General features: G+C 57.5%; 50 protein-coding genes, 4 pseudogenes and 1 riboswitch (1 of these 55 running past the window's edge). Of the genes and pseudogenes, 30 read left to right on the top strand and 24 right to left on the bottom strand.

Going from position 1 to position 57,671, the window contains the following annotated elements:
• From VI25_RS17175 to VI25_RS17165, 3 genes and pseudogenes are all read left to right on the top strand, one after another.
• Positions 1-170: the 3' portion of a hypothetical protein gene (locus VI25_RS17175; RefSeq protein WP_045688769.1), read on the top strand. The gene continues 124 nt to the left of window position 1, outside the view; only the last 170 of its 294 coding nucleotides appear in the window; its start codon lies beyond the left edge, outside the window; the stop codon is at positions 168-170.
• A gap of 64 nt (positions 171-234) precedes the next feature.
• Positions 235-1,179: an SdiA-regulated domain-containing protein gene (locus VI25_RS17170; protein WP_045688770.1), complete on the top strand. Its 945-nt coding sequence runs from the start codon at positions 235-237 to the stop codon at positions 1,177-1,179.
• A gap of 272 nt (positions 1,180-1,451) precedes the next feature.
• A pseudogene (locus tag VI25_RS17165) lies at positions 1,452-2,968 on the top strand (catalase).
• 146 nt (positions 2,969-3,114) lie between these two features.
• On the opposite strand, the gene VI25_RS17160 reads toward VI25_RS17165, so the two are convergent.
• The 8 genes from VI25_RS17160 to VI25_RS17125 all read right to left on the bottom strand — a co-directional run bounded on the left by VI25_RS17160 (position 3,115) and on the right by VI25_RS17125 (position 15,745).
• The gene (locus VI25_RS17160) at positions 3,115-4,452 is read right to left on the bottom strand and encodes a family 1 glycosylhydrolase (protein WP_045688772.1); all 1,338 of its coding nucleotides are present in this window, start codon (positions 4,450-4,452) and stop codon (positions 3,115-3,117) included.
• Positions 4,453-4,585: 133 nt separating this feature from the next.
• Positions 4,586-6,277 (bottom strand): GMC family oxidoreductase, encoded by a 1,692-nt coding sequence (locus tag VI25_RS17155; protein WP_082455628.1) that lies wholly within the window; start codon positions 6,275-6,277, stop codon positions 4,586-4,588.
• Positions 6,278-6,350: 73 nt separating this feature from the next.
• Complete coding sequence (locus VI25_RS17150) at positions 6,351-6,947, bottom strand: gluconate 2-dehydrogenase subunit 3 family protein (RefSeq protein WP_045688773.1); 597 nt, start codon at positions 6,945-6,947, stop codon at positions 6,351-6,353.
• Between the two features lie 219 nt (positions 6,948-7,166).
• Complete coding sequence (locus tag VI25_RS17145; RefSeq protein ID WP_236705101.1) at positions 7,167-8,570, bottom strand: RagB/SusD family nutrient uptake outer membrane protein; 1,404 nt, start codon at positions 8,568-8,570, stop codon at positions 7,167-7,169.
• Between the two features lie 107 nt (positions 8,571-8,677).
• Positions 8,678-11,845 carry a SusC/RagA family TonB-linked outer membrane protein gene (locus tag VI25_RS17140; RefSeq protein ID WP_236705100.1) on the bottom strand — a complete coding sequence of 1,056 codons (3,168 nt, stop codon included), beginning with the start codon at positions 11,843-11,845 and terminating at the stop codon, positions 8,678-8,680.
• Positions 11,846-12,173: 328 nt separating this feature from the next.
• Positions 12,174-13,157 carry an SDR family oxidoreductase gene (locus VI25_RS17135; RefSeq protein WP_082455626.1) on the bottom strand — a complete coding sequence of 328 codons (984 nt, stop codon included), beginning with the start codon at positions 13,155-13,157 and terminating at the stop codon, positions 12,174-12,176.
• A 171-nt stretch (positions 13,158-13,328) separates the two neighbouring features.
• On the bottom strand, positions 13,329-14,465 hold the full coding sequence (locus tag VI25_RS17130) for an alkene reductase (protein WP_045688775.1): 1,137 nt from the start codon (positions 14,463-14,465) through the stop codon (positions 13,329-13,331).
• 146 nt (positions 14,466-14,611) lie between these two features.
• The gene (locus VI25_RS17125) at positions 14,612-15,745 is read right to left on the bottom strand and encodes an OmpA family protein (protein WP_152981678.1); all 1,134 of its coding nucleotides are present in this window, start codon (positions 15,743-15,745) and stop codon (positions 14,612-14,614) included.
• Between the two features lie 345 nt (positions 15,746-16,090).
• A riboswitch (SAM riboswitch) is annotated at positions 16,091-16,194 on the top strand.
• Positions 16,195-16,264: 70 nt separating this feature from the next.
• Between VI25_RS17125 and metH the strand changes: the two are divergent.
• The 11 genes and pseudogenes from metH to VI25_RS17080 all read left to right on the top strand — a co-directional run bounded on the left by metH (position 16,265) and on the right by VI25_RS17080 (position 27,011).
• A pseudogene (gene metH / locus VI25_RS17120) lies at positions 16,265-19,974 on the top strand (methionine synthase).
• Positions 19,975-20,062: 88 nt separating this feature from the next.
• Positions 20,063-21,019 (top strand): methylenetetrahydrofolate reductase [NAD(P)H], encoded by a 957-nt coding sequence (metF, locus tag VI25_RS17115; RefSeq protein ID WP_045688795.1) that lies wholly within the window; start codon positions 20,063-20,065, stop codon positions 21,017-21,019.
• 106 nt (positions 21,020-21,125) lie between these two features.
• The gene (locus VI25_RS17110) at positions 21,126-21,620 is read left to right on the top strand and encodes a tetratricopeptide repeat protein (RefSeq protein ID WP_052695244.1); all 495 of its coding nucleotides are present in this window, start codon (positions 21,126-21,128) and stop codon (positions 21,618-21,620) included.
• A gap of 250 nt (positions 21,621-21,870) precedes the next feature.
• Positions 21,871-22,143: a hypothetical protein gene (locus VI25_RS17105; RefSeq protein ID WP_152981677.1), complete on the top strand. Its 273-nt coding sequence runs from the start codon at positions 21,871-21,873 to the stop codon at positions 22,141-22,143.
• Positions 22,104-22,442, top strand: a complete 339-nt coding sequence (locus tag VI25_RS17100) for an energy transducer TonB (protein ID WP_161806967.1) — start codon at positions 22,104-22,106, stop codon at positions 22,440-22,442. Before VI25_RS17105 ends, VI25_RS17100 begins: the two co-directional genes overlap by 40 nt.
• Before the next feature lie 74 nt (positions 22,443-22,516).
• Positions 22,517-23,050, top strand: coding sequence for a hypothetical protein (locus tag VI25_RS17095; RefSeq protein WP_052695246.1), 534 nt, complete (start codon positions 22,517-22,519; stop codon positions 23,048-23,050).
• 179 nt (positions 23,051-23,229) lie between these two features.
• On the top strand, positions 23,230-24,654 hold the full coding sequence (locus tag VI25_RS17090) for an N-acetylmuramoyl-L-alanine amidase (protein ID WP_161806966.1): 1,425 nt from the start codon (positions 23,230-23,232) through the stop codon (positions 24,652-24,654).
• Between the two features lie 257 nt (positions 24,655-24,911).
• Positions 24,912-25,685, top strand: a complete 774-nt coding sequence (locus VI25_RS27110) for an MFS transporter (protein ID WP_236705099.1) — start codon at positions 24,912-24,914, stop codon at positions 25,683-25,685.
• Positions 25,592-26,314 (top strand): MFS transporter, encoded by a 723-nt coding sequence (locus VI25_RS27105; protein ID WP_236705098.1) that lies wholly within the window; start codon positions 25,592-25,594, stop codon positions 26,312-26,314. Before VI25_RS27110 ends, VI25_RS27105 begins: the two co-directional genes overlap by 94 nt.
• 33 nt (positions 26,315-26,347) lie before the next feature.
• Positions 26,348-26,494 carry a hypothetical protein gene (locus VI25_RS25645; protein WP_173664800.1) on the top strand — a complete coding sequence of 49 codons (147 nt, stop codon included), beginning with the start codon at positions 26,348-26,350 and terminating at the stop codon, positions 26,492-26,494.
• A 91-nt stretch (positions 26,495-26,585) separates the two neighbouring features.
• Entirely contained in the window at positions 26,586-27,011 is a 426-nt protein-coding gene (locus tag VI25_RS17080) for a DUF2007 domain-containing protein (RefSeq protein ID WP_045688778.1), read from the top strand.
• Between the two features lie 81 nt (positions 27,012-27,092).
• On the opposite strand, the gene VI25_RS17075 is transcribed toward VI25_RS17080, so the two are convergent.
• Positions 27,093-28,271 carry a molybdopterin molybdotransferase MoeA gene (locus VI25_RS17075; protein ID WP_236705097.1) on the bottom strand — a complete coding sequence of 393 codons (1,179 nt, stop codon included), beginning with the start codon at positions 28,269-28,271 and terminating at the stop codon, positions 27,093-27,095.
• A 214-nt stretch (positions 28,272-28,485) separates the two neighbouring features.
• Here VI25_RS17075 and moaC point away from each other — a divergent pair, with 214 nt between their 5' ends.
• Genes moaC through VI25_RS17060 form a run of 3 tightly spaced genes read left to right on the top strand, consistent with a single transcriptional unit; the run spans position 28,486 to position 30,149 of the window.
• A complete protein-coding gene (moaC, locus tag VI25_RS17070) occupies positions 28,486-28,974 on the top strand; it encodes a cyclic pyranopterin monophosphate synthase MoaC (RefSeq protein WP_045688779.1) in 489 nt (162 codons plus the stop codon).
• The gene (locus tag VI25_RS27100) at positions 28,964-29,737 is read left to right on the top strand and encodes a hypothetical protein (RefSeq protein WP_236705096.1); all 774 of its coding nucleotides are present in this window, start codon (positions 28,964-28,966) and stop codon (positions 29,735-29,737) included. Before moaC ends, VI25_RS27100 begins: the two co-directional genes overlap by 11 nt.
• Positions 29,634-30,149 (top strand): NTP transferase domain-containing protein, encoded by a 516-nt coding sequence (locus VI25_RS17060; protein ID WP_236705102.1) that lies wholly within the window; start codon positions 29,634-29,636, stop codon positions 30,147-30,149. The genes VI25_RS27100 and VI25_RS17060 overlap by 104 nt, the downstream gene beginning before the upstream one ends.
• 62 nt (positions 30,150-30,211) lie before the next feature.
• Here the strand turns inward: VI25_RS17060 and VI25_RS17055 are convergent, their stop codons facing one another.
• Complete coding sequence (locus VI25_RS17055; RefSeq protein WP_045688782.1) at positions 30,212-30,631, bottom strand: molybdenum cofactor biosynthesis protein MoaE; 420 nt, start codon at positions 30,629-30,631, stop codon at positions 30,212-30,214.
• A 182-nt stretch (positions 30,632-30,813) separates the two neighbouring features.
• Positions 30,814-31,056, bottom strand: coding sequence for a MoaD/ThiS family protein (locus tag VI25_RS17050; protein WP_045688783.1), 243 nt, complete (start codon positions 31,054-31,056; stop codon positions 30,814-30,816).
• Between the two features lie 164 nt (positions 31,057-31,220).
• Between VI25_RS17050 and moaA the strand changes: the two genes are divergently transcribed.
• From moaA to VI25_RS17010, 8 genes are all read left to right on the top strand, one after another.
• On the top strand, positions 31,221-32,228 hold the full coding sequence (gene moaA, locus VI25_RS17045; RefSeq protein WP_045688784.1) for a GTP 3',8-cyclase MoaA: 1,008 nt from the start codon (positions 31,221-31,223) through the stop codon (positions 32,226-32,228).
• A 27-nt stretch (positions 32,229-32,255) separates the two neighbouring features.
• On the top strand, positions 32,256-33,059 hold the full coding sequence (locus tag VI25_RS17040; protein WP_045688785.1) for an alpha/beta hydrolase: 804 nt from the start codon (positions 32,256-32,258) through the stop codon (positions 33,057-33,059).
• Between the two features lie 179 nt (positions 33,060-33,238).
• Positions 33,239-33,511 carry a hypothetical protein gene (locus VI25_RS17035; RefSeq protein ID WP_045688786.1) on the top strand — a complete coding sequence of 91 codons (273 nt, stop codon included), beginning with the start codon at positions 33,239-33,241 and terminating at the stop codon, positions 33,509-33,511.
• Between the two features lie 151 nt (positions 33,512-33,662).
• Complete coding sequence (locus VI25_RS17030) at positions 33,663-35,042, top strand: ATP-binding protein (RefSeq protein WP_045688787.1); 1,380 nt, start codon at positions 33,663-33,665, stop codon at positions 35,040-35,042.
• A gap of 39 nt (positions 35,043-35,081) precedes the next feature.
• Positions 35,082-35,480 (top strand): response regulator, encoded by a 399-nt coding sequence (locus tag VI25_RS17025; RefSeq protein WP_045688788.1) that lies wholly within the window; start codon positions 35,082-35,084, stop codon positions 35,478-35,480.
• Entirely contained in the window at positions 35,470-36,516 is a 1,047-nt protein-coding gene (locus tag VI25_RS17020) for an adenylate/guanylate cyclase domain-containing protein (RefSeq protein WP_045688789.1), read from the top strand. The genes VI25_RS17025 and VI25_RS17020 overlap by 11 nt, the downstream gene beginning before the upstream one ends.
• A 159-nt stretch (positions 36,517-36,675) precedes the next feature.
• Positions 36,676-36,906 (top strand): hypothetical protein, encoded by a 231-nt coding sequence (locus VI25_RS25245; protein ID WP_161806965.1) that lies wholly within the window; start codon positions 36,676-36,678, stop codon positions 36,904-36,906.
• Positions 36,849-37,919, top strand: a complete 1,071-nt coding sequence (locus VI25_RS17010) for a transglutaminase-like domain-containing protein (RefSeq protein ID WP_055562687.1) — start codon at positions 36,849-36,851, stop codon at positions 37,917-37,919. The genes VI25_RS25245 and VI25_RS17010 overlap by 58 nt, the downstream gene beginning before the upstream one ends.
• 75 nt (positions 37,920-37,994) lie before the next feature.
• On the opposite strand, the gene VI25_RS17005 is transcribed toward VI25_RS17010, so the two are convergent.
• Both VI25_RS17005 and VI25_RS17000 read right to left on the bottom strand, forming a co-directional pair.
• Positions 37,995-39,191: a cyclic nucleotide-binding domain-containing protein gene (locus tag VI25_RS17005; RefSeq protein ID WP_045689128.1), complete on the bottom strand. Its 1,197-nt coding sequence runs from the start codon at positions 39,189-39,191 to the stop codon at positions 37,995-37,997.
• Positions 39,137-40,717 (bottom strand): hypothetical protein, encoded by a 1,581-nt coding sequence (locus tag VI25_RS17000; protein ID WP_052695316.1) that lies wholly within the window; start codon positions 40,715-40,717, stop codon positions 39,137-39,139. Before VI25_RS17000 ends, VI25_RS17005 begins: the two co-directional genes overlap by 55 nt.
• 118 nt (positions 40,718-40,835) lie before the next feature.
• Between VI25_RS17000 and VI25_RS16995 the strand changes: the two genes are divergently transcribed.
• Entirely contained in the window at positions 40,836-41,429 is a 594-nt protein-coding gene (locus VI25_RS16995) for an HD domain-containing protein (RefSeq protein WP_045689132.1), read from the top strand.
• Between the two features lie 48 nt (positions 41,430-41,477).
• Here VI25_RS16995 and uvrA read toward each other — a convergent pair.
• The 3 genes and pseudogenes from uvrA to VI25_RS28975 form a co-directional block, all read right to left on the bottom strand.
• Positions 41,478-44,012 (bottom strand): annotated as a pseudogene (gene uvrA / locus VI25_RS28985) (excinuclease ABC subunit UvrA).
• A gap of 79 nt (positions 44,013-44,091) precedes the next feature.
• Positions 44,092-44,289, bottom strand: coding sequence for a hypothetical protein (locus VI25_RS28980; RefSeq protein ID WP_410503442.1), 198 nt, complete (start codon positions 44,287-44,289; stop codon positions 44,092-44,094).
• Between the two features lie 92 nt (positions 44,290-44,381).
• A pseudogene (locus VI25_RS28975) lies at positions 44,382-44,681 on the bottom strand (GNAT family N-acetyltransferase); the annotation flags it as partial.
• Positions 44,682-44,813: 132 nt separating this feature from the next.
• Here VI25_RS28975 and VI25_RS16980 point away from each other — a divergent pair.
• From VI25_RS16980 to VI25_RS27910, 4 genes are all read left to right on the top strand, one after another.
• Entirely contained in the window at positions 44,814-45,242 is a 429-nt protein-coding gene (locus tag VI25_RS16980; RefSeq protein WP_045689131.1) for a DUF983 domain-containing protein, read from the top strand.
• Between the two features lie 59 nt (positions 45,243-45,301).
• Positions 45,302-46,171 carry an AraC family transcriptional regulator gene (locus VI25_RS16975; protein WP_055562686.1) on the top strand — a complete coding sequence of 290 codons (870 nt, stop codon included), beginning with the start codon at positions 45,302-45,304 and terminating at the stop codon, positions 46,169-46,171.
• Between the two features lie 191 nt (positions 46,172-46,362).
• Entirely contained in the window at positions 46,363-47,754 is a 1,392-nt protein-coding gene (locus VI25_RS16970; RefSeq protein ID WP_055562685.1) for a M28 family peptidase, read from the top strand.
• Positions 47,660-47,863 (top strand): M28 family peptidase, encoded by a 204-nt coding sequence (locus VI25_RS27910; RefSeq protein WP_262489977.1) that lies wholly within the window; start codon positions 47,660-47,662, stop codon positions 47,861-47,863. Before VI25_RS16970 ends, VI25_RS27910 begins: the two co-directional genes overlap by 95 nt.
• Before the next feature lie 80 nt (positions 47,864-47,943).
• Here VI25_RS27910 and VI25_RS16965 read toward each other — a convergent pair whose 3' ends face one another.
• The 8 genes from VI25_RS16965 to VI25_RS16935 all read right to left on the bottom strand — a co-directional run.
• Positions 47,944-48,219 carry a hypothetical protein gene (locus VI25_RS16965; RefSeq protein WP_045689127.1) on the bottom strand — a complete coding sequence of 92 codons (276 nt, stop codon included), beginning with the start codon at positions 48,217-48,219 and terminating at the stop codon, positions 47,944-47,946.
• A gap of 82 nt (positions 48,220-48,301) precedes the next feature.
• A complete protein-coding gene (locus tag VI25_RS25240) occupies positions 48,302-48,451 on the bottom strand; it encodes a hypothetical protein (RefSeq protein ID WP_161806964.1) in 150 nt (49 codons plus the stop codon).
• On the bottom strand, positions 48,424-49,656 hold the full coding sequence (locus tag VI25_RS27905) for a DUF5686 family protein (protein ID WP_052695312.1): 1,233 nt from the start codon (positions 49,654-49,656) through the stop codon (positions 48,424-48,426). Before VI25_RS27905 ends, VI25_RS25240 begins: the two co-directional genes overlap by 28 nt.
• A complete protein-coding gene (locus tag VI25_RS27900) occupies positions 49,587-50,453 on the bottom strand; it encodes a DUF5686 family protein (RefSeq protein WP_055562683.1) in 867 nt (288 codons plus the stop codon). Before VI25_RS27900 ends, VI25_RS27905 begins: the two co-directional genes overlap by 70 nt.
• Complete coding sequence (locus VI25_RS24185) at positions 50,450-50,812, bottom strand: carboxypeptidase-like regulatory domain-containing protein (protein WP_052695310.1); 363 nt, start codon at positions 50,810-50,812, stop codon at positions 50,450-50,452. Before VI25_RS24185 ends, VI25_RS27900 begins: the two co-directional genes overlap by 4 nt.
• Before the next feature lie 170 nt (positions 50,813-50,982).
• Positions 50,983-51,945 carry an NAD(P)/FAD-dependent oxidoreductase gene (locus tag VI25_RS16945; RefSeq protein WP_045689126.1) on the bottom strand — a complete coding sequence of 321 codons (963 nt, stop codon included), beginning with the start codon at positions 51,943-51,945 and terminating at the stop codon, positions 50,983-50,985.
• A gap of 192 nt (positions 51,946-52,137) precedes the next feature.
• Positions 52,138-56,271, bottom strand: coding sequence for a T9SS type A sorting domain-containing protein (locus VI25_RS16940; protein ID WP_055562682.1), 4,134 nt, complete (start codon positions 56,269-56,271; stop codon positions 52,138-52,140).
• The coding region (locus VI25_RS16935) for a right-handed parallel beta-helix repeat-containing protein (protein ID WP_161806963.1) at positions 56,256-57,671 on the bottom strand (1,416 nt) is incomplete at its 5' end. The genes VI25_RS16940 and VI25_RS16935, both read right to left, overlap by 16 nt.

The raw sequence follows: 57,671 nt of genomic DNA, 5'->3' as shown, positions 1-57,671 counted from the left end.
CTACGGCTTCTGCCGATGCCGTGCGCCCGAAGGAGTTAGAGGACGATGACGACGAGGATGAAGACAATGACACTTCCTGGGCTTCGCTGACCGAGGAGCTGCGCCAAATGCGCCAGCAACTTGCCGCCTGCCAGGGCCAGCCGCTACCTGACTCCCTGGCTTCCCGGTGAGTAGTAGCGTACCCATAAGTCTGTGCTTCGAGTATCCCTAATCCTGCTTACCCCCTTCATAAGTATGAAAACGTTCTTTTTGCCTTTGTTGCTGCTCACCAACTGGTGCAGCACGCCAGTTGCGCGCGTTGCGTCTTCGGCTCCCGTACCCGTTGTACCCGTTCGGTCGGTCAACCAGCCCGGCCCGGGTAGCGCGGCCCCTGCCGGGCGCATGACCTACGACTTCAGCCGCCCGGCGGCTTCCTATGCTATGCCTTCGGAGTTGGCTGAGCTATCGGGCATTGCCTTGCACGGCGCGGGCCACATTGTGGGCGTGGAAGACGAAACGGGCACCTTGTACGAGTACAACCTGCAGAGCCAGAAGGTAGACCACACCGTGTCGTTTGGCGAAGATGGTGACTATGAAGACCTCGCCCGCGTGGGCAACGACTGGTTTATTTTGCGTAGCGACGGTACGTTGCTGCGCTACAACGGCACGACTACCCAAGCCTACGAAACCGGCCTTACCTTCGCCAACGAGCCCGAGGGCCTCACCTATGATGCTACTACGAAAACGCTTTTGGTAGCCTGCAAAGGTGAGCCCGGCGCCGACCTGCCCGACACCAAACGAGCCGTGTACCGCCTGCAAGCGGGCTCCTACAAAGCCGAAGCTACCCCGGCCTACGTGCTAGATGTGGAGTCTATTGGGGCAAGTGTGCCCAGTCAGGAAGCAGTAGAAAAGAAATCGGGCAAGAAAGGCAAGAAGAAGGGCGGCTTGAAGGGCTTCTCCCCTTCCGCCGTGGCAGTACACCCACTCACACACCACATCTTTGTGCTGTCGGCCCGGCAGAATGGCATTGTGGAGCTCGACGAAGCTGGGGCCTTGGTTGCGGCTCAGCCTTTATCTTCTGAGCTGTTTCCTCAGCCCGAGGGGCTAGCCTTCACCGCCAACGGTGAGTTGTATATCTCGACGGAAGCGGGCAAGAAATCGGGCCACGCCACCATTCAATTATTCCGCCCCCAGCACTAACGGCGCATTTTCACGCTCTTGTGGCTGCTATTTCTAAGAGCACGGCTTCTGCTATTGTAGCCGGGGCGGTGCTTTTTAGTTTTTCCTATCGAGTTCGAAACATCTGTAAACCAACCGTTGAGCTTACAGCGAATCTATCTATAAGAAAAAACTATACTCATATAAAAACAATCGATTTTACTTATAACAAAGTAAGCTCAACCTTTGTCGCGCATCCGGAGCCGTTGCGGCCTGGACCTCTGCACCGACATCTCCTTTTTTCTTTAGATAGCATGGAAGAATCAACTCAACCCAAGAAGCTGACCACAGCTGCTGGTCGCCCGATTTTTGACAATCAAAACTCTGTTTCGGCGGGTCCGCGCGGGCCGCTGTTGCTCCAAGATTACTTCCTGCAGGAGAAGCTGGCGCACTTCAACCGGGAGCGGATTCCAGAGCGCGTAGTGCACGCCAAAGGGTCGGGCGCCTACGGTACGTTCACCGTTACCCACGACATTACGAACCTGAGCCGGGCGCAGATTTTCAGCCAGGTGGGCAATCAGTGCCGCATCTTCTTGCGCTTCAGCACGGTAGGTGGTGAAAAGGGCTCGGCTGATACCGAGCGCGACCCCCGCGGCTTTGCCCTGAAATTTTACACCGAAGGCGGCAACTGGGACCTGGTGGGCAACAACACGCCCGTATTCTTTGTGAAAGACCCGGTGAAGTTTCCCGACTTCATTCATACCCAGAAGCGGGAAGCCCGTTCCAACCGCAAGTCACCCACAATGATGTGGGACTTCTGGAGCCTAAACCCCGAGAGCCTGCACCAAGTAACCATCCTAATGTCGGACCGGGGCACGCCCTACGGCTACCGCCACATGCACGGCTACGGCTCACACACGTTCTCTCTCATCAACGCCCAGAATGAGCGCGTGTGGGTGAAATTTCACTTCCGCACCGAGCAGGGTGTGAAGAATTTCAGCAACGAGGAAGCAACCCAGATGAAGGCGCACGACGCGGACTTCGCCCAGCACGACCTTGTAGACGCCATTGATAACGGCAACTTCCCCCGCTGGAAGATGTTTATTCAAACCATGACCCAGGAGCAGGCCAAGCAGTTCCGTTGGAACCCCTTCGACCTAACCAAGGTGTGGCCCCAGGGTAAGTTCCCGCTGCAGGAAGTGGGCGTGCTAGAGCTGAACGAAGTGCCAGTAAACTACCATGCCCACGTGGAGCAAGCTGCCTTCGCCCCTGCTCACGTGGTAGATGGTATTGGTTACTCGCCCGATAAAATGCTACAGGGCCGCATCCTGAGCTACCCCGATGCCCAGCGCTACCGACTGGGGGCCAACTACGAGCACCTGCCGTGAATGCCTGCCCCTACGGCTTCAGCAACTACCAGCGCGACGGACAGATGGCCCTGGGTGACAACGGCGGCCCCGGCCCCAACTACTTCCCCAACTCCTTCGATGGCCCCGTAGAAGACAAAACAGTAGGTGAACCCGACCAGGAGCTAGACGGCCTGTTCGCCGACCGTTTTGACCGCAACGTGGGCCCTGGCGACGACGACCACTACACTCAGCCCGGTAACTTGTTCCGCCTGCTGGACGCTCAGGCCCAGCGCAACCTCATCGACAACATTGTGGGTTCGATGAGCGGTATTGAAGGCCCTAAGAAGGACCTCATCATGCAGCGTCAGCTTTGCCACTGGTTCCGCGCTGATATTCGCCTGGGTATGGCCATTGCTAAGGGCTTGGGTGTAGATGTGGAAATGCCAACCCAACATCCGCAGCCTGCCGAGGCCGCGGTATAGATTACAATCTGTACTACCGTGGGAATTGAAAAGCCGCTCCAGAATCTGGAGCGGCTTTTTGCTTTAAGGCCAGAGCTACAGCCAGTAGCGAGCCTCCGTTGTTGAGCGTCTTCACGCCTGGCGCCAGCTCAACCCAACGACCTTGCTTACTTCTCTACTTTTAGGGTAGCGGGGCGGCTGGTAAATTCGAATATCTCCCCGTGCGGCATCACCGTGATTTGGCCAAACTCTTGGAGCAGCATCTTGTAGCTTTCTCCCACCGGCCTGATTTTACGGTCTAAGTCATAGAGTCCGCAGGCATTCACCGACATGCGCTTTTCCGCCAGGCTGATGTCCCAATCGAGCTGGTCGAGGAGGCTATACCAGGTGAAGCCCACCACTGGCACTCCATCCTGACGAATACGCTGCACGTTTACCCACTGCTTCCAGAGCCAGCACTCGGCGTCCTTGGCATCGAAGGTATTGGTTTCCGTGTGCATGACGGGCTTGCGGTACCGCTCGTAGTACTGGCGCGTCATGGTGTACCAGCCCAGCACGTCTTCAGCCGAGCACCAGTTCCCGTCGGGCTTTATAATTCGCTCGTTGCGCCCGTAGTAATCGTTGCCCATGATCTGGTATCCGGGAGGTTCACCGGCCATAAACCACTTCAACTCTTCACGGGTCATGCCGTTATCAAGGCAGTAGAGCAGCACCTCCGCGTCGATGGTGTGGGCATACAGCAGATCTAGGGAAAGAAAGCGCAGCTTGTTGGTGAGGCGGACCTCGTCGCTTTCCACGGCGCGCATTTCGTGGATGTACTCGGCCGATTCGCTCTGCACAATCACGCAATCGGGGCGGTACCGGGCAATTTGCTGGTTGCCCATAATGCTGGCCGCCGCGCAGTGCTTCATGGCCGTGATGAAGGCCCGGTCGTCTTTGAGCTGCTCGTTCCAAATTCCATCCTTGGCCGACGCCCGGGCCGTCACGTAAATCTCGTTGACGGGCGTATAGAAGCGCACCCAGGGGTAGCGCTGGGCCACCGCCCCGCAGTATTCAGCAAAGTGCACCGGCAGCTCCGGGTTCTGGAAGTTGCCTAGCCAATCGGGCACGCCGAAGTGCATCAGGTCCAAGATAGGCGTGATGCCGAGGCGCTTGATTTCGGCCATGGCCTTGTCGGCAAATTCCCAATCAAATTTACCCGGAGCCTTATGAATAAGGTAGTAAGGCAGGTTGTAGCGCAGTACTTTCAGCCCCATTTCTTTCACTAGCCCCAGGTCTTCCTTGTAGCGGCTGTAGTGGTCGGTTTCGGCTAGTAAGTCCCGCCGAATGGTGCCGTTGGCAATAGTGGGGTACGAGCACTCAATACCGGTAGCAAACATGAAGTTGCCAGGATTGCCCGTGGGCACTCCGCTACCATCGTGGCCCGCTGCGCCGCCAAACTCGTCGCCTTCGTAATTGCCGTCGCCGAAGTGTCTTTTAATGTGGGTGAGGAAGCTGCTAGCCATGAGGAAAGAGAGGGTAATTGAAGCACTACCTTCCTTAGATGATGTTGTGCATCAAGCAAACAAGTAGGGTTGGGGAGAGTGAAGCGACCTAGCCCGACCAAATTAGACCGCTATGCCAAACTGGTTGGGTACATCACCTATCCAGCCGCTGCTGAGCGGCCAGGAATTTATCGGCCGTGCGCAAGCTCAGCGCCATAATGGTAAGGGCCGGGTTGACACTGAGGGCACTAGGAAACACGGAGTTATCGCAGATGTAGAGGTTGGGAACATCGAACGCGCGGCCGTCGGCATTTACAACTGCATCGTCGCCGGAAAGCCCCATGCGGGCTGTACCAATGGTATGGGCATAGCGCTCAAATGCCCAGATATCCTGTGCTCCAGCGGCTTGCCAAATCTGTCGCATAAGTTTCTCGGCGTGCGTATTCATCCGCTGCTCATTTTCCTGAGCCGAAAAATGAACGCGTGGTTTGGGCAAGCCACGGGCATCCTTCTCCTCGGCCAGTTCCAGAAAGTTGCTTTGGTGCGGTAGGCAGTCACCCAGAATATTGATGCCTGCTACGTGGTTGTAGTTGCGCATGTAATCGCGCAGAGGCTGCCCCCACAGCTTGCGTTGGCGCACCATCTGAGAGGCAAAGGTTACGGGCATCACGCCAATGCTCTGCAATAGGTAGCCACCCACAAAATCAGCATCGGCGGGGCGGTGCGTATCCTCGGAGATAAGCCCCCCAGGTATTCCCTTGTACGGTCGAATATCGTTGGCAAACGTGCCCCACACTTGCATGCCCGGGTGAGCCATGAAGTTCTTGCCTACCTGTCCACTGGTCAGGGCCAGTTCATTGAGCAGCAGCAAACGGGGGGTTTCTACGGCTCCTGCGCACAGAAAAAGATGGCGGCACCGCTGCCGCTTTTGCTCTCCGTATTGCTCATACACCACGGCTGTAATGCGGCCTTGAGCATCGCGCTCGATTTCCGTTACGAACGCGTCGGACCTTATTTCGGCCCCGTATGATTCGGCCAGGGGCAAGAAGGTTACGTCCATGCTGGCCTTAGCACCACGGTTGCACCCGGCCTGGCAGAAGCCGCGGTTTGTGCATGCCTCGCGCCAGCCAATCTCCTTCTGGTAGTAGCGCGCCGACAGCGCAGCATTGGCAGCTGGTGAAGTCCGAATGCCAAGATCAGCACAGGCTTTTTGCATGAGCAAGGCCGCCCCGTTTAATGGCAATGGAGCCAACGGGTAGCTTTTGCGTCTGTTGGGGTCCCACGGGTAGGAAGCAGGGCCACTTACCCCCAGAAAATGCTCTAGCTCCTCGTAATACGGCTCCAGCTCCTCAATACCAAACGGCCAATCTACGCCTTTTCCAAAATCGGTAAACAGGCTAAGGTCGCCCCGATGAGCCCGCGGAGTGTAGGCTGTGTAGTGCAACGTTGAGCCGCCCACACCAGTACCAGAGTTATTGTTGCCGAATGCTACCGGCGTTTTTCCAGCCGACAACCGCTCATCATTCCAAAACAGGAAGTGTTGGGCTTTCTCGTCAGTAGCATACTCTTGGGTTGGGTCGCGGCGGGGGCCTGCTTCTAGGGCTACCACCTTCAGGCCTGCCATGGCCAAGCGCGCCAGTAGGGGCGCGCCACCCGCTCCCGTCCCAATCACAATACAGTCTACTTCATCTACTGAGTCGGGAAGCGGAGCGGGCTGCTCAAGTTCTATGGGGCTGGCAGCAGCAAACTCTTCGTCTTCCGCCAAAATGCTTTTCAGCAGGGGGTCTTGAATCTCCGGCTTGATTGGGTTCAGAACGCCTTCTTCCAGTACTTCTTCGTCGGGCATGAAACAACGCCAACATTTTGTTGGCTACTATGAGGTGAGGGAATGAGCCGGGTCTAGAATTCGGTTAGATACCTTACAGGGCTCCAGGCTCGCGCGGCTCCAGTTGGTTGGGCTCCAAATGCGACCAGCCCGGAACGTCGGCCATGCCCACATACCCGATTTCCTCCTGGGCCAGTGGATGCGAGTAGTATGCTTCAGTCAGCTCGGCCAACAGTTCCTCAAAAAACCGATCAATAGGTAACCGCTGCCAATTAGTGCCTGCCGCAGTACCCGCCGCTACTGCCTCCATCACCAGATTTTGCTGGTCTCGAGCTAAGACCACGAATGGTTGTTGATACATGGCTTCAGCTGCTTGGTTGATGCCCCCAAGGCCCAAGCGGTACGCTTCTCTATCGGGCGGCATAACGTCGTAGCGCCAGCCGTCTGAGTCGCCTTCTGCCAGCCGTTTGTCTATTACCGGCGCTAGCTCAATGGGGTATTCCCGCTCGGGCTGCGGATAAATGCAGGCGGCTACCGCACGGAGCAGTTCATACGTCGAGGCATCGAAGAGTTGCGGCGTGTAGGGCGTGGTCTGCAAGCGAGGCAGCAGGGCCGCCTTGGTTGCTTCCGTTACCAAGTCGGTTTGGAGCAGGGCACGTACAGTGCCCTCAGGATAATGAGGGGAAGACATATAGACCTACGACCTAAACAGAGGAGCTTTCTTTCCCATACTGACGAGCTAGGCACGATGAAGGTTTTGCCGAAAACTTAAAACCCCTTATTTACTCTAAAATGAAGGCTTTCTTTTTCTCCCCTCTGTTCTTGCATTCCACCTGCCTTACCCTAATTGCCATAAAAAAGGCCCCTCCAATAATGGAGGGGCCTAGTCATGTAACAGGATGCGACTGACTTAGTTGCGAGTCATCAAGTTGTTGGTTTGCAATTCACTGGATGGAATCGGCCACACATAAAGCGGATTGGTTGGCTCTACAGCACTAACTGTTCCCTTGCCAGGAATAGTGGCATTCAAACGCATGATATCAATGTTACGGATACCCTCTGCCAAGAACTCGATGCGACGCTCTAACAATACTGCTTCAACTGCTGCCGCAGTATTTGCGAAGGCAGCATAGGCGCCAGTTGGGTTCGAACGAGTACGTACGGCATTCAACAAGGCCAAGGCCTGAACATCGGCCGGACCGGCAGTACGGAAACGTGCTTCTGCCAAGCTCAGAAGCACTTCTGCATAGCGGATTACCGGTGCCTTATCAGTGTAGGGAGAACCAGTGGAATACTTCTGCATGAACGATTCCGTGCCCACTACTTTTACGAAGTTGGTACGACGAGCATCCGTAGCGGCCCACGCAGGATTTGCTAGAATGCCGGTTGGGTTCAAGCCATACTCACCGTTGCCGATAGGGCCAGGCGAGAAATAATAGGCCAGCTGGTTTTGAGTACCCGGCGTATTTTGGGCAGTGAACGGGAAGCTCAGAATGCTTTCCGTTGTTACCTGAGGAGAGGCAAATACCGCTGTAATGGAAGGGTTCAGAGCGTGTGCTACTCCACTGGCAGCTACGAACGGCGCCGTCTTCGGCACAATTTTGTCGGCCTCCTTAATCACATCCTCGTAGCGGCCCATCGACAGGTATACACGCGTTTTCAAAGCAATGGCAGTATTGCGATGAGCGCGAGTTACATTCGATTCTGCTGATGAATAATTCAGCGGCAGAATTTTCTCGGCAGCGTCTAGGTCTGCCAGAATTTGGGTGTAGACCTCCGCCACGGTGCTGCGCGCCAAATTGTTGTTTTCAGCATTGGTTTCAGCCTGCAGGCGCAGAGGTAGTCCTGGCTTGCTGCCGCCGCCATCAACATATGGCCGGGCATACAGCTGCAACATGGCATAGTAGCACAGAGCGCGCAAGGTCCGGGCCTCTCCAACGTAGTTAGGAACGTTCTTCGTTGTGTAGTCGGCAGCGAAAACCGGCGTCACGTACTTCGCAGTATTGGCCTCAAGTCCCCGCAAGAATACGTTGATCTGGTTGATAGCAGCGTAACCAGCACCCCACACACTTAACACATCGTTGGCAGATGTTTCCGTGAGGGTATGGTTCCACACGCTTAGTGCAGTTACGGCGTTGGAAGTACGATTGATGAAATCATTGGCTCGCACATCACTGTACACCTGATAGCGCCCGCCCAGAAAACTACCGGTTTTCACGTAGGCGTACATGTTATTAACCTGCAGATCTACCCGGGCAGGAGTATCAAATACTACCTGATCTGAGAAGGCTGTTTCTGGTATGGGGTCAAGCAAATCTTTGTTGCACGAAAATGTACCTAAGGCCAGTAGCGAGGTGCACAGTGCGATGGTTACTTGCTTTTTTATAGTCGTCTGCATTAGAATGCTCCTTTGTTAAAACGCTAGAAACTGATGTTGAAGCCAGCCGTGTAGGTACGGGCCTGTCCTACTGAGTTGCGGTCGACGCCGGCACCGGTATTGCTGGAACCGTTGGTAGAGATTTCGGGGTCAATACCAGAGTACTTAGTCAGCAAGGCTGCGTTCTGCACCTGCACGTAGAAGCGTGCACTTGACATTTTGAGGCGGTTAACCAAGCTAGGCGCAAACGTATAGCCCAACGACACATTCCGTAGACGGGCAAAGTCGCCCTTCTCTACGTTCGACGACATCACCAGTGCAGAGCCGTTCGATACGTTGTCGCCATACACCACACGTGGGTATTCAGCGTTTGTATTCTCTGCCGTCCAACGATTCAGGATATCTACATCGTTGTTCCAGAAACGCTGGTCATGCAAGCCCGCTTTGGTGCCGTTGTAGATGTAGTTACCGCCCGAGAACTGAATGAATACACCCAGGTCAAAATTCTTGAAGCGGAAATTGTTGTCGAAGCCTCCGTACCAGGTAGGTAACACGGGACCGAAGTATTCACCATCGCCCAACTGCGTAGGAGCAGTAGTAGCTCGGCCATCTAGCGTTGTCCAGCCACCACCAAGGTGGTTGTACTGCTTGATTACTTCAGTTTCGTTGCCATTGGCATCCTTAATCACCGTCCGAATCATCCGCTGACCGTTCGCAGGATTTACACCCAAAGAACGGACGGCAAGAATCTCGCCCACTGACTGACCAACCCGTGTGAAGTTTACTGTCTCCAGACCTGACGTGGCAGTACCGATACGTTGACCTTCGCTAGCTAGTGCAGTTACACGGTTTTTCAGTGTCGAGAAGTTAGCGCTGGTTGTCCAGTTAAAGTTTGTGCTTTGTATAGCGTTAAACTTTAGATTCAGCTCAATACCAGTGTTGCGCATAGAGCCCACGTTAGCACTGATGCTGTTGTCTGGAATACCCTTGGAGGGGGCTTGCGGCACGGGCAGAATCAATCCGTCTACCTCATTACGGTAGTACGTTACGTCGCCAGTAATACGATCTTCTAACAGACCATACGATAGCGCAATATCCGTCTTCTTACTCGTTTCCCAAGTCAGATTTGGGTTTCCAGCGAGGCTATACCCCAAAGTAGCAGCCGATCCGTACAAACCAGACGAGTACAGTTGCAGAGAGGCAAAATCATTCACTCCTAAGGCGTTGCCCACTTGCCCATAGCTGCCCGTAATTTTTAGGAAGTTGAGTGGAGTCAGGAAAGAAGCATCCTTCCAGAAAGACTCTTCCGAGAGGATATATCCGATAGACCCCCCGTAAAAGTTACCCCACTTATCACCCCAAGCAGAGTATCCATCACGGCGAGCATTAAAGGAAATCAGGTACTTCTTATTGAAGTCGTATGCTACCCGGCCAAAGTAAGACAGCAAGTAATTCTCTCCTTGATAATTACCTGAAACGGCAATATTGGTAAAGTTACCTTCAAAGGTATTAAACAGGTTATCAGCTACACCTGTACGGTTTGCTCCCCAGCGCAAGATATCGGTGTGTTGCTGCTCATTACCTACCAGAACAGAGAAGTTGTGGTTGCCACCTACTGTACGGTCGTATTGCAAGGTATTCTGCCAGTTCCACCGCTTATTGGTGCGGTAGTAATTTAAGGCCTGCCCACCAACAGAGTAGCCGTCGCCAGCAATAGCGGTATAGAAAGCCCGGTCTTCGAAGGCTATGTTGTTGATACCATAAGTAGTGCGGGCATTAAGACCTGGTAGCACTTCCCAGTTAGCATACACACTACCTTCTATCTGGTTGCCTTCTGAACGGAAGTAGTTGTTCTCTAAATCTACTACTGGGTTGTAATAACCAGGGTAGAGCGGAGCCCCCGTAGTAAGAGTTGGGTTTAGGTTGGCTCCGGGGCCAATACCTGCCTGATAGGTATTGTAGCTACCATCTGGATTAAACGCGGGGATGTTGGGTGGCAGTACCAAAGGCAGACGGCCTAGGCCAGCAGTTCCAAATGCCCCATCGGCCACAGAACCAGAGTTTGGGGAAGCGTTTTTCGTGTTAGAGTAGCCAACACGGGCACCAACCGTAAAGGTCTTGTATACCTTATGGTCGATATTCAATCGGGCTGAAGCACGCTTGAATTCGTTTTTCTCCAGCATACCCTTCTGGTCGGAATAGCCAACGGACGTGTAGTACGTTGTTTTTTCGGTACCACCAGAGAAGTTGACGGTATTAGAAGTAGTGAAGCCCGTACGATAAATGTAATCGTACCAGTTAGTATCTACAGGGTTGCCGTTGCCATCTAACGTGGGCCGGAAGCCTTCTACGTTAGTAGCAGGCTGACCCAATGCTGCTCGGTTAGCATTCAGGTTTCGGACAGCTTCGTTTTTAATGTTGATGTACTGCTCGGCATTCAGCACGTCGTACAAACGCACAGCTTGTGATACACCGGCCCATGAATCCAGCGATATGCGGCTTTGGCCACGCTTGCCACGTTTGGTAGTAATAAGGATAACCCCACCAGCAGCTCGGGAGCCGTAGATAGCCGTGGAGGCGGCATCTTTCAATACCTCCATGCTCTCTATATCGTTGGGATTCAAATTACTAAGCGGGTTATTCGCTACGCTACCCACTGCGGAGCTATTGCCGCTATAAGTAGGTACGCCATCGATTACAACCAGTGGCTCTGAGCTTAGAGAAATTGAGTTAACGCCGCGGATACGGATAACGGGGGGGTTATTAAGTACCCCGTTAGGAGTTGTAATATTTACCCCTGAAGCTCGGCCCTGCAAAGCTTGGTCGAAGCTTTGTACTGGGGTAGTCGCAATTTCAGCACCCTTGATGGTGGCAATGGAGCCCGTCAGTTCACGCCGAGATTGGGTGATGCCGTAGCCTAGCACAACAACTTCATCCAAACCGGTGGCATTCACTGCCAGGGTTACGTTAATGCTGCTTTGCGTTCCAATTGCTACTTCCTTGCTGTCGTATCCGATAAAGGAAAAAACCAGCGTATTAGAACCCGCAGGAACGGCTAGTGAATACCGGCCATCGGAATCAGTGGAAGTGCCTGCGGAGCCTCCTTTAGCAATTACTGTGACACCGGGTATTGCGGCCCCATCGGGACCCACTACTTGGCCAGTAACTGTACGTGCCTGAGCCAGCAGATCGTGGCCAGAAAGTGTGAGCACCGAAAGAGGGGCTAACAGTAGTAGTTTCCTCATGTGTTCGTATTTAATGAAAAGTAGAAAGCTCAGCGGATAGGCCAATAACAACCCTGATTACAACAAAAGCAACTTTTCTATGTAAATCACGCTTATTTCTGGCCGTATGGTTGCTTTTTTATCAGTAATAGACAACCAACATTGCAAGCTTACACTTTCACTATATTCCTACTTCGCCGTCTGAGCAGCCTGGTTTTTGTGTGATCCGGCCAAAAAATCAAAGCCCTCATGGTACCTGTATCGGCACCATGAGGGCTTACTCTTGATTAGTGTTCTTACGTGCTAGGTGCGTTTGTTACTGGTCACTACTCATTTTGCCGCCCGTTACGTGCACCAACGAACCGGTCATAAAGGATCCGTCTTGGGAGGCTAGCAGGACGTAGGCCGGGGCTAGTTCTTCAGGTTGGCCGGGACGAGCCAACGCTACCTCGTAGCCAAACTTCTCTATCTCTTCGCGCGGCATGGTGCCAGGAATGTTGGGCGTCCAGACGGGACCTGGCACGACACAGTTTACCCGAATGCCTTTTTCCCCCAGATAGGTGGCTAGGCTCTTGGTTAAAGCATGAATAGCCGACTTGGTGCATGAATAATCAATCAGCAACGGAATGCCTGTAAGGCCTACAATACTACCTGTGTTAATAATGCAATCATTCTTGTGCAGGTGAGGAATTGCCGCCTGAGCCATCCAGATGTACCCCAGGATGTTTGTGTCGAACGTACGGCGGATTTGCTCTTCAGAAATCTCCTCAAACTTTTCCTGAGCCATTTGATAGGCGGCATTATTGACGAGAATGTTCAGGTTTCCTAGTTTTTTACGAGTAAGGCGCACGGCTTGCTTGCATTGCTCAGGGTCGCGCACATCTAGCTGCAGCAAGAGGCAGCGCCGGTCTTGCGCTTCTACCAGGCGCTTTGTTTCCTCGGCATCCACGGTATTCTCATTGTAGAGCACGGCTACGTGTGCACCTTCCATGGCAAATGCCACGGCAACGGCCCGCCCAATCCCGGAGTCTGCTCCTGTTATCAAGGCCACCTTGTCCTGCAGCTTTCCAGCGGCACGGTAGGTAGAGAAATTCATGGCTGGCTGAAGGTTCATGTCTGCCTGCTTGGCCGGATAGGGCAGCTTCTGGGCGTGCTGTTTCATATCCTTAGCAGTGGGCCGATCTACCGGCTCGGGTGCCTGGCTGGCCGCGGCAGTTTTCTTGGCCGCAGGCGTTGGGGCCGACTTCTTAGTTGCAGATTTGGTAGTAGCAGGCGCAGCAGGAGTTTTTTTAGTAGCCATTAGGAGTAGCGGGTTATGGTTGTAGCTCGCTTACGCAGATTGCAACCTCAACAGCTATGAATTTTGCCGGGCAATTGTCCGCTACACCGGCGCTTTACTACCACTCAAACAAGAAGAACCCGCCCCGGCCGTAGCCAGAGCGGGTTCTTCTTGTTCACAACAAAAGACGACCTAGTTGTTCTGGTAGTCAATGGGCTGTTTGGTGTCTACTCCCTTATCTTGAAGGGAAGGGTAGTCGATATAGCCTTTGTCGCCGGGTACGTAGAAGGTGCTGGGGTCGGGGTTGTTGAGAGCCGCCCCAATGCGGAAACGCTCTACCAAGTCGGGGTTGGCAATGAACGGCACACCGAACGCAATGATTTCGGCTTCGTTGTTAGCCAGGGCCTTATCGGCTGTTTCCTGGGTGTAGCCACCGTTGAGGATGAACGTGCCATTGAAGATGTTGCGCAAATGGGCTGCTACTGCGGGCACACCGGCACGAGCGGCCATAGGATGGCCTGGTAGAGCTTCAATCACGTGTAGGTAAGCCAGGTTGAACTGGTTTAGCTGTTCGGTGAGGTAGCTAAACGTCTTAACCGGATCGGAGTCCTGAATGCTGGCGCTACCTTGGGGCGAGAGGCGGATACCTACGCGGTCGGCGCCCAACTCGTCTACTACGGCCCGTACTACTTCCAGCACGAAGCGCGAACGGTTCTCAACGCTGCCGCCGTACTCGTCGGTGCGCTGGTTGGAGCCATCTTGCACAAACTGGTCGAGCAGGTAGCCGTTGGCACCGTGAATCTCAGCGCCATCAAAGCCGGCTAGCTTGGCGTTACGAGCTGCCTGGCGGAACTGGTCTACTACGCCCGGAATTTCGTTTAGCTCTAGAGCGCGCGGCGTTGGCACATCCTCAAATCCTTGCCCGGTGAATGCCTTGGCGCCTTCTGGCTTGATGGCCGAGGGTCCTACGGGCAGTTCGCCATTGTGGAAGAATGGGTGCGACACGCGGCCTACGTGCCACAGCTGAATAAAAATGCGGCCGCCCGCGGCGTGTACGGCGTCGGTTACTTTCTTCCAACCCGCTACCTGCTCCTCAGAGTAGATGCCTGGTGTGCTAATATAGCCCACACCCTGAGGCGACACTTGCGAGCCTTCCGTGATAATCAGGCCAGCGGATGCGCGCTGCACGTAGTAGGTTATCACCGATTCGGTGGGTACGTTGCCATCGTTGTTAGCCCGGCTGCGCGTCATGGGCGCCATAGCGAAACGGTTGGGCAGGGAAAGAGCGCCCATCTGTACGGGCGTGAAAAGATTTGGAGTCTGGCTCATGGGTTGGCGTGGGTTACCAATCAACTTATTGCTGATTCGGACCATACCAACTAGTGTTGCTACATATATGTTTTGGCCAGCGTATTATTTAATTGCTACCTAAATGGCTAGCCCTGACAAGAACCTATAGCATACTAGATACAGTGCTACTGCACAATCACTTCCACGCGCCGGTTGCGGGGTCGTTGCTGCACATCTTGGTTGTCGGCTACGGGCTTGGCACTACCGTAGCCACGGGCCGTAAGTCGCACCGAGTCAATACCTTGCTGCACTAAATACTGCCGTACTACGCGGGCCCGCTGCTCCGAGAGGCGGAGATTCAGCGCTGCTTCGCCCACATTATCTGTGTGGCCGGCTATTTCCAGTTTCAGGGCCGGTTGGGCGCGCAAGGTACGCGCCAGGGCGTTGAGCACCGGGCGAGAAGCGGGTAGCAATGTGGCGGTACTTTGGATGAAGTAGAGATTGGGCAGTGTGATGGCAGCACCTTTGTTGAGAGCCGACAGGTCGGGCAGCGGGGTAGCTGTAGTATCTGCGGCCACTACCGGCGGTGCCGAATCCGACGGACGCGTTGGTCTAGTTTCTGCTCTGCGCCGGCGCGCCGTAGCTGGGGTAGTGCTACTAGGTTTTGGGGTAGGCGTACTGGGCTTTGTAGGTGAAGGCGCCGCCGGTACTGCGCCCGCAACGGGCGCACGGGCTACGGTGGGCTTGGGAGGGGCAGCCTCTACCAGCAGCAGCACATTATCGGGCAGATTCTGGTACAAACTAGTAGATGGAATTGGCTGGGGTCCAGTAGTCGTGTTGGGAAGCTGCCACGCTACCAGCGCCCTTGAGTCTCTACCCGCCTGGTAGTACTCTACCCGCAAGGCGTAATATCCGCCGGCATCCATCTGCAACTGAGCTGAAGAAGTAGTAACGGACTGATTGTTCCAAGAGTCTAGTATCTTCTTACCTCCTACCCAAACGCGCATACCATCATCGGTGGCAATTTGGAAGGTGTAGGTACCCGTTGTGGGCGCGTAGATATGGCCTATCCACCGCACCGAAAATGACTCGCCCGGCACGCCCGGACCGGGCGAGACGAAATGGCTTCCATTGGGGCCAACGGTCCAGTTGAAGTCAATGGTTGCATCAGACCGGGTTAGCACTAGCTTTTCAAACTTCATCCCCTGGTAGTACTGCCCCCGCAAACCCGTGCCAGCTTGGTGCTGGGCCAAAGCTAGGTTGCTCAGTAGCAGCCCAGTCACCGCCAGACTTGCTCGATAGAAAGACAGGGTAACCATAGCCAGCAATTGATAATGGGTGGAGCCCAAGTTGCACACTGTATCGTGTTCCGCAAAGTGTATCCGACGAGCACAGAGCTTTAGCTCAACGAACTAAGCTAGTCCATATACATAGGGATTCGGACTCTTTTTATCAAATGAGCCATCACGCTAATACTGTGGCATGTCAGGCCGAGCTTATCGGGGCAACTTACGTGCTGAGGGTGCAACACTACTTCTAGGATTCGAGCGAGATGTCTTGATAAGCTCGACCTGACAGTACATTGGGGTATTGCCCACCCTCTCAACTACTCCCAGGGCCTCCCAAATTGAAATTTGAAGATTCCGGTTGTATCTTCGCTGTGTTACTTATCCAGAAAGACCGAGGGATTGGGCCCGACGACGTCTTGGCAACCTGAAATAAAACAAGGTGCCAACTCCCATTTCGCCCCGGCGGAAGAAGATAAGTACAGGACTCGCCTCTCGGCGGCTCTTTCTGGATAGGCACTTTTTCGCTGCCGATTTACTTGAAGAGCTGCTATGCCGACCGTCACTGACTCCCCGCTCCACGATATTCTTGCCAAACGCGTCCTGATTCTGGATGGCGCTATGGGCACCATGATTCAGCGCCACACGCTGGATGAGGCTGATTTTCGCGGCTCCCGTTTCGCGGACCATCCCAAGCCCTTACGCGGCAACAACGACCTGCTCAGCATCACGCGGCCCGACATCATCAAGGGTATCCATGCCGACTACTTCGCGGCCGGCGCTGATATGGTGGAAACCAACACGTTCAGTGGCACCACCATCGCCCAGGCCGACTACGCCCTGGAGGATATTGTGTACGAGCTCAACTATGAGTCGGCGCGCATTGCCAAGGAAGTAGCCGACGAGTTTACGGCCCAAAACCCCGACAAGCCCCGCTTTGTGGCCGGTGCCATCGGGCCCACCAACCGCACCGCTTCCCTCTCCCCCGATGTGAACCGCCCCGGCTTTCGGGCCGTGACGTTTGATGAGTTGGCCACCGCCTACCACGAGCAGGTGCGCGGCCTCATAGATGGCGGCTCCGACGCCCTGCTCATCGAAACCATCTTCGATACGCTGAACGCCAAAGCGGCGCTGTATGCCGTGCAGAAGTTCTTCGACGAAGGTGGGCGCGTGGTGCCCGTTATGATTTCCGGCACCATTACCGATGCCTCCGGCCGCACCCTCTCGGGGCAGACGGTAGAGGCGTTCTGGAACTCTATTCGCCACTTGCCCCTGCTGAGCGTAGGCCTGAACTGCGCCCTCGGTGCTGATCAGCTACAGGTGTACATCAAGGAGCTGAGCCGCATTGCCGACGTGCACATTTCGGCCTACCCCAACGCGGGTCTACCCAACGCTTTCGGGGGCTACGATGAGTCGGCGGAGGAATTTGCGGGCGTGGTAGAAAACTACCTGAAGGAAGGCCTGGTAACGGTAGTGGGCGGGTGTTGCGGCACCACGCCCCAGCACATCGGCGAGCTGGCCCGCCTGGCCGACAAGTACGAGCCGCGCAAGCTGCCGGAGCTACCCACCGCCACCCGCCTGAGTGGTCTGGAGCCCTTCGGTATCACCGCAGAAAGCCTGTTTGTGAACGTGGGCGAGCGGTGCAACGTAACCGGCAGTCGCGCCTTTGCCCGCCTCATCCGAACCGGTAACTACGAAGCCGCCCTGCAAGTAGCCCGCGACCAAGTGGAAGGCGGCGCCCAGGTCATCGACGTGAACATGGACGAAGGTATGCTCGACTCGGAGCAGGCCATGACCACCTTCCTGAACCTGATTGCCTCGGAGCCCGACATTTCGCGGGTGCCGATTATGATTGACTCCTCGAAGTGGAGCGTGCTAGAAGCCGGCCTCAAGTGCGTGCAGGGCAAAAGCATCGTCAACTCTATTTCCTTGAAAGAAGGCGAGGAAACCTTCAAGGAGCGCGCCCGCACCGTACGCCAGTATGGAGCCGCTGTGGTGGTCATGGCCTTCGATGAAAACGGGCAGGCTGACAACTACGAGAAGCGCATCGAAATTTGCCAGCGCAGCTACGATATTCTGGTGAATGAAGTGGCTTTCCCGCCGAGGACATCATCTTCGACCCCAACATCCTGACGGTAGGCACCGGCATGGAAGAACACCGCAACTACGCGCTGGACTTCATTGAGGCCGTCCGCTGGATCAAGCAGAACCTGCCCGGTGCCCTTACCAGCGGCGGCGTCAGCAACATCAGCTTCAGCTACCGTGGCAACGACGTGGTGCGTGAAGCCATGCACTCGGCCTTTCTGTACCACGCCATCCGGGCTGGCCTGGATATGGGCATTGTGAACCCCAGCCAACTGGCCGTGTACGACGACGTGCCCCAGGACCTACTGGAACTTTGCGAGGATGTGCTGCTCAACCGTCGCCCCGACGCCACCGAGCGCCTCGTAGAATTTGCCGATACGGTAAAGCAGAAGGACAAAACCGAGGTAGTAGCTGATGCTTGGCGCAGCCTGCCGGTGCAGGAGCGCCTGCAACACGCCTTGGTAAAAGGCATCACGGAGTTTATTGACGAGGATACCGAAGAAGTGCGCCAGCAGGTAGCGCGGCCACTGGAAGTAATTGAAGGCCCCCTGATGTCGGGCATGAACGTAGTAGGCGACCTGTTTGGCGCCGGCAAGATGTTTCTGCCTCAGGTGGTGAAGTCGGCCCGCGTGATGAAAAAGGCTGTGGCCTACCTGGAGCCCTACCTGCTAGCCGACAAGCGCGGGCAAGAGCGCCAAACCGCCGGTAAAATCTTGCTGGCCACGGTCAAAGGCGACGTACACGACATCGGTAAGAACATTGTGGGCGTGGTGCTGGCCTGCAACAACTTCGACATTGTGGACCTGGGCGTGATGGTACCGCTGGAGAAGATTCTAGACGAAGCTCAAAAGCAGCAAGTAGACGTGATTGGCCTCAGCGGCCTCATCACGCCTTCCTTGGATGAGATGGTGTACGTGGCCCAGGAAATGGAAAAGCGCGGCCTCAATACCCCGCTGCTGATTGGTGGCGCTACTACTTCCCGCTTGCACGCAGCCGTGAAAATTGCGCCTACCTACTCCGGCCCGGTAGTACACGTCAACGACGCCTCCCGCTCGGTAGGCGTGGCTGCCGCTTTGCTCGGTTCGGCAGATGCGGAGTACGCCCGCACCGTGCGCGAAGAGTATCGCCAGCTTCGTGAGGACTATGCCGGCCGCCAGCGCGAGAAGAACTACCTGTCCATTGAAGCCGCCCGCGAAAACGGCTTCAAGGCCGACTGGGAAACCAGCCGCATTGTGAAGCCGAGCTTCCTGGGTACCAAGGTGCTGGAAGACTACCCCCTGGCGGAGCTAGCCGAATACATCGACTGGACGCCCTTCTTCCAGACCTGGGAACTGAAGGGCCGCTACCCCCGCATCCTCACCGACGAGAACGTAGGCGAAGCGGCTACCCAGCTCTTCAATGACGCCCAAAAGTTGCTCAAGCAGATCATCGATGAGAAGCTGCTCACGGCCCGCGCCGTGGTAGGCTTCTGGCCCGCCAACACCGTAGGCCACGACACCATCCAGATTTTCAAGGACGACACCCGCCAGGAAATCCAGACGGAGTTCTTCACCCTGCGCCAGCAGAGCGAGAAAGCCCCCGGCGTACCTAACTTGGCCTTCTCCGACTTTGTGGCCCCGCGCGAAACTGGCCGCGAGGATTATATCGGCGGGTTTGCCGTGACGGCTGGCCTAGGCATTGAGAAGCTGCTGGAGAAGTACGAGCAGGAGCACGACGACTATTCCAGCATCATGGTGAAAGCCCTGGCCGACCGCCTAGCCGAAGCCTTTGCCGAGCGCCTGCACCAGCGGGTGCGCGAGGAGTTCTGGGGGTACGATCCGGCCGAGAACCTTTCTAATGAGGATCTGATTCAGGAGAAGTACAAAGGTGTACGCCCAGCCCCCGGCTACCCCGGCTGCCCCGACCACACCGAGAAAGTTACCCTGTTTGAACTCCTCGACGCGGAAAGCAAGACCGGTATCCACCTCACCGAAAACTTAGCTATGTACCCCGCCTCCTCCGTCAGCGGCCTTTACTACGCTCACCCTGATTCCCGCTACTTCGGCCTCGGCCGCATTGGCAAGGACCAAGTAGCGGACATTGCCGAACGCAAAAATATGCCCCTGCCCGAATTGGAGCGTTGGCTAGCTCCTAATCTGAACTACGACCATACCAGTGTGCCCGTAACGGCACTATAGGCCATTAAACAATAGTCTCCTTCCTCAGATGAGGAGGGAGGCTTGCTTACTACTCCTACGACTCACTGGCTACGAGCTAGTGCTCTATATGAAAGTAACCGAACACCTCACCCGCGCCAACGGCAAAACGCTCTTTTCCTTTGAGGTGCTACCTCCTAAGAAGGGGGAGAACATTAAGAACTTGTTCTCGAATATTGAGCCCCTGATGGAGTTCAACCCACCCTTTATCGACGTGACCTACCACCGGGAAGAGTATGTGTACCGCCAGCACCCCAACGGGTTTTTGGAAAAGAAAACCGTGCGCAAGCGTCCCGGCACCGTGGGTATTTGCGCCGCCATCAAGAACCGCTTCGATGTAGACACGGTGCCCCACTTGATCTGCGGAGGCTTCTCGAAGGAAGAAACCGAAAACGCCCTCATCGACCTACACTTTCTCGGCATCGACAATGTGCTGGCCCTACGCGGTGACCCCATTAAGTCTGAGGGCCACTTTAAGCCCGACCCGGATGGGCACGCCTACGCCGCCGACCTTATTGGGCAGGTAGCCAACCTAAACAAGGGCGAATACCTGGACGAGGAGCAGGACGAAACTTGGGCTACGAACTTCTGCATTGGCACGGCCGGCTACCCTGAGAAGCACTTCGAGTCGCCGAACTACGGGGCCGATTTGCGCTACCTCAAGCACAAGGTAGACCGGGGCGCCGAGTACATCGTGACGCAGATGTTTTTCGATAACGAGCAGTTTTTCAACTTCGAGAAGCGCTGCCGCGAGGCGGGTATCACCGTGCCCATCATTCCGGGCCTTAAGCCGCTGACGACGAAAAGCCAGCTGACTATGCTGCCCCGGTCTTTCTACCTCAACATTCCAGAAGAACTGGCTGATGCTGTACACCTAGCGCCCGACAACCCTGCGGCCCGCGAAATCGGCATTGAGTGGTGCATCAACCAAAGCAAGGAGCTAATGGCCCACGGGGTACCTTGCTTACACTACTATAGCATGGGCAAGTCGGAAAGCATCCGGCGGGTGGCGGCAGCTCTGTTTTAGGCCCTGCCAAGGTGGCTGTGCCGCCAGCAGAAGTAGTGCGCTACGCCGGTAGTTTCGTTTCTTACGTACCACGTAGCGCACTACTTCACTTTTACTAGTACACCCTTTGGATACCCTCGACGACCTGTTTGCCCGTTTGCGCGTGGCTACGGCGCCAGCCGAAATTGAGGCCTTGCAGGAAGGCATCTGGCAGATTTGGCTTACTACCGGGCACCCCCTGCTCGACAAGCATTTGGAGGCGGGCATGCGCTACCTCTCTGCCGAAGATTATACTCTTGCCATCCGAGAATTTACTGAACTCATAGAAACTAGCCCCGACTACGCCGAGGGCTGGAACAAGCGCGCTACTGCTTACTACCTCCGCGGGGAATACCGAGCCTCCCTCCTCGATATTCAGCAGACCCTACGCCGGGAACCTCGTCACTTCGGTGCCTTGTCGGGGTGGGCTACCATTGTACGCATGCTGGGCGATGATGCGGGCACCCTGCGGGTATGGCAACGCTTGAACGCCTGTGTCCCAACTGGCCAGGGCTGCAAGCCCAAATGCGCGACTTGCGCGACCGTCTCGACGAGGCCAACGGAATTTAATGCCAGCCTATAGTTGCTAGGCTCCTGATATAGTAGTAAATTTCCCGGAAACTGCCTGTAGTAGCAGAGCAGTTTTTAGCACCCTTATGGTTCATTTATCCCTGATTTCTACTCCCTACTCTATTCTATACCTCGCCCCTGCACCCGTTGCGCTTACAACACTAATATAACGAAAGATAGTTTTTCTTTCCCTCCGCCCTGACTACCCGATGAGCTCCCCTGCCTTCGGTTTCACTTGCCCGTCCGCTTAATTCCCACATAATATGAAACAACCATTACTACTAGCAGTACTTATTTTCCTGTGTTCCCTAACTACCCACGCGCAAAAAATGCGCAAGACTGAGTGGGAAAGCGGCATGCTTGACAAGGGTGAGAAAATTGGCGTTTGGGAATACTACGCCTACACCCGCGACGGGCGCCAAGTCATCACCCAGAAGTACGACCACAGTGCCAAGAAACTGCTTTTCTTCCGCGACTTCGATGACGTACCTACGCCGTGCAAAGCCCAGCTGGGGAATGGACCCGGCTGCACCTAACGCAGCCACCGCTGTTTTTGGGCGGCGACCCAGCCTTGGCTCAGTACATGAGCAAGCTCAACTACCCTCCTGCCGCCGAAAGCAGGAACATTCAGGGTAAAGTAGTCGTGTCGTTTGTGGTAGACACCCTGGGCAGAGCTTCCGATTACAAGGTGCTACTGGGCATTGGCGGTGGTTGCGATGAAGAGGCATTGCGCATCTGCCGTACTATTCCCAACCAGTGGCTTCCGGCCCGCATTGGAAGTCATGCCGTTGTAGTGAAGCACGAGCTACCCTTCACATTCCGGCTGGCCCGGTAGCTCAACCATATGCAACGGCTTCTGATTTTTGCAGCAGGGCAGCCTTTCCCACGCCGGTCGCGTACATTACCGGCATGAAACGCGCTACTCTCTACTTACTATCTGTGGCAGGCCTTTTTGGGGGCCTGACTGCTTGCGACAGCACTCCGCGCGAGCGGCAGGAGGCCGTGCGCCAGGAAGCTCGCCGGCTCGATACTATTGCCGAACAAGCAGCCAGTAAGCTGCGCACAGCGGGCCGACGCGCCGCCCGCTTTGACTCCGCCTCCCGCGTGCGCACCCGGCAACCGCTCGACAGGGCTGCTGAAACGGCTATGACCAATGAGTTGCTTGGGACTTACACGGAAGTAGAAAAGCTGACGCCCAGCACCATAGAGCCCGCTTTTGTGCAGTTTATGCAGCAAGTACGGGCTCGACGCAAGGAGTGGACCCAGCGCGACTGGGACTATGCCACGGGCATCAGCCGACGCCTCAATGCCCAGTTTCGCGCCCTGCGCCTCGACATCCGGGCGCGCGATGAGGTGCATATCCGGGCGCTGCAAACGGAGTTTACTGCCTTGGAAACAGGACGGGACGTGAAAGACCTGGGGCAGGCAGTAAAACAGCCTTAGAAACGTGTTCTTCTTTCTTTTACCAAAGCCCCGCCCTGCGCGGGGCTTTTGCGTGCCTACCCATGCAGTATTCTCCTAGTATTACCCGATGCTTATTGTTAGCTACGCTGGCGCTTACAATGGCTTTGCTTGGCAAGGCACAAACTAGAGCCCGAGTAGTTCCGCCCTTTATTACCTCCGTGGAAACCGTACCCGCCGCCGACCAGTGGCTCCAGCCCGGCGACCGGCTTCAGGTGCGACTAGTAGGTCAGGCCGGGGCCCAGGCTACATTTCTAAACGGAAAGCTACTCACGGAACTACCTGCTTCCCAAGCTAAAGGCTTGCGCGGGGTGTACCAAGGCACCTACGTAGTGCAGCCCGGCGACACCTTGCACAACCGCCGCTTGCTGTTTACGCTCACCACGCGGGATAGTAGTTCTGTCATGGCGCTCAGCAAAAACACCGTGCGGTTCCTAGACCCCAGCCAACCCCAACTGGCCGCCACGAAGGGACAACTAGCCTACTTGAATTATGGGCTGGGAGAAGACCGTCTCGGGGGTGCCAAGTTGGGCTACCTCGACTCGGCGGTGGTCTTGCACCTCACGGGCCGAGTAGGCAATCAGTACCGGGTCAGGCTCAGTGAAACCCAGGCTGCATGGGTGCCACGGGAGGTGGTGCGCCTGCTGCCGGCTGGCGGCTTTGTGCCTTCCTCTCTCACCGGCTCCTGGAGCGTGCAGGGCGACTCCCTTTTCGACTATGTGCGGGTACCCCTAACCCAGCGCCTACCCTACCGCTCCCAACTGCTCACTGAGCCGAGCCGGCTGGTTGTGGATATCTTCGGGGCTACTTCCAACACGAACTGGATAACTCAGCGCGACGGCCTGCGGGAATTGGGCAATGTAACCTACGAGCAGATCCAGCCCGATGTGTTTCGGCTAGTTCTACACCTGCGCCACAAGCAAAGCTGGGGCTACCACGTCGGCTACCGCGGCAATACATTAGAAATAAGGATAAAGCGCCCTCCCGAAAAGATGCGCCTACGTGGCCTGACTGTGGCGGTTGATGCTGGACACGGTGGCACCAACGTAGGCGCCACGGGTAGCAGCGGTGCTAAGGAAAAGGACCTTACCCTGGCCATTGCCCAAAAGCTACGCCGGGAGCTAGAGCAGGCCGGAGCCCGCGTGCTTATGACCCGCGAAACTGACGTTACGGTAGAAAATACGGACCGTATTCTGCTGCTACGACAGCGTAATCCTGATTTGCTCATCAGCATTCACGTCAATTCCTCAGGCAGTGCCACGGTGCAAGGAACGAGCACATATTACCGCTATGTAGCATTTCGGCCCCTCTCCGTGGCCCTGTACGAACAAATGCGAGCTACGGGCCTGAAAGGATTTGGCAACGTAGGAAGTTTCAACTTTGGGTTAAGTGGCCCTACGGAGTACCTGAATGCCTTGGTAGAAACCGCCTTTGTATCAAACCTCGACGATGAGAAGCGACTCACGACCCCCGCGTTTCAGCAACGCATGGCGGAAGCTATGCGGTTGGGACTAGAGCAATTCCTGAAGCGCACTCGCGCTAGTGGTGTGCGGGGGTGGCTCCGCAAACAGCCGGCTTTAGAGTAAATATGGCGTTTCTCGTGTACCTACACTCATTCTTCATCTTAGGGCGCTTACTTCAGGCCGGGTAAGGTGCACCCGGCTGCTGAACTGAAGCACTTAGCTATAGCAACTTAGCAAAAAATAGTTGAGTTGAACTCTTAAAAGCCTGAGCAAGCCCTCTACCTTATTAGCTGTCAACTCGTACAGCGGAACATTGTCTTCAACTGGCAAGTTGGCAGGCTCGATCTTTTATCTACTTTCAAAAACACCCTCGTTCACGCATGGCAAACGACTCCTTACTTGACCGCAGCCGCACGGTTGCTGGTCCGGGCTACAACCGCTGGCTGGTACCACCCGCGGCGCTAGCCATCCACTTGGCTATTGGGCAGGCTTACGCATTCAGTGTGTTCAATAAGCCGTTGGGCTCACTTATCAGCGGCGACCAAGACCACCCCGCCCCCGGCGACTGGACACTGTCGCAAATCGGTATTACTTTTTCCATTGCTATTGTACTGCTCGGCTTGTCGGCCGCCCTATTCGGGAAGTGGTTGGAGCGCGTAGGGCCTCGCAAGGCCATGCTGGCATCGTCGCTGTGCTTCGGGGGCGGCTTCCTGATTGCCTCTTTAGGCGTGAGCATGCACAACATTTGGCTGGTGTACTTCGGCTACGGTTTCGTGGGTGGCATTGGCCTGGGCATCGGCTACATCTCGCCGGTAAGTACCCTAATCAAGTGGTTTCCCGACCGTAAGGGGGTAGCCACGGGCATGGCTATTATGGGTTTTGGCGGCGGAGCCATGATTGGCTCTCCACTGGCCAGCAACCTCATGGCCCACTTTAAAGACTCAGCTCCCCAAGGAGTTGCGCCCACGTTTATTGTGATGGGAATTATCTACCTGCTGTTCATGCAGTTTGGGGTATGGACCATTCGAGTACCTGCCGACGATTGGAAACCAGAAGCTACGTGCCCAACGAAGAGCACAGCGCCCTCGTCACCACGGGCAACGTATCGGCCGACAATGCTATTAAGACGCCGCAGTTTTGGCTGTTGTGGGTAGTACTGCTCACCAACGTGACGGCTGGTATTGGGGTACTCGAAACGGCCTCTCCACTTATTCAGGACACCTTTTCAGATAAATACATGGGCGCGGGCCGGGGCGTAACGGCCGCCGCTGCCGCGGGCTTTGTGGGCTTGCTCAGCTTGTTCAACCTGCTGGGCCGCTTCTTCTGGTCGTCGGCCTCCGACAAAATTGGTCGTAAGCCTACCTACTTGCTATACTTCGGCTTGGGTGCTGTGCTCTACGCACTTATTCCCACGCTGGGCCACAACCTGCAGCTCACGCTGTATGTAATAGTAGCCTGCCTCATTATCAGCATGTACGGGGGTGGCTTTGCAACGGCTCCAGCTTACCTATCCGACTTGTTTGGCAAGTACCAAGTAGGCGCTATCCACGGTCGCCTCCTAACGGCTTGGAGCACCGCGGCTATTTTGGGTCACCTCATCGTAAGTACGTTGTCGGAGCACTCCAAGGCACAAGGTCTTACCGGGGCCGCTGCTTACCAGAGCGTGTTTTACACCATGGCTGGCGTGCTGGTAGTTGGCTTCCTGGCCGACCTGGCTGTGACAGCCGTGAACGAGAAGTACTACGAAAAAGGCCCAGTAACTATTGAAGCAGGAGGGCACTAAGCTTCTGCTGTTCACCCACGTATCTGTAAGCACATGAGCACTCCCACCTCTTCTTCTACCACCGCAACGCCCACGCCTTCTAGTGGCGGCTCGGCAGTTTTGGCCTGGCTATTCGTTGGCATTCCCCTACTGTGGGGCGTGTCGCAAACGTTCATCAAAGCCCTGGCCTTGTTCCAGTAACTTGTTCGTTTCTTTTCTATCTGCAGAAGCACCCAATTGGGTGCTTCTGTTGTTTTAGGTTTGTAGGGTCGTTTAGGCCCACAACTCTTGTATGTCTCCGGACTCCACCGCCCCTACCATCGTCCAGCTGGCTTCCTTCTCGGACACCTTTGCTGCTCATTTAGCGAAATCCCAACTAGATGCGGAAGGCATTCCGTGCTTTCTGGGCAACGAAAACCGCCCTTATGGTCCGGCTTTGGGAGCGGTACGTCTGTTTGTGCGCGCCTCCGATGTAGCCCTTGCGCAGGAGGTGCTGCAGGGCCAGCAGGCCCCCATGCATGCCATGCCGCCCGATGCGCCCGAGGAAGCCACCGCTACTATGCCCCGCTGCCCGCGGTGCCACCACACAGATGTGGTATGCCGCCACCTTCCCCAGCCAACCGACAACCTGTTTGTTAAGCTCCGGCTCTGGTTGCTAGCACCAGCTAAGCCCCAATGTCATTGCTTTACTTGCGGGCTAGAGTTTGAGGGCGAATAACGAGTGCTTGCGGGCACTATCGAAAGCGCCAGGTCCGCAACACACTACCCACGGGGAAGTGCTCCTGGTCGGCGGGCAGTTCTAGAAAGCCCGCGACGTGAGCAAGCTAGCCATGTCGCCGGAACCACCGGCCCGCTCGGGGGTAGCCAGCAGACGGCCATCGGGGCCGGGCTCCAAGCTCACAAGCAGGAAGTGTGTGAGCCGGGGCCGAAACTGAATTTCTTGAGTGAGAACTGCGGCAACTGGCGCCGTAAACTCACCTGGCAAAGCACCTTCCTCCCGTGCCTTTTCGGGCTGCTGCACGCTGAGTAGCCAGGGCTGGGCGTAGCGGTAGAAGTTCACGAACGTAGAAACCGGATTGCCAGGCAAAGCGAAGACTACAGCCCCGCCTGGGAGCTGCCCAAACCAAAAGGGCTTGCCGGGGCGCTGCTGCACCTCATGAAAAACCTGAGTTACTCCTAGCTCCCGTAGGGTCTCCGGTAGAAAATCGGCTTTCCCTTTTGACACTCCTCCGCTGAGAATAACCGCATCGTACCCTTCCAACAATGCCGGGAGCCCCTGGCGTAACGCGGCCGGATCGTCGTTGAAGTGAAAAGTTTCGGCCTCGGCGCCCGCCTGCCAGGCAGCAGCTTGCAGCATCAGGGCATTGGAGCGTCGAATCTGGTGGGCCGCTGGTGTTGCGCTAATGGGCACTAGCTCATCTCCGGTGCTTACCACGGCCACCCGCGGCCGGCGCGTAACCCCCACGGTAATAGCGCCCACGGTAGCGGCCACGGCTACCTCCGCCGGTTCCAGCCGGGTGCCGGCAGGTACTAGCAGGTCGTCCTGCCGGCGGTCGGCGGCTTGGGTGTGCACGTTGTGGCCGCGCCGCGGAGCAGGCACTTGCACGCAGGCCAAGCGGTGGCCAGCCTCATCGGTACGGAAGGTGATATCCTCGTAGCGAATCACGGTATCGAGGTTGCCGGGCAGGGCCGCCCCGGTCATAATTTCTACCGCCGCACTAGGGTCTTGGATGGGCGCAGGCGCTTGGCCGGCAAACTGTGTACCCTCAATGCGGAACTCCATTTGCCCAGCTTCCAACGCCGCATACTGCAGGGCTATTCCATCCATAGCCACCCGGTTGAAAGGCGGAAAGTCGCGGTCGGCGCGCAATTCCTCGCGTAGGATGCGGCCGGCGGCCAGGGGCAACGACAGGTACTCAATGGGCAGGGGGCGCACGGTGGCAGCTACGAGGCGGGTGGCTTCTTCGACGGAAAGCATACGGGAAAGCGGAACGAAAAAGGCCACTGGCTTGCGGCCGTACTGCAAAAAAGAAGTATTTCGGGCGGAGCAACGAAGGTAGTGCCGCATCCGGTGCGGATTCCAAGATCTTCGCGCTCATTCTTGCTGACAAAAGACCACGCGTGGTGGTTTGTTCACTAGCGGCAACGAGGCGACGCAAAGATGCGTCTCTACAACTTCGCAATCCTACAGTATGTCTGATTCTCCCAAACTCACCCACCTCAACGCCGCCGGCCAGCCCGCCATGGTAGACGTGGGCCAGAAAGTTCCTACCCGCCGCGTAGCTCGGGCCCGTAGCCGCGTGGTGCTCGGCCCCGAAATAATGGCTCTGGTAAAAGAAGGTGACTTACCCACCCGCAAAGGCCCTGTATTTCAAACTGCTATCCTGGCTGGCATTATGGGGGCTAAGCGCACCTCCGAACTGATTCCGCTCTGCCACCCCCTCGGGCTTGATGACTGCCAAGTACGCATTGAGGTTGACGGCGCCGATGCCGTACTGATTGAGTGTACGGCTACCGTAACGGGCAAGACCGGGGTAGAAATGGAGGCTCTCACGGGTGCCTCTGTAGCCGCCCTCACCATCTACGACATGTGCAAGGCACTCTCGCACAACATTGTAATCCAAGAAACTCGCCTACTGGAGAAGACTGGCGGCAAACAAGATTTTCATCATGCCGGATAAGCTCCCCGCCGCTAACTCGGCACCGCGCACCAAGCACGCCCAGCTGACCCGCCCTAACCTGGGCGAATTTAATCGCCATGAGCTTGCCATCTTGGGGGCTCCGTGTGGTAAGATCAAGGAGCTGACGGCCCGGCTACTCCCCCTGCTTGCGCCTACCCTGCGCGTGGCCTACGTGGATGCTGACCACGCCGCCGGCGACGACGCAGCCCAGGGTGGCAGTGGCGGCCAGGATGCCATTCTGCAAGCCGGTGCTACCGCCGAGCTGACCGACAAAATCACCTTCACACGCTTGGATGTGAAGCGTGGCATAGACAAGTTCAGCCAGCAGGAATGGTTGCAACACCAAAGTATAGTGCTGGTGAATGGCAACCACTTCCAGGCCCGCCAGCAGCTCGTGATTCTGGACCCCGCCAAACCTGTTGAGAAAAAGCTCGACCGCCTCACCGACGTACGCGCGCTGCTGTTGCCTGAAGGGGTAACGGAAGTGCCCGCCTACCTACAGGCTCACCTGGCACCGCCAACGTACCCGTGCTACCCCTCCACGACACCGAAGCCGTGGCCGACCTTATCCGGCGCGAGTGGCAGGCGCTGCGCCGCCCCTGCGGGGCCTTGTGCTAGCCGGTGGCCGGAGCCAGCGCATGGGCGAAGACAAGGGCAAGCTGGCGTACCACGCCGGCCAGGAGCAGCGCGCATACGCCGCCGAGCTGCTGGCGCGTTTTTGCCAAGACGTGCACGTTTCCTGCCGCCCCGACCAAGTAAATGAGTTGGAGTACACCGGCCTACGCCCCTTGCCCGATACCTTCACCGGCCTTGGCCCCTTGAGTGGGTTGCTTTCGGCCTTCCGCCTCGACCCCAATGCGGCCTGGCTAGTCGTTGCCTGTGACTTGCCTTTCCTTTCGGAAACCACACTGGGCCACTTAGTAGTACATCGGCAGGCCGCTCGGATGGCTACCGCCTACCAAAGCCCGGAAAACGAATGGCCGGAGCCACTTATTACTATTTGGGAGCCACAGAGCTACGGTACTTTGCTGCGCTTTCTAAGCCTTGGCTACAGCTGCCCACGCAAGTCCCTCATCAACTCGGATATTGAACTGCTGCCCCCACCGGCACCCGAAGAGCTACGCAATGTGAACACGCCAGACGAAGCCGCAAAGGCCCGCCAAGAGCTAGGCTAATGCACCGAGCGGCGGGCCCAGACGACAGCCTTAAATTGCTGCTTCTAGCCCACCGCTACTGGCTACGGATGCGCAGCTACCCACACGTCACCATCTTGATAAAACTCCTTTTTCCAGATAGTTACTACCTGCTTCAGGGTATCAATGATGTACTGACAGGCGGCAAAACTCTCGGCGCGGTGAGGAGTAGACACGGCCACTACCACGGCCACGTCGCCAATGTACAGGGTGCCTTTGCGGTGAATGACTGTGACTTGCTGCAGCATAGGCCACTGCTGTACGGCTTGCTCAGCTACCTTGCGGAGTTGGTGCAGGGCCATGCTGTCGTAGGCTTCGTACTCCAGGCGCACCACGGGGCGGCCGGTGCTTTGGTTGCGCACCGTACCGATAAACGTGTTGATGGCCCCGGCCCCATCGGCCTCCACCGTCTGCAGGGCGGCGGCTACGTCGATGGGCTGGTCAGTGAGGTCGATGTGAATCAAGGGTAAGCAAAATAAGGATGAGGACTTGGTACCGAATCTGGCAGGGGCTACCAGTGTTACCAAAAGAAATTGCGGCATAGCCGAAGCCAACTAGGGGCTACTTCATTCGTACCTGAAGCGCAGGAGCTGCCCGCCGGCTTCTGCCTGTGCAGCGAAGTTTAGTTGCTTTCGGAATGAAAATGCTACCCCCCGCTTACGGGCGGAATAAGGGCAATTTCATCTCGCTCCGAGAGGGCGACATCGTCGGGGGCATATTCGTTGTTTACGGCCACAGCCAGGCTAGAAAGGCGGCCCAGAGCTGGATACTGCTCCCGCAGGCCTTCCAGCAGCCCTTGCACCGACTGTCCTTCGGGTGCCGAAACCTCTAGCGAAGACTGTCCTACGATTTCGCGGGCAATGCCGAACAAAGCAATTTTCAAGTTCATTGGTTATCTAGGTATTCGTACCGGGGCGAAGCGGCGCCAGAGGGTCAAACTAGGGGGTCCACCCTACCTATGTTGCCCACTGTGCCACTCACCCGAACGGAAAAGTCTGATTTACGTTGTTTGTTTCACCGCCCATCCATGAGCGGGGTGTTTTTCTGCCGAGTATGTCTGCTGTTGTACCATCTGTTTTGTTTGATAACCACGGCCGCCCGCTGGAGTACCTGCGCCTAGCTGTTACGGACCGGTGCAACCTGCGCTGCTTTTACTGTATGCCTGAGGAAGGCATTAAGTACCTGCCCAAGCAAGAGCTGCTGACCTACGAGGAAATGGAGCGCCTAGTCGCCGTAATGGCTGCTCTGGGCGTGCGCAAAGTGCGCCTCACGGGTGGGGAGCCCTTCGTGCGCCGCGACTTGGTTCCCTTCATGAGCCGCCTCAGCGAAATTCCCGGTATTGAGGAGCTCACCATGACTACGAACGGAGTGCTCACGGCGCCTCACGTGCCGGAGCTAGCCCGCATGGGCGTGAAGGCGGTAAACCTCAGCCTCGACACCCTCGACCGCAGCCGCTTTGCGAGCATCACCCGCCGCGACGAATTGCCGCGCGTCCTCGACACGTTCTACGCCCTGCTGGCCGCTGGTATTCGAGTGAAAATCAATGCGGTTGTAATGGATGGACAAAATACCCAAGACATTCTCCCTTTGGCCGAACTGACCCGCGACCTTCCGGTAGATGTACGCTTCATCGAAGAAATGCCTTTCAACGGTGGTAGCCACGCCGCTACTCTCCCCTGGAATCACAACCGCATCCGGGAGCATCTGGAGTTAAACTTGGGCACTCTAGCACCAGTGGCCACTCGCCCCGGCGACACGGCTTCGCACTACACCGTGGCGGGCCACCAGGGGCGGTTGGGCATCATTGCGGCTTACTCCCGCACGTTCTGCGGCACCTGCAACCGTATTCGTCTTACGGCTGAAGGCGGCCTCAAGACCTGCCTCTACGACCAAGGCGTGCTCGATATTCGGGCCCTACTGCGTGGCGGCGCCTCTGATGCCGATATTGTAACGGCGCTTACCTCTGCCTTCCGCAACCGTGCCGCCAATGGCTTTGAAGCGGAAAGTCAGCGGCCCTTGCATCAGCTCAGCTTTGAGTCGATGAGCACAATTGGGGGGTAGCACCACCGAGTAGGCCATGAGGTTGCTATGAAAATTTTCCTGTGGCTCCTGGGCTTTGGCGCGGTACTATACGTGGGCGTTTGCGTGTTACTGTACTTCCAGCAGGAGCGGCTGCTTTTCTTTCCTACCAAGCTGGCGACTAACTATCAATTCCGCTTTCCCCAGCGGTTTACTGAGCGCTGGGTTACTGCCCCCGATGGCACCCGTCTGCATGGCCTGCTCTTTCCTACCGACTCTGCTGCGAGGAAAGGCCTCGTTTTCTACCTCCACGGTAACGGCGGCGCCCTCGACAGCTGGGGCCACGTAGCATCTACCTACACCCGCCTAGGCTACGACGTGTTCCTACTCGACTACCGTGGCTACGGCAAAACCCAGGGTCGTATCGGCAGTCAGGCACAGCTCCTCTCCGATGCCGAGGCGGCCTACCAGCAGCTCCTGCCCCATTATCCGGAAGAGCGCACCATAGTGCTGGGCTACTCTTTGGGTACGGGCATCGCCACGTGGCTAGCGGCCCGGCACCATCCCAAGCAGCTCATTTTGCAGGCGCCTTACACTAGCATGCGTGCCATGGCCCGCCGCCATTATCCGTGGGTACCTGCCTTTATTGTACGCTACCCCCTGGCCACCGACGAGATACTGCCGCACGTGTCAGCCCCCGTCGTCATCTTCCACGGCGACCAAGACGAAATCATTGAGTACCAGGGCACGCTTGCCTTGCAAGCTGCTCTCAAGCCGCAGGATCAGTTTATTACACTGGCCGACGCCGGGCACAACGACCTCACCGACAACCCAAGCTACCAGCGCCACCTTCGGCGCATCCTAGCCGAGTAGTTACCGGAACCCTGGCAGATACGAAAGGAGAGAAGCACCGCCGTTTATTTTCTGCGGCCCGGCTTGCTACCATTGCACTAGCCGCTGCCACATGATACCTTGCTGAGGCTAGCCATTATGGGCAGCGCCAGTGGCCCTTCGCCGTCTGGTAGGTGCCCAGGTATACTTATCCTTTTCTAATGTCCCGTTGTAAGTCCCTTATCCTGCTATCAGCGTTTTGGCTACTAGCTCTGACGGGGCATGCACAAACGGCTCCTACCACCAAAACGCCGCCAACGCGGCAGCGCCGCCAGCTTATCATCTCATTCACGCTACCTTCTGCGGTGGGTGTTGTCACAAAGTACGCTTCTGCTTTACTCTCCAAAAGTAACGATACCGACAAGGAGCAACGCAAGAAGCAAGCCCTGCGCACCAGCAATCCGGTAGTAGAAATTACCTTACCCCTCCCCTAAAGGCTGGCTCGACGGCAGACCCGATTAGCGCTGCTGAACACCGCTGCGCTGGCAATAGCAAGCAAAACGCTAGTTTGCAGTGCGGCGCTAAAGTTGAGGCCCCGCGCCTACCTGTTCCGTTACTGAACATCCCTCCGACTGGCTTATTGCTATGAACTTCAACACCTCGGTCCTGATCAGTATTGTGCCGGCCCTGTTGATTGTGCGCGGCCTCCGACGGTTTCTGGATCTGCCGGTCCGTATGCCGCGCTTCAATGCCCTGCTAAACCACATCTGGGTGCCGGGCGTGGTGCTGATGGGCTTGGCCTATCTGTTTGAGTGGAAGTCGGATCAGTTGGATGAGTTTTACATATTCATCGTGCTCAGCATTGTGGTGCTGGTGCTCATACGGTTAAGCTTCTACCGCCCGGCTCGCACCCTACTACTAGCTGTGGCGCCGTATACCTTATACGCGGCCATTGAGCTGCTCATTGCCGTAACCGGCCGCGACCTGCTCAAGGAGTATGATGATGTGTTTGAAACCTCCCAAGGGTTTGCGTTCATCTGGCTGTTTACGTTCCTGTTCATTGCCCGCAGCCAGAAGAAATCCTTGGAAGCGGAGCGGCTACAGCGGGAGGAGGAAGAAAAGGCCAAGCGCCTCATTGAGGCCCAAAACGCGGAACTAGAGCGCCTGGTAGCCGAACGCACCTCTACCCTTACCCAACAAACCGAGGAACTGCGAGAAGCCCTCACGGAGCTACGTACTACCCAGGCCCAGCTTATCCAGGCCGAAAAGATGGCCAGCCTCGGGGAGCTAACCGCCGGTATTGCTCACGAAATTCAGAACCCTCTCAACTTCGTCACCAACTTCTCCGATGTAAGCGCCGAACTGATTACGGAGTTGGACGAGGAGCGCCAGAAATCGGAACGCGACCCGGAGTTAGAGGCGGAGCTGCTGGAAGACCTGCGGCAAAACCTCACCAAAATCACCTTCCACGGACAGCGCGCCGCCAGCATTGTGCGGGGCATGCTAGAGCACAGCCGCGCCAGTTCCGGCGAACGGCAGCCCACCGACCTCAACGTTCTGGCCGATGAATACCTGCGCTTAGCCTACCACGGGCTGCGGGCTAAAAACAAGGCCTTCAACGCCACCATGAACACAGATTTTGACCCGAACCTAGGCCAGATCGAGGCCGTGTCGCAGGACCTAGGACGGGTGCTCCTGAATCTGTTTACCAACGCCTTCTATGCCGTGCACAAAAAGCAGGAAGCACACCCGCAGGATGGCTACGTGCCTACTGTGAGTGTGCGCACGCATCGCACGGCGGGAAATACCGTGGAAGTGCACGTGCGTGATAACGGGGCCGGCATTCCCGAAGGCATGCAACAAAAAATATTTCAGCCCTTCTTTACCACCAAGCCCACTGGGGAGGGTACGGGTTTGGGCCTTTCCCTGAGCTACGACATTGTGACGAAGGGCCACGGCGGCACCCTAACGGTAGAAAGTGAGGAAGGCACTGGCACAGAGTTTATCATCACACTGCCAGCATAGTAGTAGAACTCTTGGGGGATTATTTTAGCTTTGTTTGCGATGAAAATACTGGTAGTAGACGATGAGAAAGATGTGCGCGCCTTATTTGAGCAGCGTTTTCGTCGCGAAATTCGCAGCGGGCAGTTTGCCTTTACCTTCGCCTACTCCGGCGAAGAGGCACTCGACTTTTTGCACGCGCACCCCTCGGAGGTGGTGCTGATCCTCTCCGACATCAACATGCCCGGTATGAGTGGCTTGGAGCTTCTGAAGCGTATTCGCCAGGAATATGCTGCCCCGCCGCCCCCTCTACCCCCCCAGGTGATGATGATAACCGCCTACGGCGACGAGGAAAGCCACCAGCAGGCACTACAGCTGGGAGCCAACGATTTTCTTACCAAGCCAGTGGACTTTACCGCTTTAAAGGCGAAGCTCACCTCAATGGCCAGCCATGAAAACTAAAGTACTTGTGGTCGATGATGAGGCCGACTTGGAACTGTTGATCAAGCAAAAGTTTCGGCGCAAGATTCGGGAAGGTGTGTACGAATTTGTGTTTGCTGGTAACGGCCAGGAAGCCCTGGACCAGCTACAGCAACACCCTGACCTCGACATCATCTTGTCCGACATCAACATGCCCGTGATGGATGGCCTGACCCTGCTCAGCCGTCTTCCCGATGCCAGCGCCGTCATAAAGGCGGTCATGGTATCGGCCTACGGCGATATGCAGAACATCCGCACGGCCATGAACCGTGGGGCCTTCGACTTCGTGACCAAGCCCGTAGACTTTCAGGATTTGGAGCTGACCATGGAGAAAACGGCCGCGCACGTGCAGCAACTGCGCCAAACCCTCCGAGCGGTGCAGGAAAACAACATCCTGCGCATGTACGTCGATGAAACGGTGCTCAATTTTATGGGGCGCCCTGGCTTCGAGAACACCCTGATGGCCAGCGAAACGGTGGAGGCCACGGTACTGTTCGTAGACATCTGCGGCTTCACGTCGCTCTCCGAAGTACTCCCCCCCGCCGATGTGGTGAAGATGCTCAATACCTACTTCGACCAAATGGTGAAGGAGATTATTGCGCAGGGAGGCTACGTGGATAAGTTCATGGGCGACGCCGTCATGGCCGTGTTCCGGGGCGAATATCACCTCGACCGGGCCATGGACGCGGCCTTGGCTGTACGCACGGCCCTGCAAGCCAACGAGAGCATCCTGCCCAACGGCACCGCCTACCACCCTGAAATATCCATTGGCATCAACACCGGCGAAATGGTGTCGGGCAACATTGGGTCGGCATCTCTTAAGCGCCTGGACTACACCGTTATCGGCGACACGGTGAATGTGAGCCAGCGCCTGCAATCGGTGGCTCAGCCCGGCCAAATCATCATCACCGAAGCTACCTATCAGCGCGTAAAGGAGTCGTTTCAGTGCAAGCCTTTGCGCGAGGTTACGCTGAAGAATAAGGCCAAACCTGTGATGATTTATGAGGTAGTAGCCTAGCAGCGAGGTTGCCGACTTATTTCCCCTCGTTCTGGACTAGTCCGGAACGAGGGGCGGAGCTTATGCTATTATTTCCCAGGCTGCTCAGGCAACTGCTTATGCAGCATAGGCATCTGATCTAACTGACTACTCTATTGTTCCTCTACTTTATCTATCCCAATGAGACATGTTGTATTGCTGAGCGCCGGGCTTTTGCTGGGCGCGGCCTCGGTTCATGCGCAGCAGGTGAAAACCAAGGCTGAGTTTGACGCCTACTCGACAAGTAAGAGTAAGGAAATACGCCAGCTGATAACCGCCAAACAATACCGGCCGGCGCTGGCGCTCTACGCCCAGTGGCACCAAGCTACAACACCCTGGACGAAGCCACCAAGCAGAACTTCCGGGGGCTAGAGGCAAATCTTTACTACAACGAGGCCTGCTACTACTCCCTGCTGAAAGACCGCCCAAACGCCCTGGCAAACTTCCGCCAAGCCATTGGGAGCGGCTACCAGGACTACCTGCACGCCACATCAGATACGGACCTCGACTTTATTCGGGGTGACAAGGCCTTCCAGCAGCAGATGGCGTCCATTCGCGACAAGGGTGACTACCGCTATATCCTCCAGAAAGACAAAGGGTACACGACCGAGTCAGCCAGCCAGCTACCTTCTTTCCGCTACCAAGCCGCCGACGCGCCTCAGTTGGCCATGCTGCGTAAGACCTACAAGCTGGATTCCATTGCCGGTGCCGGTACCGATGTTTCGCAGATGATTAACCTCATGCACTGGGTGCACGAGCGGGTACCGCACAATGGCACCATTGAGAACCCCAAGCTGCGCAATGCCCACGACCTACTGACGGTATGCCAGCAGGAGAAGCGGGGCCTGAACTGCCGGGGGCTAGCTACCGTGCTCAATGAGGTGTACCTAGCCATGGGTTTCCAGTCGCGGTTTGTGGGGTGCCTGCCCAAAGACACTGCTGACTTCGACAGCCACGTCATCAACTCCGTGTACTCTACAAGCCAGAAAAAGTGGCTTTACATGGACCCCACGCAGGATGCCTACGTGATGAACGAGCAGGGCAACTTGCTGAGCATTGAAGAAGTGCGCGAGCGGCTCATCAACGGCCAGCCGCTTTTGCTCAACCCAACCGCCAATTGGAACCACAAGCAATCGGCCACCAAGGAAGAGTATCTGTATCGCTACATGGCCAAGAACCTGTACCAACTGGAAACCCCAGTCAGCAGCGAGTACAACCTAGAAACCCGCGCCACTGGCAAGACCATTCAGTACGTCCGGCTCCTAACGCAGCCTGCCGCTGCCAAAGCGCCGCCGATAAGCACTGATAAGGTAGGCACCACTACCCTCATTAGCTACACCACTAGCAATGCGGCGGCTTTCTGGCAGCCGCCCCAGGGAAAGTAGCGGCTCGCTAGGGTAGTAGGCACTGCCGGCGGGATGCGGGGCTAGTCTTCGCCCCGCATCCCGGCCGGCAGTGCCTTACTTTGTTTCCGGTAGGTGGGTTTTCTCATTCTGGCGGCGAAGGCGCTGGCAGAGTACCCGCAGAATGTTTCGGAGCACCTCACCGCGCTCCTCCATCACATCATAGAAATCTTCTTGGTCTAAGCGAAATGCCACAACGGGGCCACGGGCCAGGGCTGTGGCCGAGCGGGGCTCGGCGTCGAGCAAAGCCAACTCCCCAAAGAAGTCGCCTTTTTGGAACGTAGTGAGCAATTGGGCACCGTTGTATATTCCTACTTCGCCTTCCTGCACAATGAACAGGGACGTGCCCAGGTCGCCCTTCGCAAAAATTTCTTCGCCTTCGTCGAAGCTTACTTCCTTCATAATGGGCACAATGCTGCTGAGCACATTAGCCGGTGTGGCCGCAAACAGGGCCGTGTGCTGAAGCAGCGTCACGCGTTCCGTAGCCGAAATGCGGGAGGAAGAAGCAGAGTGGCTCATGAGGGAAGATTGGTCAGCAGAAAGTTGAGTAAGCAACTGCTGGTGAGCAGCAGGCTGGTTTTTGGAAAGTTGCCGAAGGGCATAGCGGGCGCCCTCCTGCACGAGTAAGTTGGGGCTGCGCAAGTGAGGCAGTAGCGCGGGTGCTGTGGCCGGCTGGGGGTGCCAAGCGCGTAGGGCCAAACTCAAGGTCCAGTCGGTGAAGCCAGCCTCGCCCTCCGTTACAATAGTATCTAGCAGGGAAGCGGGGGCGGTAGGGGACGGCACGAGACGGCTAAAGACGCGAGATTTTTCGGCGGGAGTACCTTCTTCTAATAGCGTTTGCAGGCCCTGGTAAATGGGCCGGGGAATAAGATTGTCGAGGATTTCGAGGGCGTTGGCGCGCCGTTCGCGGGCGGCATGCAAGGCCCCGCGCTGGGCATCAGCAATAGCTTGGGGCGGGTAGAGTTGGAGCAGCAACCCAAACAGGCGCTGCTCCACGCGGGTGAGCTCATAGGCCAAGCTGCGGCTCAGGGGCTCGTCGTCGGGTAAGGTAGCGCGGCCTTGCAGGAGCCGGGAGGCCCGTTGCATCTCGTCTTGCACAAGGGCCTGAAAGATGGGCGCGTCATCTTCGTTGGGGTCAAAATAGCGTAAGGCACGCAAAGCTGTTTCGCGCTTAAACAGCTCGGGCTGCTGAGCCAGCGTTACCAGGGCATGGCGGCTGGCCGGTAGGCGCAGGCGGGCACATATCTGGGCCAAGCGCCGTACCAGCCTTCATCGGCCGACGCCTGCAAGGCTTGTGCTACCGCCGGCAAGCCGGCTGGCCCGAGCTGCACCAGGCTGTCGGCGGCAGCGGCACGGGTGGTGCGGTCTTGCAAGTCTTCCAAGAGGCGGGCTGTATTCTCGGGCGCCGTAGAAACCGCCGACACGGGTGCTTTCACTGCCCACGCCGCGCCTTCTCCTAGTGTTTCGGTAGGGCTACCAAAGCGGGGGCTCAGGGCGTGGCGCAGTTCGGCCAAGTAGCGGCCGTGAGTAAGGTGCAGGAAGTACAGGGCCCCGGCCATGCACAGCGTCATCCACAAGAAGGGCGTCCACTCCCCAGCGCCGGGCAAGTAGGGCACTGCTACCAGCAGCAGGCCCGCCAAGCCCATACCCAGGGGTTCGTAAAGGCCTTTTGCCAGGGTATGAGCCTGCAGGCGCTCATCGGGGGGCAAGGGCTGAAAAAGCACCAGAAACAGGGGGTCGAAGACGGCCCGGCGCAGCACTTCCAACACCAGAAAGAGGCCGCAGAAATAGAGCAGTTGAACTCCGGTGCCGGCATCGCCAAACCATAAGCCTCCACCCAGGAGCAGCCCCCCCAGGATTACCGCGGGCAAAGACAGTAGCATCCAGCGCACCCCTACCTGGTCGAGCGTCACGCGGGAGAGCAGCAGCTTAAATAGCAGAGCCACTAGATAAGTGATAACCAGCACACTACCTACGTAGCGCATTACCAAGGCTTGGTCGTGAAACTTGTGTTTCACGTGCACGAAAAAGGAGTACTCAATGCCCGTGGTTACGGCAGCTACCAGCAGCAGCCCCAGGCACATAGATACTACCAAACGACTGTTGCCAAACCACCGCTGCAAATGGGGCGCTACGCCTTCGAGGCGGGCCGCCCGCGGAATGGCACGAGCCTCCACCACGTGCAGGCGGCGGGTAGCCCGCACGACCACCAGCGCCCCAATATAGGCGGCAAAGGCCGTGAGCAGCAGCCACGGCAGTTCGGCGTGGTGATGAATAAGAATGGCCAGCACAGCCCCCAGGGCCTTGGCGGGCATGTCGCCGGAACTGATGATGCTGAACAGCCGCCGCCCCTGGCGCACATCAAACACTACCGCCGAAATGCCCCAAAACTCCAGGTTTGTAAGCAGATAGATAACCCGGTAACCTGCCATAATCGTTACGGCTGCCGCCACCGAGTGGCCTACCATCACCAGCACTCCTACAATGCCCGTGAAGGCTACCACGGCCAGCAGCACCCGGCTGGCTACCCGCTCTAGGCCCAGGTGGTGTTCGTAGTGAGCGTACACCTTGCCGGCCACAATCATGGCCACGGCTGCTAGCCCATACGCCAGGGGTAGGCTACGCTCGGGGTTATTTTCGAGAAGGATAACGTTGGCCGACACGTATACCAGAATGGTACCGATGCCCAGCAGGAAGTTGTGCAAGAAGAACAACCCCACCGTGCGGCCTTCGTCGGGCCGAATTCCTAGCAACCGCTGCCAGCGTTCAAGTAGCGTCATTCAGAGAAGAGGAATATAATAAGCTTGCCTGCAGATGATAGTGCAAGGTAACGTTCGAGCGCATGAGTTTGCCCGCTTTTGCTGTTATTACACCCTGTATATTCCTCTCGCCCCTATCATGGACTGCCAACGTGCTGAAGCTTACGTGCTGGACCAGCTGCACCAGCATCTTTCCCCCACCCTCTACTACCACGGGCTTCACCACACCCGCGACGTAGTAGCGCAGGCGGAATCCTTGGCCCAGGCCGTGGGCATTACTGATCCGGAACAGCTAACCCTGCTTCGCACTGCCGCATTTTATCACGATGCGGGCTTCCTGACCGTGTACCAGGGGCACGAAGCGGCCGGCTGTGAACTAGCTCGCATTGTGCTGCCGGAGTTTGACTACACCCCCGCCCAGGTGGACACCATCTGCGAACTGATAATGGCTACGAAAGTGCCCCAGAGCCCCGGCGACTCCCCATTGGCCCAGGTTCTTTGCGACGCCGACCTGGATTACTTAGGCCGCCCCGACTTCTGGCCCATCAGCAACTCCCTGCGCGACGAGCTGCTGGCTCGCAACCTAGTAGCCGACGAGGCCAGCTGGCAGCGTCTCCAACTCAGCTTTCTTACCCAGCACCAGTACTGGACTCCGGCCGCCGTAGCCCGGCGCGAATCGGAGAAGCAAGCCCGCGTGGCAGAGGTACAGGCACTGGTGACAGGCTTCGAGTAAAGGCGCGTACTTAGCCTGTGGCAGTGCAGCCGGCGTTTACTTGTTTAATTAGTTGCCTTTCAGGAAGCGTGCTAGGTAGGGAGCGGTGCGACTACCGTTGGCGCGGGCTACTTCGTGCGGAGGGCCGGCCGCTACTACTTGGCCGCCCTCGTCGCCAGCGCCCGGACCAATATCCAGTACCCAGTCGCTGCTGGCAACCACGCGCATATCGTGCTCCACCACAATCACCGTATTGCCAGCCTCTACCAAGCCATGCAACTGGGCGAGCAGCTTTTCCACATCCGAGGGGTGAAGGCCGGTAGTAGGCTCGTCGAGGACGTACAGGGAGTTGCCCCGCTGCGCTCGTTGCAGTTCAGTGGCCAGCTTGATGCGCTGGGCCTCCCCACCCGAAAGCTCGGTAGCGGGCTGCCCCAGGCGCAAGTAACCCAGGCCAACCTCCCGCAGCACGGTGAGAGCCCGCTGGATGGTAGGCTCCTCGGTGAAGAACTCCCAGGCATCGTCTACGGTTAGGCTCAGCACCTCCGCAATGTTCTTATGGTGGTAGGTAACTTCCAGGGTTTTGGCGTTGTAGCGGGCCCCATGGCACACTGGGCAGGGTGCGTACACGCTGGGCAGAAACAATAGCTCCACCATCACAAACCCTTCACCCTGACAGTTTTCGCAACGGCCCTTGGCTACATTGAAGGAAAAACGGCCAGCATCGTAGCGGCGCTGCCGCGCTACGGGGGTGGCGGCGAAGAGCTTACGCACGTGGTCAAACAGGCCCGTGTAGGTAGCCATGTTGGAGCGGGGCGTACGGCCAATGGGCTTCTGGTCTACCCGCACCAGCGCTTGATGTGCTCCATACCCTCAACCAATTGGCCACCGGTTTGCGGCAGGGCCGCCTGCTCTAATGGGTCGGTTTCTTCCTCCTCGGGGGCTAGCTCCTGGCCCAGGTGGCCCGCCACCAGCTCCACCAATACCTGGCTTACCAAACTCGACTTGCCGGAACCCGATACGCCCGTTACGGTGGTGAACACGCCCAGCGGGAAGGCTACATCCAGGCCACTAAGGTTGTTGCGGCGCACGCCTTGCAGGCGCAGCCAGGCGTGTGGCTGGCGCGGTACCCGTGGGGCGTCATCCACCTCAGCACCAAACAAGTAGCGGCGGGTTTGGGAGGCCGCCACTTCCGCCAGTCCGGCCGGCGGACCACTGTACAGCACATCACCGCCTTGCTCGCCCGCCGCGGGCCCCACATCGACCAGCCAGTCGGCCTGCCGGATGACATTGAGGTTGTGCTCGACGACAAACAGCGAATTGCCGGCCTGCTTCAGGCTAGCCAGCGCGGTCAGTAGCGCTTCGGTATCGGAGGGGTGAAGGCCGGCGGAGGGCTCATCGAGCACGTAGACTACGCCAAACAAGTTGGAGTACAGCTGCGTAGCTAGCCGCAGCCGCTGCAATTCTCCGGGCGACAGCGTAGGCGTGCTGCGTTCCAAAGACAGGTAGCCCAGCCCCAAATCGAGCAGCACAGCCAGCCGGGCTACCAGGTCGGCGGCAATGCGCTGCGCCACAATGGCCTGCTCGGGGTGGTCGGCGTCCCGCTGTTGGCGGCCCGCGGCGCTGCCACTGGCGTAGGGCTTAAGCAGGGCCGCTACCCACTTCAGAGGCAGTTCCGACAGCTCAGCAATATCCAACCCGGCAAAGGTGACGGCCAAAGACTCGGGGCGCAGGCGCTTACCGTGGCAAGTGGGGCACTCGGTGCTGAGCATGTACTGCAAAGCCCGCTTTTTCATGAGGGGACTTTGGGTGGTAGCAAAGGTGTGTAGCACATGGCGCCGCACGCTTGTGAAAGTGCCCATATAGTTGGGCGGCTCCCGGCGCTTGAGGGCCCGCTGCGTTTCCTCAGGCGAGTAGCCGGGGTATACGGGCACCACGGGCTGCTCCTCCGTAAACAGAATCCAGTCGCGCTGGTCTTGAGGAAGCTCACGCCAGGGGCGGTCCACATCGTAGCCCAACGTCACAAGAATATCGCGCTGATTTTGGCCGCCCCAGGCTTGGGGCCACGCCGCAATGGCCCGCTCCCGAATGGTGAGGGAAGGGTCGGGCACCATACTTTGCTCGGTTACCTCGTAGATGCGGCCTAAGCATGGCAAGTAGGACAGGCGCCCTCGGGCGTATTGGGCGAGAAGCTTCGGCGTACACAATACCCTGGCCAGCGGGGTAGTCGCCGGCCCGGGAGTAGAGCATGCGCACCAAGTTGGATAGCGTGGTGGCGCTCCCCACCGAGGAGCGCGTAGTGGGCGTACCACGCTGCTGCTGCAAGGCCACAGCCGGCGGCAAACCCTCAATGGCATCTACCTCGGGCACGGCCATCTGGTGAAATAAGCGGCGCGCGTACGGCGACACCGACTCTAGGTAGCGGCGCTGCGCCTCGGCGTAGAGCGTGCCGAATGCCAACGACGACTTACCCGAGCCGGACACGCCCGTAAACACAACCAGCGCATCTCGAGGAATGTCTACGTCGATGTTTTTAAGGTTGTGCTCTCGGGCACCACGCACGCGCACAAAGCCCGCGAAGTCAGGGGAGGAAGGTAGGGTAGCCATGAATAATGCAGGGCTAAGGGAGCCGGCTGCTCCCTGCTATACTCTGGGGTAGCGCCTCGGGTTAGGGCGGTGGGCCGGTTCAGGTACTCACGGCCCCGGCAGCGGTGCTAGTTGGGGAGGGGCGCTCTAACAGCACAATGAGTTTCTCTTGGTAGGTAGTGCGGGCGTATTCGTGGTAGCCAAACTTTGCCGCCACCCGCAGAGATGCGGTATTGTCGGGGTCGATGATGCAGACGGTCCGATCTTGCGTGAAGTGGGCGTCGCCCCAGGCCAGCACCGCTTGCACCGCTTGGCTGGCGTAGCCAGGCCATGTACCCGCGGAGCCAGCACCCACCCTACTTCGGGCGCGTCGCCCAGGGAAGGCATCATGTCGCGGTGGTAGTTGGCAAACCCCACGGCCCCAATAAAGCGGCCGGTCGCCTTCTCTTCCACGGCCCAATAGCCGTAGCCCATAATAGCCCAGTGCCCCTGCTGCCCCAGAATGCGGCGCCACACTTCTTCCTCAGACTGGGGCTTGCCGCCCAGAAAGCGGTAAAAAGCCGGTTCTACTCCAATGGCTGCGTAGTCGGCAAGGTCGGTAGGCCGGTGGTCGCGCAGGAGCAGATCGGTGGTTTCGAGGGCGGGGACTAGCGCGAGGGGGTAGGGGCCGGGAGTAGGAAGCTGTGGCATAGGCAGGCAAGATATAGAAAAGCGCTAATGGTAGTCTACAATCGTTGATTTGTGCGGTATAAGCACTCTTTTGTGCCTTACTTGGGGGTAGCCACAGCCGTAGCTTTGCAGAAGCAACTAGCTTTTACCGAGATGAACCCGATTGATTCTGCCACGCTGGCGCTCCTGGATTTGCGCTGCCCACGCTGCCACGAAGGCCACTTGTTTTCCTACCCAGCCTACCGCCTCACCAAGTACGCCATCATGCCCGAGCGATGCCCCGTATGCCAGGTAGCCTACGAGCCCGAACCCGGTTTTTACTGGGGAGCCATGTTTGTGAGCTACGCCTTCTCGGTGGCCTGCTTTGCCGTGGGCGGGGTAGCGGCCTACTACCTTTTCCACGACCCAGCCGTGTGGGTATACGTGCTGACGGTAACGGCCTTTGTGCTGCTCACGGCCCCCGCCACCTTGCGCTACTCGCGCGCCCTGATGCTCTACTTGTTCGGAGGAATTTCCTATAACCCGCAGTACGCCCGCCGGGCGGCCGCCCCTACCACCTCAGAACCACTAAGCCGGCGGTAGGGGCTTGATTTGCGTAGCTTGCGGAGGAAGGGCCTGTAATCATCGGGCCTTCCCGCTGCATGAAGACGCCCGCTTTGCCCGTTCTGGCCCTCAATGCCTTCCCCCGGCAGCATGCCAGCCACCGCTACTACATTGAGCAACTGGAAGTGCACGTTGCGCAGTTTCCCATTGTGAGCGAGCCGCACGCCCACGACTTTTACCTGCTGCTCTACATCACCCAAGGCCAGGGCACGCACACCATCGACCTGATAACTTACGACTTGCAACCGGGCAGCCTGTTTTTTCTGGTGCCCGGGCAGGCTCACTCCTGGTCCTTATCGGCCGATACGCGGGGGCTGATCTTGTTTTTTACGGCTGACTTTTACTTAGAGCAATACTCGGCGTTGCAGCTGGCCGAGTATCCGTTCTTTACTCCTACTCACCCGCCCGTACGCTACCTGCCGCCCCATGAGGAGGAGATTTTGCCGTTGCTGTGGCGCATCTACCAGGCAGAAGCTACCCACCCCCTCCCACCCAATCACGACGCCGTGGTACGCGCCTACCTCTACCTGTGCCTGGAGTTGGCGGCGCGCGCCTACCCGGTGGGCCCGGCGGCGGGGCCAGCCCATGGGCTGCTGCAAGTGCGCGAGTTTGGCTTGCTACTCAACCAACACTTCCGCACCGAAAAAACAGTACGTTATTACGCCGAGCAGCTTCACCTTACGGCCAACCACCTGAACGCCATCTGTCGGCGCATTCTCAATAAAACGGCCAGCGACCTGATTCATGAGCGGGTGGTAGCGGAAGCGCGGCGCCTGCTTACGCACACGGGCCAGTCGGTGGCGCAGGTGGCCGATGCCGTGGGGTTTGAGGATGCGTCCTATTTCGCCCGCTATTTCAAAAAATACGTGGGCCAAACGCCGGAAGCCTTCCGTCACCCGCCAGCCTAACCGGCCACGGCTATTCCTACCGGCGCTGGTGGAAGCAGTGTTCTGTTAGCCTACGCCGGCCAACGTTTTTTGCGACGGATTACCGTGGGGCCTGTATCTTCCGGTGGCACCACCCACTAGAGCAGGCTACTACCCGGCAGGCTACTAGCTGAGGCAGCAGTGTCAAGAATTCTGTAATTCACTTCCTGCGTATGCGTTTGCTTACTCTATTGGCTGGCCTTGGGCTAGCCGCTTCGTTGCTGCCAGCCTGCACCCGCAGCACTCCTACCACTTCCGGCGCAGCCCCTGGCCTCTCCCCACCGGCACTATCGGCTATTCGGGAAGATGAAGTGAAGCGCGACCTGTTTGCGTTGGCCGACGACAACTTTCGGGGCCGCCGGGCGGGCACTGCCGACGAGCTGCGGGCCGCTATTTGGGTGGCCGAGCGCGCCCGCGAGGCGGGCCTGGAACCGGCCGGCGACGATGGCACCTACTTCCAGTTCTACCCCTTACATCGGCTCACGGTAGCGGCCTCATCACGCCTCACCCTGAATGGAAAGCACTTGGCGTTGTGGCAAGATGCCTGGGTAACCAACCCTATTAACGCTCGCCTTGATGGGCCGGTGGTGTGGCTGAACTCCCTGGCCGACACGACCCGCCGCAACCTGCGGGGTAAGATTGTGGCCATGCCCCTGCTGCCTCCTACCCCGCTGCCGGCGGCCAACATCAGCCTACGGGCCATGCGCTACACCCTGGCTGGCATTGGCCAACAGAGTGCTGCGCTGCAGCAGCGTGGGGTGGCTGGCATCATTCTGGCCGCCGACGCCATGGCCGAGCCCAGCCTAGCTTTTGTGGGGCACCGCTATCAAGATGGTGTGTACGTGCTGCCCTCCATGCCCGTACCTAGCTCGCCCGTGCCGATATTATTGGTGCGCCAAGCCCTTACTACCCCGTTGCGGGCGGCGGGGGCCCGCTTTCAGGCAGAGCTGAATGCCAACGACTTTGAGTATCCCTCCATGAACGTAGTGGCCCGCGTGCCTGGCACCGACCCTACCCTACAAGCTGAACACGTGCTGTTCAGCGGCCACCACGACCACGACGGCATTGGCACACCCGTAGACGGCGACTCTATTTGGAATGGTGCCGACGACAACGCGACGGTAAGTGTGGCCCTGCTCGCCATTGGGCGGGCCTGGAAGCAGCGGCCGGGAGCCCGCTCGGCCCTTTTCGTGTGGCACGGCGCCGAGGAGCGCGGCCTGCTAGGTTCGCGCTGGTACGCTGAGCATCCTACGGTGGCAAAGTCGTCTATTGTAGCCGTGCTCAATGGCGATATGATGGGCCGCAATACCCCCGACTCGGCAGCACTGCTGGGCTCTACCGCTCCGCACCGCAACTCCCGAGCCTTGGTGGATATGGCCCTGAAGGCCAACCAGGATGACACCAAATTTCTGCTCGACACGAAGTGGGACGACGCCAAGCACCCGGAGCTGGTACTTCCGCTCCGACCACCTGCCCTACGCCCGCGCCGGCATTCCGGCTCTGTTCTTTACAACGCTGCTCCACCCCGACTACCACACGCCCCGCGACGAGGCCTCGCGCATTGATGTAGCCAAGCTCACCCGCATGACCCGCTGGATGTACGCTACCGGCTGGCTGGTATCGGCCACGCCCCGGCGCGTAACCGTAGACTCCGATTTCAAGCTGGAGCGCTAAGCGGCCACTAGTTCGGAAGCAAAAAGCCCGACCTTCTCACGCGTGGAGAAGGCCGGGCTTTTTGCAGAAATTTGGCTGGGTTAGTTAAGCCAAACGGTGAGTAGCATTTCAAACCGGTGGGGGCCGTAGGCATTGTAGTAGGGCGCCTCGCCTTCAAAACCGAGAACGTGCACAAGGGGCATTCCTTCGGTGTGCGAATCGACGACGCGCACGGGATACAATTGGCCTTCTTCGGGCCAGTCGCCTACGTGGTTGTAGGGGCGCTGGCTAGCATCTACGCAACGGGCGTAGTCAACGAAGGGGGCATGGCGGGTGGCTTCCGCCAGAGTCAGGTTGGCAACTTCGTACTTGGGCATATCAGGTTTATCTACAAGAAAACCGCCTTTTTGATTCAATTCTGGCACCGAAAATCCATTCGATGATCTGGCAGTCTACGGGTTAGAGCTTAAACTGGAAACTCACTTTCACGCCAAAGGTACGGGCACCCGGCGAGTTGCGGTAGGTGAGGCGATGCAGAAAATCTACGCGCGCCACCCGTAGGATGTTCTCTATACCGTAGCCTACCTCCGCGTACGGCAACGACCCCAATGACTGGAAGGACGGCAATGGCCCCCCGGTGATGGGGTCTTGTGCAGGTTGATGCGGCGGTTGGCTTCGCTCACGCCTCCCCACAGCACATTGCCGGTAGCTACCAGGCGCCAATTGAGCTGCTTGATGGCGGGGATAGAGTTTAACAGGAAACCATCGAACTGGTTTTCAAACTGAAATGAAACGTACCGGTCGCTCACAAACTCGAAGTAGCGCATCAGATTGAAAGCCCCCCCGTTGTAAAACGGCGACTCGTTGCCGAGGTGGGTTTTGAGCACCGGGTAAGGCACCGTGCTGGGAATGTAGCCCGCGTCGATTCGGTAATCGGTACGCCCCACCTGCCCCAGGCGAATGCTCTGGTCGATGAGCAGGTTGAGCTTCTGGTAGCGGAAGTCGCTGCCTAGCACATTGTCGAGGCCCATGGTGTAGCGCACCGTTACGGCCGGCCACTTCTTCAGGCCAATGGCAGTGCGGCGGTTCTGATTGTTCGGAATCAGCACTTCGTCGCGAGCGTAGCGCGATTCGACTACCACCTCCGAGAGGTCAAAGTTATCGGCCGTAGGCGAGCCGGGTGCTCGCTCCTGGGTGTAATAGGCGAAGGGATACAGGGGCTGAAAGCTCTGACGCCGGAAAATTACGCGCTGGGTAAACCCCCGAAATAAGTCGGTTTGTAAGGCCAGGGTGGTGAGGGTGCGGCGCAGAGGACGGCTAGAGCTGATATTACCCAGGCGGGCGGACGCCTCAAACAGCGGATTTTCCAGCGCATAATCGTTGTCGAGCAGAGCTACTTGGTCTAAGTCGTGGCGGTGCTCAAAGTTGACCACCGTCCAGTGCTGACGCTCTACAATGCGCTGCACCCGCAAGCCATACTTAAAGCGCCCGTCGCGGGTGCCGTAGGCCAAGTAAGGCCGTAGCAGCCAGTCGCGACTAAACTCTGGCGTAGTGCGGAACCCCACCCGGAAGCGGCTCCCCTCAATGTTGTTGAAGCTGTAGGCCGTCAAAATTGGACCCCACTCAATTTTGCCCGCTCGGTAGTACCCATTCACTGCAATGTCGGCCACTTCCAGCAAGTTGCGCATGGCTGGCAGCTGCCGAACCGAGTCGAGCACTTGCAAAGTAACCTGCTCCTCCTGGGTTAGAGAATCAGGCCGGTAAGTAGCAAAAAAGTCTTTGGGAACGTCAAACGCATCGGCCGCCGTTTCCAAAGGACGATCGTAGAAAGGAAGCGGCTTGGGGTGGTTGACGTCGAAGTTGGAGTTGACGATGGTGAGACGGGCCAGAATACCGGTGCTGCCCTTGGTAGCTTAATGCCGATAACCACGGCCGTGCGTTGCGGTAGCCCCTGCCCCGCCGCCGACGGCACCAAGTCCTGCTTCACCGCTACTTGCTCGATGAAGTTGAGGTTGGCATCGGGGCTTACCACTAAGTCTACCCGCCGCAGTGCGTAAGTACTGGTGTTGATCCAGATGGTGCCTACGAAGGCTAGGTCCTGCGGGCGGCGCGGTGTCACGCCTATCTTGTAGCAGAAGTCCTTCCCCACGTACACCGAGTCTTGTAGCTCATACTCGTAAGTGAACTTCCACCCATCGGCAATAGGTGAGATGAAGTCCTTGCCCAGCAACTGCTGCCAGTTGGGGTAGAAGTCCCAGTCCTGAAAGGAGGAGCCCAGAATCTGCGACGTGACGGAGCCTTCGCGTGGGGCGGCCCCGTGCAGTTGGGTACGTTTGATTTCCTCCCGCTTACGCAGGGGCTGGTTGTGCTGGTAGTAATGCGAGAGTACTTCCGAGGCGAAAAAGGGCACCATAGGTTTACCCTGCGCATCACGGGCCAATCCAAGGCTGTCGGCTACCTGGGTCATCTGGCGTAGGAGCTTGCGCCGACTTACTTGCGAAGGCAAATTGTTGAGGGCCACCTGCACTCGGCTGTAGCTATCAAACTCAAAAGCCTGCAAGGTGCGCTTGTTGTTCTGGGCTTTGTGCTGCTGCACCCGGCGCAAGATCACGTAGCGGGGTTTTCTCGGGGCCGCACCACCACTTCGCCCAAGGAAACCGAGCCGGCTCCTAAGGTAAAGTTTACCGTTTGCCTGTCCTCCGCAGAAACGCGCTTTTTCAGGGTAGCAAACCCAATGGCCGAGGCCGCCAACGAATCAACGGGCCCATTCACGATAAGCTGGTAGCGGCCTTCCACGTCGGCAGTGGCCCCCTGTGCCGTGCCGGGTACGAACACGGAGGCAAAGGGCACCACTTTGGCAGTCCCCGATTCCGTTATCTGGCCACTAAACACAATGCGTTGGGCCTGGGCCCCCTCAATACCTACCAGCAGCAGGAGCAACAGCAGAAGCAGCGGGTAAGCAACTCTCATAAACCAAAAGCAACTGGGACGGATATGGGCAATGTACAGTGGGTAAGATACACAGGTTCTGAGCGAAGGCAACTGCCAGCAGAGAAGTTCCCAGCGTCCAACCCACCCGTGCTTATTGCTGTCACTACGTTTTCAGCCGCCCTTCATTTGCGAAGTTCTTGGGGCGGAGGTTAGCGGGGACACTCTTCGCGCGTCAGGGTTTCGTTGATGCAAATAGCTGCCTGACTACCCTTGGCCGCGGCTAGCAGCGCCTGCTGCGTACCGGGCGTGATGTCACCGGCGGCGTACACTCCCGGCACGGAAGATTGCTGGTCTTTGTCGATGACGATAGCGCCCTTTTCAGTAAAGCGGCAGCCTAGCTGCTCGGCCAGTGGGCTGCGCTGGTGCTGGTGCGCGTGAATGAATACTGCCTGGCGCGCCAGTTTCTCCCCCGACTTGAAAACTAGGTGTTGCAAGTCGCCCTCTTGCGTGCCCTCCAAGCACATCATTTCATCTTCCTTAAGCGCAATACCCTGCCGGCGCAGCCGCCGCCGGGCGTTGGGCGAGAGGCCGCCCCAACCATCGGTACACACAATCACGTCGCTGCTCCAGCGGCTCACAAGTAGTGCCAGGCCCGTTACGCTTTTGTGGCGGCCATACACGGCCAGAGGCTTGTTGCGCACCTCCCAACCGTGGCAGTAGGGGCAGTGCAGCACGCCGCGCCCCCACAAGTCGCGCATGCCGTCCAAGGGTGGTAGTTCATCATCGACGCCGGTAGCTAGCAGCACCTTGCGGGTGGTGTAGGTAGTGGTGTGGCCGGTAGAGCCTTCCAAAGTCAGGCGGAAGTACCGCTTGAAAACTTCGATGTTGGTGACCCGAGCCTCGCGCACCTCCACTGACTTGTAGGGGGCCAGTTGCTCCCGCCCCAGCCGAATGAGTTCCTCGGGATGAGTGCCGTCGCGCGTGAGAAAGCCCTGGACTGCTGGCGAAGGGCGGTTGCGCGGGGCTCCACCGTCGCAAACCAACACTGGCCGCAGGCAGCGGCCGAGCACAAGGGCAGCACTCAGGCCCGCGCTACCAGCGCCAACAATCATGACATCATAATCGGTAGCAGGCTGGGCAGGAACACGGTGACGGGGCGTAGCGGCTGGCATAGTAAGACAGGTTTGTAATTGGTAGCTATACCGCTAAATGCAAACCTGGGTTGACTTGCCCGGCCCTCCGGAAAACAAAAAAGCTCCCCGCAACGGGGAGCTTTTTTGTGTGGTCAGCCAGTACGCTGGCGCTACTGTATTTAGTAGTGTCTGTGCTGGCCCCTACCGGTGCAGGTAAGAACCAGCGAAAGACTACTCTTTCAGCAGACGCAGCGCTTTGTTGAAACCGGTACCGCTTACCTGTACCAAGTAAGTGCCAGCAGGCAATTGCTCTACAATCAGGGTAGGCGTGGTGCCTGCCTCATATTGAGCTTGCTTCACCAAACGGCCAGCGGCATCTACAATGCGCACCTGGTAGCTACCCTGGGGCAGGCTGCTCAGGTCGAGCGTGGTTGTAGTAGCAGCAGGGTTCGGGTAGAGGCTGATAGCTGGTGCGATGTCGGCAAAGCGCACGGCTTGTACTTGGCTGTGAACGGTGGTGCCATCCGTGTCTACTTGGCGCAGACGGTAGTACGCCGTCCGGCCTTTTGCCGCAGCCGCCGCGCCCGTATCCGTGAGGCGGTAGTCGGTTGCCTGGGTGGTCGTACCCTTGCCTTTGACCTGCCCAACAGCCGAGAAGCTTGTTCCATCGAAGCTGCGCTCTACCACGAAGTAGTCGTTGTTCAGCTCCTGCGCAGTGCGCCACGTGAGAAGAGCCGTTGCACCTTGCGCTTGAGCAGCGAAGCTCACCAATTGCACGGGCAGCGGCGCCCCACCAATTGGGATAGTTACGTTTTGCGTGGTAACGCCGCCGTTGGCATCCGTAGTGGTAACGCTAACCGTGTAGGAACCACCTTTGAGCAACAGACGGTTAGACACGAAGAACTGACCAGTGGTCGGGTTCAGGTCGATACCTACTGCGTTAAGTGCCGTTTTATCAGCCGACGAAATCACGGCGTTGGTACCGGTAGTTGCCAACCCGTTGCTGGCGCCGGTGGCCAGAAGGCCCGTGTTAGAATCATATACAACGCCGTTGCTCGTGTAGCGGGCAGCGTTGATATCTGTCACGTATGCCAGCACGTAGTTGTTCTGGTAAGCAGTGTTACCTCCTTTGGTAGGAGTGTACGCGTACAGGGAGTTGTTGTCCTGGCCCACCGGAATGGTGTAGATGGCCGTGTTGGAAACAGCACCACGGATGTCGGTAGCGTAGTAGTTCAGGAAAGCATTGCCGACAAAGCCCACTGCGGGGTCGAAACGCAACGTGTTGATCTGGTTCGGATCCAGTCGCACGGTGCTGCCGGGCGTAACGGCGGTAGTGCCCACAAACAGGGTACCGATTTTGTTATCAGCAGGAGCTGTAACAAAGTAGTACTGAATGTTATTATCTACATCCGTGGCAACAAGAGGCGAGATGAGTAGTGCGCTAGCCGTGTTGCCTTCGGGCGTTTGCAAGGCATTAACCACGTTGTAGGCTACCGGAGCTGTATTGGCATTGGTGGTAATGGTAGCCGAGTTTGAGGTAGCTGCCGTGTTGATGTCAATCTGCGACTCAACGTTAGCCGTAACCTGTACGGCCGTAGCCGTAGCAGGCGTCGTGAACGACACATAGTTTGTTACCGCACCAGCAGCACCAGGAGCGACAGACGCAATGGTGGGGAAGGTAATCACTGTGTTGCCATTGACAACAGCCGTAGTGCTACCAGCAGGGAAGGTGAGGTTGGCGGGGGTGCCCGGCACCGTCACTTTCTGTACTACATTGGTGGCTGGCGATACTGCTGTGGTGTTGTTTGAGGTTACTATTTCGTAGATCACCTTAGAGCCTGGCTGCGCAGTAGCTGGGCCAGCAATGCTGGTTTGGGCATCGGCTTGGGGCGATACAGTCACCGTCGCCAGAGCCGTGTTGTTCGCAAGAGCACCGTCAGTAGTAGCCGAGTAGATGCTGGCTACAGCCAATACCGGACCCGTAGCAGGCGCATTGAACGATACGGAATAGGTGCCAGTCAGGGAAGCATCACTAGCCAAGGAGCCCACAGTCTGGAAGGTAACTACCCCCGTGGTAGCGTTGTAGTTGGCATTGCGCACAACACCCGCATCGGTTACAGTTACGTTCGTCAGACCAGGCATTAAAGCAATCTGCGGCACCACCGTGGTAGCCGTGCCCGTACCTTGGTTACTAAACGTAGCAGTCAGCGTAACATTGGCGCCGGCATTTACCGTGGTAGTAGCTGGCGTGATGCCTGCGGCCAAATTGGCGGTAGTAGCCGTAGCAGCGGCCGCCGTAGTTGCTACGCTGGCGTAGTTATTGGCCGGGTTCGTATCCGTGCTGGTACTGGTTACCTGGGCTACAGCCGAAAGCTGGGCCACGTCGGGCATGGTTACCACCACTTCATTGGCGATGCTAGCCCCACTAGCCAGCGCCGATACGGTTGCGAAGGTCACTACGCCCGTTGTGGAGTTGTAGGAACCCGTAGAGGCACCGGCGGGGAACGTTACGGCAAGACCAGCAGGCAGTTGTAGGGTGGGTGCTACCCCGGTAGCTACCGCAGCCCCGTTGTTCGTGGTCGACACTACATACAGTGCAGGGTTGCCAACTGTAGCCGTAGCTGGCCCAGTTACGCTAACGGCTACATCAGCGGTGGGCGTGATTACCGTGGCTACTGCCGCCGTATTGTTGGCAATGTTGGTTTCGCTTGTTCCCGTGGTAACTGCAGCCGTAATGTTCAAGCTAGCTGCACTAGCCGGGGCCACAAAGGAAATGGTGTTGGTTTGGTTGAAACCAGCTGGTAATGCATCAGCAAAGGAGATGGTTAGCACGCCCGTTGTAGCATCGTATCGTGTGCCGGCGCTGAGCGAGTTGAACTGTACGTTTGTCAAGCCAGCTGGCAGCTGCACCGTTTGCACCACGTTGGTAGCGGCAGCCGGACCGTTACTAGCCGTCATGACGGTGTACGTCAGCGTCTGACCGGGCAAACCTACTGCCGGACCAGCCAGCGTGGTAGCAACGTCTACTCGGGGCGTTACCTCAATCTTGGTTTGGGCCAAGTTATCAGCAGACACAGCATCGGGGGTGGTCGTGGTCACGGTAGCCGTTGCCAACACAAACCCTTGTTGCGGAGCGGCAAACGTAACGGTGTAGGTCTGAGTGCCAGCCGAGGCCAATGGGCTCGTTAGGGCAGGGAAGGTGAGCACCCCGGTAGTGGCGTTGTAGTTGCCACCGCCCTGGTTGCTGAAGGACAGTCCCGTGGGTAGCGTTACCGTTTGCTGCACGCCCGCTGCTGCCACCGGACCAGCATTATTGGCTGTGATGGTCAGCGTAATGTTATTACCCGGATCCACGTTGGCAGCCGACGAAGAGATGGTCGTGTACACGTTGGTTTCGGTACCCGTGCGCGCAGTCGACGCAACGGTGGGACGCGTACCAGCACCATTCAGCTGGGCCGTGTTGTTGTTTGTACCTACCGTTGGAGAGTTGAGGTCGCCAGCATTCGTGTTAGTCAGACCCGATGTTACGATGGCTATTGGGGCAGCGAAGCTGGAACTAGGCGCCGTGAAGCTGATCGTGTTCACCTGCGATTGACCAGCGGCTAGTACCCCAATGGCAGGGAACGAAATTACCGTAATGTCTTGGGTGCTGTTGTAAGCTATAGTGCCACCATTGGAGGCGAAGATGCCCGCGCCCATCAAGTTACCCGGCAAGGATACTGTCTGCACTACGTTTACGGCCGGCGACACCGAGTTGGCGTTGGCGGGAGTGGTAGTGCCGCTCAGGTTGCTAGTTACTACGGTGTACGTTACCTCGTTACCAGCCGTAACGGTAGTTGGGCCACTGATGGCCGTCGTCACATCAAAGCGTGGCGCAATATCTACCGTCGAAACTGCCGTGTTGTTGGTCGTAACGGTTTCTGCACCGCCAGCGCCGCTAATGGTCGCCGTTACGGTAAGGGGGCTAGTTACAGGAGCCGGGAAGGCTAAGGCCGTAGATACCGAACCGCCATTGGCCGCTAGGTTACCAATTGGCAGGCTTAGTAGGCCCGAGTTTTGGTTGTAGGTAGCACCGCCCGTGAAGGTGATAACGCCATTGCTGAGCGTACCCGTGTTACCTCCTACCGTGAAACCAGTAGTAGCGAGGTTAGCAGGCAACTGTACCGTTTCTACTACGTTCGTAGCAGCTACGGTTCCTGGGTTCCTGGAAACCACCGTGTAGTTAACGGTAGCACCAGCGTTGGTGGTAGCGGTGGGCGCAGCAGAGAAGCTGGTAGCCAGATCGAAGGTGGTGCCAGTTACCGTTACTGAGAAGTACGCCGTGTTGGAGGCAATATCCGACGTATTGTTTACCGTGTAGGGCACCGTGCTACGCCCGTGAAGCCCGCAGCTGGCACGAAGGTCACCTGGCCGTCGTTGGAGAATGTGAACGTGCCGCCAGTTACAGTTACCGGGGTGGTGCTACCGGCCGCTAATCCATTGAGAGCTACCGTAGCCGGGTTGATGTTGTTCTGGTCGTTGGTAGTAACTCTGAAGGTAACGGCGGTGCCAGGCGTAGTCGTAGCAAAGTCGTTGTTGGCAATTGGGGCCGAGTATACGGGAGCGTTACCCGAGAATTCGGAGGTACCCTGGTTGCCATTTGCTGCTGCAATCTGTGTAGCCGTAGCCGTCAGCAGCGGCGTGCCAGTGGTAAGGGCATTCCGCTGGGCAGCGGTCAGTGATGCGAGCGGAACAGCATAGGAGAAGCGGTTCTGACCCGACTCGGTGCCTTGGTAGAAACCGTTTACGGTAGCGTTGTTCAGGCCATAAGAGCCCGTAGTGGCGTCTGCGTCATTCAGCGTAGTGCTCGTGTTACCCGTGGCTCCCTCCGTACGCGAGAACAAGTAAGTACCTCCCTGACCAAAGTTGGTGTTGCCCGTGCCAGCAGATGTTCCTACGCTAGCAATAAAGAATTCCAGCGTAGCGCCAGGGCGCGCGAAGCCGTTGACATACAACACCCCGTTGCGGACGGTCGATGACGTAATTACCGGCATGTTGGTCAACCCGTTAGCACCCGTATCCGCGTCACCGTTATCGTTTAGTGTCACGTTTGAAGTAGTACCTAGCAAGCCGTTGTAAGTGTTAGGCTCAGAGTTCGTGTCAGCAGTGCTGAGCAGGTCTATACCCAGACGCGTGTTTCCGGAGGTCGAGTTTTCCTTGATTACCACGTTCGACGCGGTGCCTATCACCAGTACCCCCGAGCCGTTGTTGTTCGTCAGTACGTTGTTGGCGATGGTTGTGAGGTTAGTAGCCCCGTATACACGCAAGCCCGAACCCTCTGCGCCTGTATTGTTGACAACGGCCTGACCGTTGTTGCTGATGGTATTCCCAGTAATGGTGTTACCGCCAATGGCATTGCCAAAGGAGTCGATACCGTGCCCTAGCGTTTCGGTAATCAAGTTGTTTGAAACCGTGTTGCCCGTGCTATTGCCCTGTAGCTCCAACCCATCGAAAACGTACCCTTCTGCGGTAGTACCGCTGACGAACGCTCCGCGAATGATCGTTTCCCGGGCATTGCCCCGGATTTCGTTGCCAGTGATAAGGTTATTATTAGCGCCGTTTGTGCCATTGGCCAGCACCCAAATGCCCATACCACCGTTGTAGCCGATGAGGTTGTTCTGAACAGTGCCATTATCGGAGCCGTTTAGATCAATGCCTTCATTCACCGTGCGGATATTGGCACCTGGGTCGGTGAAGCTAGTAGCTGACGTACCGAGCACGTTTTG

This window comes from Hymenobacter sp. AT01-02, from assembly GCF_000961955.2.
GTDB lineage: Bacteria > Bacteroidota > Bacteroidia > Cytophagales > Hymenobacteraceae > Hymenobacter > Hymenobacter mucosus.
The sequence above is the reverse complement of the archived record's forward strand: the minus strand, read 5'-3'. Positions and strand labels throughout refer to the sequence as shown.

Bases quoted from the DNA above. Each gene is read 5' to 3' on its own strand.
- VI25_RS17170 (WP_045688770.1), top strand. From the start codon at position 235: ATGAAAACGTTCTTTTTGCCTTTGTTGCTGCTCACCAACTGGTGCAGC.
- VI25_RS17160 (WP_045688772.1), bottom strand. From the start codon at position 4,452: ATGGCTAGCAGCTTCCTCACCCACATTAAAAGACACTTCGGCGACGGC.
- VI25_RS17155 (WP_082455628.1), bottom strand. From the start codon at position 6,277: ATGCCCGACGAAGAAGTACTGGAAGAAGGCGTTCTGAACCCAATCAAG.
- VI25_RS17150 (WP_045688773.1), bottom strand. From the start codon at position 6,947: ATGTCTTCCCCTCATTATCCTGAGGGCACTGTACGTGCCCTGCTCCAA.
- VI25_RS17135 (WP_082455626.1), bottom strand. From the start codon at position 13,157: ATGGCTACTAAAAAAACTCCTGCTGCGCCTGCTACTACCAAATCTGCA.
- VI25_RS17130 (WP_045688775.1), bottom strand. From the start codon at position 14,465: ATGAGCCAGACTCCAAATCTTTTCACGCCCGTACAGATGGGCGCTCTT.
- VI25_RS17125 (WP_152981678.1), bottom strand. From the start codon at position 15,745: ATGGTTACCCTGTCTTTCTATCGAGCAAGTCTGGCGGTGACTGGGCTG.
- metF (WP_045688795.1), top strand. From the start codon at position 20,063: ATGAAAGTAACCGAACACCTCACCCGCGCCAACGGCAAAACGCTCTTT.
- VI25_RS17105 (WP_152981677.1), top strand. From the start codon at position 21,871: ATGAAACAACCATTACTACTAGCAGTACTTATTTTCCTGTGTTCCCTA.
- VI25_RS17095 (WP_052695246.1), top strand. From the start codon at position 22,517: ATGAAACGCGCTACTCTCTACTTACTATCTGTGGCAGGCCTTTTTGGG.
- VI25_RS27110 (WP_236705099.1), top strand. From the start codon at position 24,912: ATGGCAAACGACTCCTTACTTGACCGCAGCCGCACGGTTGCTGGTCCG.
- VI25_RS25645 (WP_173664800.1), top strand. From the start codon at position 26,348: ATGAGCACTCCCACCTCTTCTTCTACCACCGCAACGCCCACGCCTTCT.
- VI25_RS17080 (WP_045688778.1), top strand. From the start codon at position 26,586: ATGTCTCCGGACTCCACCGCCCCTACCATCGTCCAGCTGGCTTCCTTC.
- VI25_RS17075 (WP_236705097.1), bottom strand. From the start codon at position 28,271: ATGCTTTCCGTCGAAGAAGCCACCCGCCTCGTAGCTGCCACCGTGCGC.
- moaC (WP_045688779.1), top strand. From the start codon at position 28,486: ATGTCTGATTCTCCCAAACTCACCCACCTCAACGCCGCCGGCCAGCCC.
- VI25_RS27100 (WP_236705096.1), top strand. From the start codon at position 28,964: ATGCCGGATAAGCTCCCCGCCGCTAACTCGGCACCGCGCACCAAGCAC.
- VI25_RS17050 (WP_045688783.1), bottom strand. From the start codon at position 31,056: ATGAACTTGAAAATTGCTTTGTTCGGCATTGCCCGCGAAATCGTAGGA.
- moaA (WP_045688784.1), top strand. From the start codon at position 31,221: ATGTCTGCTGTTGTACCATCTGTTTTGTTTGATAACCACGGCCGCCCG.
- VI25_RS17040 (WP_045688785.1), top strand. From the start codon at position 32,256: ATGAAAATTTTCCTGTGGCTCCTGGGCTTTGGCGCGGTACTATACGTG.
- VI25_RS17035 (WP_045688786.1), top strand. From the start codon at position 33,239: ATGTCCCGTTGTAAGTCCCTTATCCTGCTATCAGCGTTTTGGCTACTA.
- VI25_RS17030 (WP_045688787.1), top strand. From the start codon at position 33,663: ATGAACTTCAACACCTCGGTCCTGATCAGTATTGTGCCGGCCCTGTTG.
- VI25_RS17025 (WP_045688788.1), top strand. From the start codon at position 35,082: ATGAAAATACTGGTAGTAGACGATGAGAAAGATGTGCGCGCCTTATTT.
- VI25_RS17020 (WP_045688789.1), top strand. From the start codon at position 35,470: ATGAAAACTAAAGTACTTGTGGTCGATGATGAGGCCGACTTGGAACTG.
- VI25_RS25245 (WP_161806965.1), top strand. From the start codon at position 36,676: ATGAGACATGTTGTATTGCTGAGCGCCGGGCTTTTGCTGGGCGCGGCC.
- VI25_RS17000 (WP_052695316.1), bottom strand. From the start codon at position 40,717: ATGACGCTACTTGAACGCTGGCAGCGGTTGCTAGGAATTCGGCCCGAC.
- VI25_RS16995 (WP_045689132.1), top strand. From the start codon at position 40,836: ATGGACTGCCAACGTGCTGAAGCTTACGTGCTGGACCAGCTGCACCAG.
- VI25_RS16980 (WP_045689131.1), top strand. From the start codon at position 44,814: ATGAACCCGATTGATTCTGCCACGCTGGCGCTCCTGGATTTGCGCTGC.
- VI25_RS16975 (WP_055562686.1), top strand. From the start codon at position 45,302: ATGAAGACGCCCGCTTTGCCCGTTCTGGCCCTCAATGCCTTCCCCCGG.
- VI25_RS16970 (WP_055562685.1), top strand. From the start codon at position 46,363: ATGCGTTTGCTTACTCTATTGGCTGGCCTTGGGCTAGCCGCTTCGTTG.
- VI25_RS16965 (WP_045689127.1), bottom strand. From the start codon at position 48,219: ATGCCCAAGTACGAAGTTGCCAACCTGACTCTGGCGGAAGCCACCCGC.
- VI25_RS24185 (WP_052695310.1), bottom strand. From the start codon at position 50,812: ATGAGAGTTGCTTACCCGCTGCTTCTGCTGTTGCTCCTGCTGCTGGTA.
- VI25_RS16945 (WP_045689126.1), bottom strand. From the start codon at position 51,945: ATGCCAGCCGCTACGCCCCGTCACCGTGTTCCTGCCCAGCCTGCTACC.